The sequence below is a fragment of the Holophagales bacterium genome, assembly GCA_016719485.1.
GTDB lineage: Bacteria > Acidobacteriota > Thermoanaerobaculia > UBA5066 > UBA5066 > UBA5066.
The window spans coordinates 1-57671 of record JADJZB010000004.1; the positions used below are offsets into that span (position 1 = coordinate 1).

Annotated in this window: 46 protein-coding genes and 6 pseudogenes (1 of these 52 running past the window's edge); 18 read left to right on the top strand and 34 right to left on the bottom strand. The window is 67.5% G+C overall.

The annotated features are described in order from the left end of the window. Positions 1 to 504: 504 nt before the first annotated feature. From IPN03_02980 to IPN03_03030, 11 genes and pseudogenes are all read right to left on the bottom strand, one after another. Positions 505 to 867: a CBS domain-containing protein gene (locus IPN03_02980; protein ID MBK9372711.1), complete on the bottom strand. Its 363-nt coding sequence runs from the start codon at positions 865 to 867 to the stop codon at positions 505 to 507. Positions 868 to 959: 92 nt separating this feature from the next. Then, positions 960 to 1229 (bottom strand): hypothetical protein, encoded by a 270-nt coding sequence (locus IPN03_02985; GenBank protein MBK9372712.1) that lies wholly within the window; start codon positions 1227 to 1229, stop codon positions 960 to 962. Positions 1230 to 1322: 93 nt separating this feature from the next. Then, positions 1323 to 1520, bottom strand: coding sequence for a DUF2933 domain-containing protein (locus IPN03_02990; GenBank protein MBK9372713.1), 198 nt, complete (start codon positions 1518 to 1520; stop codon positions 1323 to 1325). Positions 1521 to 1679: 159 nt separating this feature from the next. After that, positions 1680 to 2447 carry a hypothetical protein gene (locus IPN03_02995; protein MBK9372714.1) on the bottom strand — a complete coding sequence of 256 codons (768 nt, stop codon included), beginning with the start codon at positions 2445 to 2447 and terminating at the stop codon, positions 1680 to 1682. Positions 2448 to 2707: 260 nt separating this feature from the next. Continuing rightward, the gene (gene gndA, locus IPN03_03000; protein MBK9372715.1) at positions 2708 to 4180 is read right to left on the bottom strand and encodes an NADP-dependent phosphogluconate dehydrogenase; all 1473 of its coding nucleotides are present in this window, start codon (positions 4178 to 4180) and stop codon (positions 2708 to 2710) included. A gap of 111 nt (positions 4181 to 4291) precedes the next feature. Beyond that, positions 4292 to 6914 (bottom strand): annotated as a pseudogene (locus tag IPN03_03005) (NAD-dependent epimerase/dehydratase family protein). Between the two features lie 286 nt (positions 6915 to 7200). After that, positions 7201 to 7722 (bottom strand): hypothetical protein, encoded by a 522-nt coding sequence (locus IPN03_03010; protein MBK9372716.1) that lies wholly within the window; start codon positions 7720 to 7722, stop codon positions 7201 to 7203. A gap of 10 nt (positions 7723 to 7732) precedes the next feature. After that, a complete protein-coding gene (locus IPN03_03015) occupies positions 7733 to 8206 on the bottom strand; it encodes a hypothetical protein (protein MBK9372717.1) in 474 nt (157 codons plus the stop codon). A gap of 41 nt (positions 8207 to 8247) precedes the next feature. Next, positions 8248 to 11542: pseudogene (locus IPN03_03020) on the bottom strand (efflux RND transporter permease subunit). A gap of 50 nt (positions 11543 to 11592) precedes the next feature. Beyond that, positions 11593 to 13077, bottom strand: coding sequence for an efflux RND transporter periplasmic adaptor subunit (locus IPN03_03025; GenBank protein ID MBK9372718.1), 1485 nt, complete (start codon positions 13075 to 13077; stop codon positions 11593 to 11595). Between the two features lie 184 nt (positions 13078 to 13261). Then, positions 13262 to 14419 (bottom strand): TolC family protein, encoded by a 1158-nt coding sequence (locus IPN03_03030; protein ID MBK9372719.1) that lies wholly within the window; start codon positions 14417 to 14419, stop codon positions 13262 to 13264. 653 nt (positions 14420 to 15072) lie between these two features. Between IPN03_03030 and IPN03_03035 the strand changes: the two genes are divergently transcribed. From IPN03_03035 to IPN03_03100, 14 genes are all read left to right on the top strand, one after another. Further along, positions 15073 to 15747, top strand: coding sequence for a response regulator transcription factor (locus tag IPN03_03035; GenBank protein ID MBK9372720.1), 675 nt, complete (start codon positions 15073 to 15075; stop codon positions 15745 to 15747). Continuing rightward, positions 15744 to 17177, top strand: a complete 1434-nt coding sequence (locus IPN03_03040) for a HAMP domain-containing protein (GenBank protein ID MBK9372721.1) — start codon at positions 15744 to 15746, stop codon at positions 17175 to 17177. The genes IPN03_03035 and IPN03_03040 overlap by 4 nt, the downstream gene beginning before the upstream one ends. Positions 17178 to 17366: 189 nt before the next feature. Continuing rightward, on the top strand, positions 17367 to 17930 hold the full coding sequence (locus tag IPN03_03045) for a hypothetical protein (GenBank protein ID MBK9372722.1): 564 nt from the start codon (positions 17367 to 17369) through the stop codon (positions 17928 to 17930). Beyond that, positions 17927 to 18070, top strand: a complete 144-nt coding sequence (locus IPN03_03050) for a hypothetical protein (protein MBK9372723.1) — start codon at positions 17927 to 17929, stop codon at positions 18068 to 18070. Before IPN03_03045 ends, IPN03_03050 begins: the two co-directional genes overlap by 4 nt. A gap of 7 nt (positions 18071 to 18077) precedes the next feature. Then, complete coding sequence (locus IPN03_03055) at positions 18078 to 18494, top strand: hypothetical protein (protein ID MBK9372724.1); 417 nt, start codon at positions 18078 to 18080, stop codon at positions 18492 to 18494. Then, positions 18491 to 20077, top strand: coding sequence for a hypothetical protein (locus IPN03_03060; protein MBK9372725.1), 1587 nt, complete (start codon positions 18491 to 18493; stop codon positions 20075 to 20077). The genes IPN03_03055 and IPN03_03060 overlap by 4 nt, the downstream gene beginning before the upstream one ends. A 31-nt stretch (positions 20078 to 20108) precedes the next feature. Beyond that, positions 20109 to 20414: a hypothetical protein gene (locus IPN03_03065; GenBank protein MBK9372726.1), complete on the top strand. Its 306-nt coding sequence runs from the start codon at positions 20109 to 20111 to the stop codon at positions 20412 to 20414. A gap of 73 nt (positions 20415 to 20487) precedes the next feature. Continuing rightward, a complete protein-coding gene (locus IPN03_03070) occupies positions 20488 to 20778 on the top strand; it encodes a hypothetical protein (protein ID MBK9372727.1) in 291 nt (96 codons plus the stop codon). Between the two features lie 768 nt (positions 20779 to 21546). Further along, positions 21547 to 21867 carry a hypothetical protein gene (locus IPN03_03075; protein ID MBK9372728.1) on the top strand — a complete coding sequence of 107 codons (321 nt, stop codon included), beginning with the start codon at positions 21547 to 21549 and terminating at the stop codon, positions 21865 to 21867. Positions 21868 to 21871: 4 nt separating this feature from the next. Then, entirely contained in the window at positions 21872 to 22798 is a 927-nt protein-coding gene (locus IPN03_03080; protein MBK9372729.1) for a hypothetical protein, read from the top strand. Between the two features lie 203 nt (positions 22799 to 23001). Then, positions 23002 to 23817 carry a hypothetical protein gene (locus IPN03_03085; GenBank protein ID MBK9372730.1) on the top strand — a complete coding sequence of 272 codons (816 nt, stop codon included), beginning with the start codon at positions 23002 to 23004 and terminating at the stop codon, positions 23815 to 23817. Beyond that, positions 23814 to 24482 (top strand): VWA domain-containing protein, encoded by a 669-nt coding sequence (locus tag IPN03_03090; GenBank protein ID MBK9372731.1) that lies wholly within the window; start codon positions 23814 to 23816, stop codon positions 24480 to 24482. The genes IPN03_03085 and IPN03_03090 overlap by 4 nt, the downstream gene beginning before the upstream one ends. A gap of 8 nt (positions 24483 to 24490) precedes the next feature. Continuing rightward, entirely contained in the window at positions 24491 to 26269 is a 1779-nt protein-coding gene (locus tag IPN03_03095; GenBank protein MBK9372732.1) for a protein phosphatase 2C domain-containing protein, read from the top strand. A 3-nt stretch (positions 26270 to 26272) separates the two neighbouring features. After that, complete coding sequence (locus tag IPN03_03100) at positions 26273 to 27496, top strand: protein kinase (protein ID MBK9372733.1); 1224 nt, start codon at positions 26273 to 26275, stop codon at positions 27494 to 27496. 1240 nt (positions 27497 to 28736) lie between these two features. Here IPN03_03100 and IPN03_03105 read toward each other — a convergent pair. From IPN03_03105 to IPN03_03180, 16 genes and pseudogenes are all read right to left on the bottom strand, one after another. Continuing rightward, positions 28737 to 29696, bottom strand: a complete 960-nt coding sequence (locus tag IPN03_03105; GenBank protein MBK9372734.1) for a restriction endonuclease — start codon at positions 29694 to 29696, stop codon at positions 28737 to 28739. A 68-nt stretch (positions 29697 to 29764) separates the two neighbouring features. Then, the gene (locus tag IPN03_03110) at positions 29765 to 30568 is read right to left on the bottom strand and encodes a hypothetical protein (protein MBK9372735.1); all 804 of its coding nucleotides are present in this window, start codon (positions 30566 to 30568) and stop codon (positions 29765 to 29767) included. A gap of 13 nt (positions 30569 to 30581) precedes the next feature. Further along, positions 30582 to 30773: a hypothetical protein gene (locus tag IPN03_03115; protein MBK9372736.1), complete on the bottom strand. Its 192-nt coding sequence runs from the start codon at positions 30771 to 30773 to the stop codon at positions 30582 to 30584. 15 nt (positions 30774 to 30788) lie between these two features. Beyond that, on the bottom strand, positions 30789 to 31742 hold the full coding sequence (locus IPN03_03120; GenBank protein ID MBK9372737.1) for a phospholipase D family protein: 954 nt from the start codon (positions 31740 to 31742) through the stop codon (positions 30789 to 30791). A 73-nt stretch (positions 31743 to 31815) separates the two neighbouring features. Beyond that, entirely contained in the window at positions 31816 to 33867 is a 2052-nt protein-coding gene (gene brxL, locus IPN03_03125; protein MBK9372738.1) for a protease Lon-related BREX system protein BrxL, read from the bottom strand. Position 33868: 1 nt separating this feature from the next. Then, positions 33869 to 36398: pseudogene (locus tag IPN03_03130) on the bottom strand (PglZ domain-containing protein). Between the two features lie 8 nt (positions 36399 to 36406). Further along, positions 36407 to 37006: a hypothetical protein gene (locus tag IPN03_03135; GenBank protein ID MBK9372739.1), complete on the bottom strand. Its 600-nt coding sequence runs from the start codon at positions 37004 to 37006 to the stop codon at positions 36407 to 36409. After that, positions 37003 to 38354, bottom strand: a pseudogene (locus IPN03_03140) (AAA family ATPase). The gene IPN03_03135 and the pseudogene IPN03_03140 overlap by 4 nt, the downstream one beginning before the upstream one ends. Before the next feature lie 42 nt (positions 38355 to 38396). Continuing rightward, a complete protein-coding gene (locus IPN03_03145) occupies positions 38397 to 38927 on the bottom strand; it encodes a DUF4276 family protein (protein MBK9372740.1) in 531 nt (176 codons plus the stop codon). A gap of 52 nt (positions 38928 to 38979) precedes the next feature. Next, positions 38980 to 40177: pseudogene (locus IPN03_03150) on the bottom strand (AAA family ATPase). Between the two features lie 65 nt (positions 40178 to 40242). Further along, positions 40243 to 41340, bottom strand: coding sequence for a hypothetical protein (locus IPN03_03155; protein MBK9372741.1), 1098 nt, complete (start codon positions 41338 to 41340; stop codon positions 40243 to 40245). 885 nt (positions 41341 to 42225) lie between these two features. Beyond that, positions 42226 to 44229, bottom strand: a complete 2004-nt coding sequence (locus tag IPN03_03160; GenBank protein ID MBK9372742.1) for an SAM-dependent methyltransferase — start codon at positions 44227 to 44229, stop codon at positions 42226 to 42228. Between the two features lie 8 nt (positions 44230 to 44237). After that, a pseudogene (gene brxC, locus IPN03_03165) lies at positions 44238 to 47779 on the bottom strand (BREX system P-loop protein BrxC). 13 nt (positions 47780 to 47792) lie between these two features. Then, the gene (locus IPN03_03170; protein MBK9372743.1) at positions 47793 to 48368 is read right to left on the bottom strand and encodes a DUF1788 domain-containing protein; all 576 of its coding nucleotides are present in this window, start codon (positions 48366 to 48368) and stop codon (positions 47793 to 47795) included. Next, on the bottom strand, positions 48365 to 49093 hold the full coding sequence (locus IPN03_03175) for a DUF1819 family protein (GenBank protein ID MBK9372744.1): 729 nt from the start codon (positions 49091 to 49093) through the stop codon (positions 48365 to 48367). Before IPN03_03175 ends, IPN03_03170 begins: the two co-directional genes overlap by 4 nt. A 65-nt stretch (positions 49094 to 49158) precedes the next feature. Beyond that, positions 49159 to 49716 (bottom strand): BrxE family protein, encoded by a 558-nt coding sequence (locus IPN03_03180; GenBank protein ID MBK9372745.1) that lies wholly within the window; start codon positions 49714 to 49716, stop codon positions 49159 to 49161. 1927 nt (positions 49717 to 51643) lie between these two features. On the opposite strand from IPN03_03180, the gene IPN03_03185 reads away from it, so the two are divergent. From IPN03_03185 to IPN03_03195, 3 genes are all read left to right on the top strand, one after another. Further along, complete coding sequence (locus IPN03_03185) at positions 51644 to 52111, top strand: hypothetical protein (GenBank protein MBK9372746.1); 468 nt, start codon at positions 51644 to 51646, stop codon at positions 52109 to 52111. A gap of 17 nt (positions 52112 to 52128) precedes the next feature. Continuing rightward, positions 52129 to 52476 carry a hypothetical protein gene (locus IPN03_03190; protein MBK9372747.1) on the top strand — a complete coding sequence of 116 codons (348 nt, stop codon included), beginning with the start codon at positions 52129 to 52131 and terminating at the stop codon, positions 52474 to 52476. A 100-nt stretch (positions 52477 to 52576) separates the two neighbouring features. Further along, on the top strand, positions 52577 to 53431 hold the full coding sequence (locus tag IPN03_03195; GenBank protein ID MBK9372748.1) for a hypothetical protein: 855 nt from the start codon (positions 52577 to 52579) through the stop codon (positions 53429 to 53431). A gap of 102 nt (positions 53432 to 53533) precedes the next feature. Here the strand turns inward: IPN03_03195 and IPN03_03200 are convergent, their stop codons facing one another. From IPN03_03200 to IPN03_03230, 7 genes are all read right to left on the bottom strand, one after another. Continuing rightward, entirely contained in the window at positions 53534 to 53767 is a 234-nt protein-coding gene (locus IPN03_03200) for a hypothetical protein (protein ID MBK9372749.1), read from the bottom strand. An 8-nt stretch (positions 53768 to 53775) separates the two neighbouring features. Continuing rightward, positions 53776 to 54072, bottom strand: coding sequence for a hypothetical protein (locus IPN03_03205; protein ID MBK9372750.1), 297 nt, complete (start codon positions 54070 to 54072; stop codon positions 53776 to 53778). Then, positions 54072 to 54320: a hypothetical protein gene (locus tag IPN03_03210; GenBank protein MBK9372751.1), complete on the bottom strand. Its 249-nt coding sequence runs from the start codon at positions 54318 to 54320 to the stop codon at positions 54072 to 54074. The genes IPN03_03205 and IPN03_03210 overlap by 1 nt, the downstream gene beginning before the upstream one ends. Then, positions 54320 to 54559: a hypothetical protein gene (locus tag IPN03_03215; protein ID MBK9372752.1), complete on the bottom strand. Its 240-nt coding sequence runs from the start codon at positions 54557 to 54559 to the stop codon at positions 54320 to 54322. The genes IPN03_03210 and IPN03_03215 overlap by 1 nt, the downstream gene beginning before the upstream one ends. 11 nt (positions 54560 to 54570) lie before the next feature. Next, complete coding sequence (locus IPN03_03220; GenBank protein ID MBK9372753.1) at positions 54571 to 55677, bottom strand: hypothetical protein; 1107 nt, start codon at positions 55675 to 55677, stop codon at positions 54571 to 54573. Positions 55678 to 55766: 89 nt separating this feature from the next. Further along, positions 55767 to 56402: a hypothetical protein gene (locus IPN03_03225; protein ID MBK9372754.1), complete on the bottom strand. Its 636-nt coding sequence runs from the start codon at positions 56400 to 56402 to the stop codon at positions 55767 to 55769. Between the two features lie 277 nt (positions 56403 to 56679). Continuing rightward, entirely contained in the window at positions 56680 to 57648 is a 969-nt protein-coding gene (locus IPN03_03230) for a replication-relaxation family protein (GenBank protein ID MBK9372755.1), read from the bottom strand. On the opposite strand from IPN03_03230, the gene IPN03_03235 reads away from it, so the two are divergent. Further along, positions 57577 to 57671 carry the 5' end (the start) of a hypothetical protein gene (locus tag IPN03_03235; protein MBK9372756.1) on the top strand. Its footprint extends 148 nt past the window's final position, so only the first 95 of its 243 coding nucleotides appear in the window; its start codon is at positions 57577 to 57579; its stop codon lies off the right edge, out of view. The two genes, IPN03_03230 and IPN03_03235, sit on opposite strands and share 72 nt — an antisense overlap.

A 57671-nucleotide genomic window follows, 5' to 3' on the forward strand; every position in this document is an offset into this window, starting at 1 on the left:
CGTCCTTCTTCCCTTCCCTCCGGCAGGACCGGACCTGGCAGGGACCGACTCCTGTCCCGCGAGGGTGTTGGCGACCCTCCCGCGAGGCTCGAATCTTCTTCCCGGTGGCGACGCAAGCACTCTGCCAGCGGCGGCGGCCGGTCTCGCGCTCGTTTGCCCGGTCGAAGTGCCTCTACCCGCCCGCGGCGTGGAAGGCCTTACACGGCTTCTGAAGAAGGTGCCATCCGAAGCTCTCTGACGGGCCCTGCGTCTCGTGTTGGACGGCGCTGTTCGAGCCGTCAAGGCGTGGCCCGCGACGGGACGCTGGATGAGCTCCCGAAGCGGCTCCTTGAAGCGGCTCGTCGACTCGGGCTGGCTTCGCAGTACCCATCCTCCCAACTCTACCGATCCGGCTCCGCCTGAACAGCCGCCCCGTCGGCCGTCTGGGCACCCAGGTGCGAGAGCCTGCCATCCACGCCTTCTCGCACACCGGTTCCAGCTTCCCGCTCGGTTTCCGCGGGTCCCCTACGACCCCCCAAGGCTATGCATGCTGACTGTTCCGCAGCACCCGCCTTCCTTGTCCACGACGGGCAGGCTCGTCGCTCGATGCTCGTAAAGCTTCCGGCGCGCCTCTTCCACCGGCTCATCTGCGCCACAGCATGCGGACGAGGCTCGCATGATCTCGTCGACGCGCACGTCGGAAGCATGACGGCCCTCGGCCGCCACGCCGCAACACACGTCCCGCTCCGTGACGACACCGACCAGCTTCCGGCTCTCCGTACTTTCAACCACGGCCGCGCAGCCGCAGCCTGAATCGCGTATCGCTCGCGCGGCGTCTGCCGCCGTGGCCTGTGGCGTACAGCACGACGCCGCTTCGACGGGTTCCATCACATCACTACAACAACGCATCTTTGTTTCCTCCTTCAATCTCTCGCGTTTGCACTTCCTCCCACGCCCATCCCGGGCGACCCGCCATATCGCTACTCCGTTGCCGGCACATCCCACCGGCGGGCGAGGACGTTGTAGATCGGAACGAACACGAGGCCCGCATAGCAACCCCAGAGAAAGCTCTCGATCAAACCGAGCCAGAAGCTCCAGAAGGTCAACCACTTGAAGGCGGGTAACACCGCTTCCAGGAACTGGACCGAGTGCAGGCTCTGCGGCACGATCAGTCCGTAGATGACGCACAGGACGAAGCTGATCGCGGTGAAGATGCCCAGCGACCAGGTTACGAGCTTGATATTCAGCATTGTCCCGACTCCTTTACGTTCCGGGCTGGTGCTGCCCTCTACGATGGGCGACTCGCGTCACTTCGGCCTCTGCATGCGACCCAGGTGTTCCCTTCAATGTTGGTGCCCGCCTGCACTCGTGCTCACGACCCGACCCTCCGCCTCGTTCTTCTCTCCTTCAGCCCCGCCTCGTTGACGACCCCCTCCACCAGGACCGCCATGACGCCCGTGCCCGCCATGACCGAACAGGTGCATCGCGGCGAAGGCGATGAAGATGAACACCCAGAACCAGTTTGCCGTGAACCACGCCATGACCCTCTCCTTTCGGCTTCTCGTCGCGCTCCCTCGTGAATACCGAGGACGGAGCGCCGCTGAAACGCCATTGCGACGGTCCCCAACCGCATCGCCGCTGCCGGCTTGCCACCCAGACGCCTTCGGTAGGCCTACCCGCGCTGTTCCACGAAGTTTCAGTCATCCTGCGCACTTCCCGTTGGCAGTTCCGACTCGGAGGTCCAGCGCACTTCGTTGCCGCCATGTCACATGCTCGTAAACGCTGCTCCAATACATGCCGAAGGCAACACCGAACATCAGCTCCTCCAGCGGCAGCCCTGCGGGCCGCCAGCCGATCAGATCGTCGAGCCTCCACACCGCTTCGATGTAGCCTGGCCACAGCCACCTCAGGCCGAGCAGGAAGGCCGCGTACAGCGCGAGAAACACCAGTCCACCGACGAGCATGTAGCGCCACAGATCGGGTCTGCACAGGCCGCTGGCCACTGTTCCTACGCACAGCGCCGCAATACCCGGATAGATCGGGTTCCATGGCAGCAGCAGGAATGCGCCAAATACGAAGAACGGGCTCGCGAGCGCGGCGCGGTGCCAGCGATGCCGGCGATGCCGGCGATGCCGACGAGAGCCTCGCTCTCGAGGTGCGAGTGCCTCTTCCGCGGTCGGCGCCAGGGCCCGGTAGTCCGCCACGGCCAGCCCGCCAATAGCAAAGCAGAAGATCAGGCTCTCGATGTCGAAGCCCGTGCGATGCGCGAGATCGAACAGGCTCGGCGGGTTCCAGTACGCGGGCACGAACAAAGGCTCGGTCAATCCAAACAGTGCCGTCAGAGCGCTGGCCTGGAGCATGGCCCGCCGTGACGTCGGCCTCGCGACGAACAGCGCAGTCCAAGGCACCAGAAAGGCGCTCGCCCATATGAGCCACACGTAGCGGAATCCGGGGTCAACCGTGGGCATGGCCGTCGCCCCTCGCGTTGCTCGCCGTTGTCATCCGTCGGTGCCTGGCGCAACGTTGCAGGTCGTCGATGTCATGGTGTGAACCTCGCGCGCTGAGTCATCGGATGAAGGCGTGAGCATCAGCCAAGTGCCGAGGCTCGCGCTCAGGAGAACCTTCCACCGCATCGCTACGCCCCAGATCCTCGCCCTGGCGCTCACGAGAGAGTGATCATCACCAGCATCGCGGCAGCGGCGATGAGGCACGGCGTGTACCGTCACGCTCATCGCGGATCCCCTCGTGCGGACTGCCCGATCACGCTCTGCCAGTCGGTGCGTACGAACCCGGCCTCCGGCCGATCCACGCGCTGATACGTATGGGCGCCGAAGAAGTCACGCTGGGCCTGCGTGAGGTTCTGCGGCAGCCGCGCGCAGCGATAGCTGTCGAAGTACGCGAGGGCCGCCGACATTGCCGGCACCGGAATGCCCGCAGCGACCGCCGCCGAGATCGTCCGTCGCCATCCGCGCTCGGTCTCCGAAAGCCACGGACCGACGTCGGCGTCGAGCAGGACGTTCGGCAGGTCGGGCGCGCGCTCGAACGCGTGCATGAACGTGTTGAGCAGCCGCGCGCGGATGATGCAGCCGCCCTTCCAGATGCGGGCGATCTCGCGCAGGTCCACGCTCCAGCCGTACTCGCCGGAGGCCGTGCGCAACAGGCTCATCCCCTGCGCGTAAGCGCAGACCGTCGTGGCGCGGAGGGCGTCGTGAATGGCGTCGGTCATCTCCCGCACGTCGCCCGGGATGCGGCCCGTGGTTGCGCTCTGGAGTTGGGTGCTTGCGGTCGCGCGCTCGCCCTTCATGCTGGACAGGACGCGGGCGTCGATCGCCGCCGCGATCGTCGGGATCGGTACGCCGAGGTCGAGCGCGGACTGTGCGGTCCACTTTCCGGTCCCCTTCTGTCCGGCCTGGTCGAGGATCATCTCGACCAGCGGGTTCCCCGTCTCGGGATCCCGCGCGCCGAGCACCTGCGCCGCGACGTCGATCAGGTAGGACTCGAGCGGTCCGCGGTTCCACTCTGCGAAAATGGCGGCTACCTCCGCCGCCGGGAGCGCGAGCCCCCGGCGGAGCAGGTCGTACGCCTCGGCGATTGCCTGCATGAGGCCGTACTCGATGCCGTTGTGAACCATCTTCGTGAAGTGACCGGCGCCGTCCGGCCCGACGTAAGTCACGCACGGACCCGAAACGGTCTTCGCGGCGATCGACTCGAGCACCGGGCGCAGCAGATCGTACGCGGCGCGCGCGCCGCCGGGCATCAGCGACGGGCCGTAACGCGCCCCCTCCTCTCCGCCGGACACGCCCATCCCGACGAAGCTGATCCGCCGGGCACGCAAGGCGGCCTCGCGCTGCTGCGTGTCGCGGAAGAACGAGTTGCCGCCGTCGATCACCACGTCGTCGTGCGCGAGGCCGGGCGTCAGCCGATCGAGCATCTGGTCGACCGGCTCGCCAGCGCTGACCATCAGCAAGATGCGGCGTGGCGGCGCAATCGCCGCCGTGAACTCCTCGAGTGTCCGCGTGCCGACCCAACGCCGGCTCGCGTCGCTGCTGTCGATGAAGCGCTGGACCTTCCCCTCGGTATGAGTCCAGAGCGCCACCCGGTAGCCGTGGTCCTCGATGTTGAGCGCGAGGTTCTCGCCCATGACGCCGAGGCCGATCAATCCCAACTCCGCCGCCTGGGGCTTCACGCCAGAGGTTGCCATGCTCGGCCTCCTCCTCTTGGTGCGGTGGGGCGGTGCCACACCGCTCGCTGCGCTGTGCCCGAAGCGAAGTGGCCGATTGTCGCCTTCATGGTCTCATCCTCGCGCGCTGACTCATCGGATGAAGCGGTCCCACGTGCCGTAGCGTTCGCCCACCGGGCCGCGCCGAAAGCTGAGCAGAATCACGAGCGCCCCGGCGAGCGCGTCACTCCACCTCGACGCTGGGGTGGCACCGCCGAGAACCCACGGGGCGACGATCACCCAGGCGCCGAAGACGATGTTGAGGAAGCGTATCGCACGGCCCACGTCGGCCAGCGCGATCACGGCGGTGGTCACGATCAGGGCCCCGACGAGATGGTCGCTGTGGGCAGCCGCGCCGGTGCTTCCGAGCAACGAAGGCGTGAGCATCAGCCAAGTGCCGAGGCCCGCGCTCAGGAGCAGGTTCCACGGCATCGCTACGCCCCAGACCATCGCGCTGGCGCTCACGACGTCGGGGCGAACGGGACCGGTGTCCGGCGCCTCGCGCAGGGCACCCCCTAGCCAGAAGGTGCGCCAGAACGCCTGCCCTTCCCGGCGGGCCTGGACGAGGAACTGGCACATGGCCACGACCTCGTCGAGGGTGAGTGTGATCATGACGAGCATCGCGGCGGCGGCGATGAGGCACGGCGTGCACCAGAAACCGACTGCGAGGGGCTGGAGGATGATCAGCGTGATGCTCACGATGCCGAGCGGGACGACGAGGATGCCGAAGAAGGTGACCATCCACGGCATGGTCCGCCACCGGCGCTTGTCGCCCATGAAGCCCATCAGAAACTCGACCATGTAGGCGAACGCGCCGAGCCCCGCGTCGGGGATCGGGAAGGCGCGAGAGACGTCGGACGTCAGCACGCGCTGCGTGCCGATGCCGAAGAGCGGGTCGGTGAGCGTGGCGACGTAGCCGAGCTGAAACGCGGTCATCTGCCGCGAGAGGAAGAAGCCGACGAGCGCGAGCGCGATGATCGGCGCTCGCTGCGGCCAGCTGGAAGGGTTGTAGGACCAGCCCGGCGGCACGTCCGGGCCGGGCTCCACTCATCCCCGGTGCCACCGGCATCCCGGGCGCCAGGATGGCGAACACGACGACCAGCGCGCCGACGAGCGTGTCGTTGGAATAGGCAGCGGGCGTAGGCGCCCAGAAGGCGAGGGGGGCGAAGAGCAACCACAGGCCGACCAGCGAGCTCGCCCACGGCGCCCACAGCTTCCAGAACGGCCAGCGCGAGAGGGAGAGCGCGGCGAGAAGGATGACGAAGGCGCCACTCGCGACGTCGCTCACCTGGAGCGCGGAGCTCCGGAGGCCGAGGGCAAACGCGCCCGTGATGAGCCACAGGCCCAACGTCATGTTGGCGAAATGCGGCCAGATCGCCCCGCCACCGTGCTCCATCGCCGTGGGCATCGCCGCGTCGCCGGAGGCAGCTGCCGTGGCCTTGGGCGGTTGCATGCCGTCTCCTGGCGGCATCAGGGCCGGATCTTGTTTGTGCGACGGCGCGTGGCCGGCGTGGGGCGTGGGTTCAGGGCGAACGGGGCCTGGCGCCGCCGGTGACTCGTGGACGTGTTCCTTCCGCCTACCGGGGGGCCGTTCCTGCGGCGATGCCACAGCCGGCGCCTCGAACGTCCCGACCGTCTTCTCGAGCTTGGACGGGGGCTCTAGCTCGTTCTCGCGGTACCAGCCGATCGGATCGGCCTTCAGCGCCGCCACCATCTTCGGCAGCGTCTGGCGCAGCGAGCGCTTCGGCTCCCATCCGAGCAGGGCCCGGGCGCGGGTGATGTCGAGCGCAAAGTGGTCGTTCGCGCGGTCGATCATCCACGGCTTGACGAACGCCTCTTGTCCGGGGATGTGGTCCAGCACCCAGGCGCCCGCCTTCGCGAGGGGCGCCAACGCGGAAGGGATCGCGATGGTCTCCGTGCTAGTGCCGCGGATCAGGCGGGCGATGCTGTGCTGCAGCTCGTCGTAGCTGAGGGCCTCCGGCTCGGCGAGGAGTATCGCGACCTCCGGCGGAAGCGTGGCCCGGCGTTCCACGACGCGCTCGATGGCATCCACCATGTCATCCATGTGCAGGAAGGCCTGACCGTGCGCGGTCGAGCCGGAGTAGAACCGGCTGGAGAGGTTACGATCCAAGATGCGCTGGATCTGGTGCGCCAGCGGGACCGAGTGGCACCCGTCGTCGTAGACGCCGGAGATGCGCAGCAGGACGGCCGGAATGCCGCCTCGCTCGTCGCGGATGAGCTGCTCGGTCCGGACTTTCGACGCCGGGTACGCCCAGGTCGGTTCGAGCGGCCAGTCCTCCGTAATGAGCTCGCCGGGCTCGCCCGGCCGGTGTACGAGCATCGTGCTGGAGAAGACGAACTGTTCGATCTGGAAGCCGAGCTCGCGCAGGCTGCGCAGGAGGCGGCCCGTGCCGCGGACGGTGATCTCCTCGTACTTCGGGCTCGGCTTGCCGAAGAAATCATAGTAGGCGGCGAGATGGATCACCGAGGCGACGTGCGCCCCGTGGTGGTCACGGATGGCGCGGAGTCCGTCCCTTACGCTCTCGTCGGACGTGATGTCGACGGAGACGTACACGCAGCCCGTCGGCGCTGGTTGAGGTGCCTTTCGGTCGAACCCGACGACGTCATCGAAACGCCCGGCGAATCGCCGCATCACGGCGTCGCCGATTCGGCCGTTGGAGCCGGTGACGATGACAATCCCGCGGTCCGGCGTCATGACCTTTCCTCCCGCCCCCGTGATGGAGTGGGCGCGCATCCCGGCTCTCGGTGTGGCCGGTGCGTACCGGCTGCATGGATCTATCAGAATGTGCGTCGCCAACATTAGAGGCACCTTAGAGCCCAGCTCTCCGCCCCGTGTAAGCGATTGGGCGGCGTCGTCCGCTCCTCCCCGGGGAACGCTCAGTTCCGCGGATCGGCAGGGACGACGCCGCCCGGATCGATCAAGTCGGGCGAGACCGCGGGTGCCTCAGGCCCGATCGCGCTCCCCTCGGCAGGAGTCGCCGTCAGTGCCCTCGATGGCCGGAGCTCCCCATGCCACATCCGCCCCGGCTGGTCCTCGGTTCAGAGGCGGCCTCCTCACCGGCGAGCTCGGCAGCGGTCCCGAAAGTCCGCTCCGCCGCGGCGATCGCCTCGTCGACGAGCTCCCCGAGGGCGGGCGGCGCCGCGTCCGCCAGGCCACGGAGCGTCGCCAGGCTCTCCCGGCAGACCTTCTGTACCCGCGAGGCATCTCGCGCTCGGCCATCGTCCTCGCCACCGGCGCGTAGGCCGGCGCGCAGCTCATCCTGAACCGAGACGTAATCCCCGACGGACCGGTCGACCCGTTCGCGCTCGCGTGAACGGACGCTCGCGCGGAGCGCCCGCAGCGCGCTCCTTTCGTCGCGAAGCGCCACGTCCAGGTTCGCGGCAGGCCTCTCCGCCGAAGGCGTCTGGCCTGGCGCCCCCGGGTCGCCGTGGACGTGTTCCTGGGCCATGGCCGGGAGGCTCAGCATCGCCGTGGAAAGGAGAAGTGTTCGAAGAACTTTCATCGCTCAACCCCTAGAAAATGACGTTCTTGTGGTCCATGCCGCCGCATCCGTTCTTCGCGAACGGCCGGTTGCAGCCACCCTTGAAACACGCATCGCCTGTGTACCCGGCGGGCCCGATGAACTTGACCCAGTCGAGGACGGCCGTCTTGAGCTGGGCCGCGTCGGCTCCCTTCACAACGAGCATGTAGTTCGAGAGCCCCCAGATCGTCATGGCCATGTTGCACGGGCAGCAGCACGTCTTCATGGAGAACTTCTTGCAGCACACGGTCGGAATCGCCGAGAGGACGTCGTCCTTGATCTTCTGCTGCTCGGGCGCGAGGCTCATGTCGGCGTAGCCGATGAACTCCTGCGTCTGCGTCTTCACGTCCTTGAAGACCATCTTCCCGGCGGCCGCCTTCGAAGGCGGGGCGGCGGCTGCCGACGAGATTGCGAGGACCGCAACGGCGGCGGCGATCCAGCGGCGGAGGTGGGTGGCTGTCGTCATGGGGCTTCTCCTTATTGGTCTGGCTCGAATTGCGGTGCGCGTCACGCAGGAATCAGCGACGGTTCCGGGGCGGGTACGGGAGCATCCGGGTCCGGCTTCGGGAGGCTTCGCTGCTTCCAGAGCATGTAGACGGCTGGGTAGACGAGGAGCTCGAGCGCGAACGACGTGACGAGACCGCCGACCATCGGGGCGGCGATCCTCTTCATGACGTCGGAGCCCGCTCCGACGGACCACATGATCGGGAGGAGGCCGAGGATCGCGGCGAAGACGGTCATCGCCTTCGGGCGAACCCGCTTGACGGCGCCGTGGATGATCGCCTCCACGAGCTCGAGCCTGTTCCTCAGCAGCCCCTTCGCCTTCGCCTCGTCGTACGAGAGGTCGAGGAAGAGGAGCATGAAGACGCCCGTCTCGGCGTCGAGGCCCATGAGGGCAATGATCCCGACCCAGACGGCGATCGACATGTTGTAGCCGAGGATCCAGAGGAACCAGACGGCCCCGATGATCGAGAAGGGCACGGCGAGGAGGACGATGAAAGTCTTCATCGCCGACTTCGTGTTCATGTACATGAGGAGCCAGATGAGGACGAGCGTAATCGGGATGACGACCTTCAGCCGTTCCCTGACGCGGATCATGTTCTCGAACTGGCCGCTCCAGACGAGGGTATAGCCGGAGGGGAGCGTGACTCTTTCGGCCACGGCCTTCTTCGCCTCCTCGACGAACCCGCCGACGTCCTCCTTTCCGGTGTCGAAGTCGACGTAGACGTACCCCGAGAGGAGCCCGTTCTCGTTGCGGATCATCGAGGGCCCCTGGACGAGGCGGATGTCGGCGAGCTGGCCCATCGGGACCTGCGCTCCCGACATCGTCGGGACGAGGACCCGCTCGAGGCGGGTGAGGTCCTCGCGGAGCTCGCGGGGATAGCGGAGCGAGACGGTGTAGCGCTCTCGGCCCTTGATGACCGTCGTGATCGGCTCGCCGCCGATCGCCGTCATGATGACCCTGTTCGCGTCGTCCACGGTGAGGCCGTAGCGGGCGAGCTGGTCGCGCTTCAGCTCGAAGTCGATGAAGTAGCCGCCCGCGACCCGTTCCGCGAAGGCCGAGCGGGTCGCCGGGACGGACCGAACGGCCGTCTCGATCTCCTTGCCGATCCGCTCGATCTCGGCGAGGTCGGAGCCGAAGACCTTGATCCCGATCGGCGTCCGGATGCCGGTGGAGAGCATGTCGATGCGCGCCTTGATCGGCATCGTCCAGGCGTTCGTCGTCCCGGGGATCTTCATCGCCCGATCCATCTCGTCGACGAGCTCGTCGTGCGAGATGCGGTCGCGCCAGACGTGGCGGAAGACCGACGCGAGCCACCCCGGCGCCCAGGAGGAATACCAGCGCTCGCGTGGCCGCCACTGATCTTCGGGCTTCAGGATGACGGTCGTCTCCATCATCGAGAACGGGGCGGGGTCGGTCGCGCTGTCGGCGCGGCCCGCCTTGCCGAAGACCCGCTCGACCTCTGGGAACGACTTCAGGATCCGGTCCTGCACCTGGAGGAGCCTTTCCGCCTCCGTGACGGAGATGCCGGGAATCGTCGTCGGCATGTAGAGGATGCTTCCCTCGTAGAGGGGAGGCATGAACTCGGAGCCGAGCTTCATGTAGACCGGCACCGTCGCCGCCATCGCCAGGAGGGCGGCGGCGATCGTCGTCTTCGGGTGCTTCAGCACGAACCGGCACGGGGGCTCGTAGATCCGGTGGAGGAAGCGGCTGATCGGGTGCTTCTCCTCGGCGTAGTACTTCCCAACCGTCACCTGGTTCACGATCCAGGCGAGCCACCTCGGCCGGAAGTGGAAGTAGTCCATCCGGGCGAACAGCATCCGCAGCGCCGGGTCGAGCGTGATCGCGAGGAACGCCGCGATCGCCATAGCGAGGTTCTTCGAGAAGGCGAGCGGCTTGAAGAGACGCCCCTCCTGGTCGACGAGCGTGAAGACGGGAAGGAACGCGACCGCGATGACGAGGAGGGAGAAGAAGACCGACGGGCCGACCTCCATGAGCGCCTCGAGGCGCACCTTGTGGAAGTCGCCCGGACGGCCCCCGTCGTTCCAGAGCTGGAGCTTCTTGTAGGCGTTCTCGACCTCGACGATCGCTCCGTCGACGAGGACGCCGATGGAGATCGCGATGCCCGCCAGGGACATGATGTTGATCGTCAGCCCCATCTGGCCGAACGGGATGAACGCGAGGACGACCGAGATGGGGATCGTGAGGATGGGGACGATCGCGCTCGGGACGTGCCAGAGGAAGATCAGGATGATGATCGAGACGACGATGATCTCCTCGATCAGCTTCGACTTCAGGTTGGATACGGAGCGCTCGATGAGGTCGGAGCGGTCGTAGGTCGTCACGACCTTCACGCCTTTCGGGAGCGACGGCTCGACGTCCTTCAGCTTCTGCTTGACCCTCTCGATGACGTTCAGGGCGTTCTCGCCGCTTCGCATCACGACGATGCCGCCGACCACGTCCCTTGCCGTCGAGGTCCGCGACGCCGCGCCGGATCTCCGGTCCGAGCGAGACGCGGCCGACGTCGCCGACCGTGAGCGGGGTCCCGCGCTCGTTCGTCTTGACGACGATCTGCTCGATGTCCCTGACCGATTTCAGGTAGCCGCGCCCCGTACCATGTACTCGCGGCCCGAGAACTCGATGAGCCGGCCGCCGACTTCCGCGTTGCTCATCCGGATCGCCTCGGCGACGCGTGAGATCGGGACGCCGTACGCGGAGAGGACGCTCGGGTCGACGGTCACCTGGTACTGCTTCTGCGAGCCGCCGACCGTCGCGACCTCGGCGACGCCCGGCACGGACTGGACCGCGTATTTGAGGAACCAGTCCTGGTAGGTCCTCAGCTCATCGGTGCTGTTCGTGCCCGTCTCGTCGACGAGCGCGTACTGAAAGACCCACCCGACGCTCGTCGCGTCCGGGCCCATCTCGGTCTTGACCCCCTGGGGAGGCTCCCTGGATCTTCGAGAGGTACTCGAGGACACGCGAGCGAGCCCAATAGAGGTCGGTCCCGTCCTCGAAGATGACGTAGACGTAGGAGAACCCGAAGTCCGAGAAGCCCCGGATGGTCTTTACCTTCGGCGCCCCGAGGAGAGAAGTCACGATCGGGTAGGTGACCTGGTCCTCGATGATGTCGGGGCTCCGGTCCCACTTGGAGTAGACGATGACCTGGGTATCCGACAGGTCCGGGATGGCGTCGAGGGGCGTCCGCTTCATGACCCAGACGGCGATCAGGACCGCGACGGCGTAGAGAGAGAGGACGAGGTACTTGTTCTCGGCGGAGAAGCGGATGACCCGCTTGATCACCCCTTCGCCTCCGCCCTCGCTGGGGCTCGCGTGGCTCATCGCGTCCTCCTTCAGTGGGCGTGGGCGGCGGGTGTCGCCGGCGGCGAGGGCGGATCGGGCGTCTTCGTCGTTTCTCCGGGCGCCCTCGTGGGTGAAGTTGTGGTCATCGCGGAGAGAGCAGCCTTCAGGCGCGACTCCGAGTCGACGAGGAAGTTGGCGCCCCGAGCGACGATCTCCCCGGCCGAGAGGCCGCCCGTCACTTCGTACTGGCCGCCCGCATGGTCTCCGACGGAGATTTCACGCGGCGCCAGTCTTCCCTTCCCTTCTGCGACGAAGACGATCTTTCGCGTACCGCTGTCGAGGACGACGTCGTCGGGAAGGACGAGCGCGTCCCGAGACTGCCCGTGAATCGTGACCTGGGCGTACATCTCGGGCTTCAGCTCTTCCCTGGGATTCGCGAACTCGAGGCGGACCTTCACGGTCCGTGTCATCTCGTCCACGGCCGGGTAGACATAGGTCACGCGCCCTGTCCAGAACTTCCCGGGCCAGTAGGAGAGCGTCATCGTCGCCGTCTGGCCGAGAGACAGCCTGGGGAGCTCGTACTCGTAGACGTCCGCGATGACCCAGACGCCGGAGAGGTCGACGATGTCGAAGAGCGAATCGGCCGGCATGACCTTCATCCCGTGGTAGGCCATCCGGCCCGTGACGAATCCGGAGATCGGAGCGTAGATGTTCAGTGTCCTGGTCGGCTCGCCGCGCTTTTCGAGGGCGTCAATGTCCCGAGGGGTGATGTCCCACAGGAGGAGGCGCTGCCGGGCGGCCGCGACGAGGTCCTGCCCCCCCTGCGAGACGGACGGGATCGCCGATCCCGACGTGGACTTCGCGGCCTTGAGCGCCATCAGGTACTCCCGCTGCGTCGCGTACAGCTCCGGGCTGTAGACCTTCACCAGGACGTCGCCCTTCTTGACGTACTTGCCGGTGTAGTCCGCTTCGATCGCCTCGACGTAGGCCTCGTAGCGCGTGTGGACGTGGTGGACCCTCCGTTCGTCGTACGCGATGCGTCCGGTCGTCCGGATGGACGTTTCGAAGACTCCCCTCTTCACCTCTATCGTCTTGAGACCCAGCAGCTGCTGCTTCTGGGCGTCGATCGTGACCGTGGCAAGACCCTCCGGCCCCTTCGCTCCCGCGTCGACCTCGTCCGAGTACACCGCGACGAAGTCCATCCCCATCGAGTCCTTCTTGGGCGTCGGCGAGGTCTCCTGCGGATTCATCGGGGACCGGTAGAAGAGGATCTTCCTTTCCCCGGACGGCGCGGCCGTCCCCGCGACCGCGGCCTCGTGGGCTTCTTCCTCGATCGGGACCAGCTTCATGCCGCAGATCGGGCAGTCGCCCGGGCCATCCTTGATGACATCCGGATGCATCGGGCAATGGAACCGCTTGGCGGCGGCCGTTGGTCCGCCGCTCTTCTGGCAAGCGGACGAGACCAGAATGGACCCGCCGACCACGACGGCGAGAGCGACGGTGAGGGCGATCGCGAGGAGGCGCTTCTTCTTCATTTCTATGCTCACATCTTCGGGCTGGCCGACGCGGCCGCCGGGGCTTTCTTAGACGCCATGGGCGCCTGGCTGCTCCGCTCGGGAGAAAACTCCTCGAGGTCGGCCAGTGCGCGGATCAGGTTCGCCAGCCGGCCGAGGGCCGCCCGTCGATCGCCGAAGTACGTGCCGATGGCTTCGAGGACCGTCACGAAGGGGACGGTGCCCGTACGGTAGCTGGCGAGGGCGGCATCGACGGAGAGCTGGTCCTGCACCAGGATTCCCTCGGCATCGAGCCGCGCTTCCTGGGCAAGCTGGTTGAGGCGGATGAGGCGTTCCTCGGTTGCAGCCTGAACTCGGCGACGGAGGGACTCCTCTGTGGCGGCTGCCGCCGAGGCGAGGGTCTCGGCCTCCACGATGAGCGGCCGCTGCTTCTGGCCGGCCCAGAGAGGGATCGAGACGCCGAGACCGGCGGACCACATGAGCGGGAGCCCCCGCGGTTCATGTAGGCCGCGGATGCGACGAAGTCAGGCCTGAGATTCCGGTGCGCGAGATCGACGGAGAGCTTGGATCGTTCCCTCACGAGCGCGATCTCCTTCAGCTCCGGTGTCTCGTCGAGCGCCCGGGCAAGGGTCTCCGCGCTCGAGGGGATCGTTACGAGGCGTCCCGGTGTGAGGCGCTGCTCGGTAGGAATAGGCGCGTCCGGCGGCCGGAAGAGGAGCTGACGCAGCTCGCTCAGGGCCGTCAGCTCGGCTGCTTCCTCGCGGCGGCGCTCTTGAAGAAGCCTCGTCCGCTCGCTCTGCGCTCGGAGGACGTCCTGCTGGCTCGCGAGCCCGGCCGCGTACCGTCCACGGGTCACTTCCTCGATGCCTTTCCACGTTTCGGCCTGCTCGTCCACGAGCCGGAGGGCCTCACGTGCCTCGAGGAGGTCCGCGTAGGCGCGGCGGACCGAAGCCCCGATCGTGAGCACGACGCGCTGGGGTGCGGTCCCCGCCCGCTCGGCGTCCTTCTGCGCGACCTCCCGGGCGAGACGGAGCTTCCCCGGGTACGGAATCGCCTGCTGCGCCATGAACTGGAGACGCGTCATCTCCATGGTCCCCAGCGAGGGCGAGACCCCGTCGTTCTCGTAGCTCACCGAGACCATCGGGTCCGGCAGAGTGCCGGCGGGCTTAATCCGCGCCTCCGTGGAGGCTGCCGTGGCCCGCGCCGACCGGATCTCGGGATTCGCCCCGAGCGCCTCGTCGACGAGACGCTCCACCTCGGCGCGATCCAGCGGCGGCGGTGGCTCTACCCCCTGGGCTCTGAATGCAGCGACGGACAGGAGGGCGCAAAGCGCGACTCCCCGTCGGGACCATAGGATCGACATCTCTTCACCTCGTGCTCCAGTCGTCGGACGCAGCCTGCGTCAGGCAGCGACGAAAATGCTACGTTTCAGGATCAGATCCTGAGAACGCCGATCCGGAGGAAGAGGTGGCCGCCCCCGGCTTGGCCCCGCGCCGGTGTCCCGAGGTTCTGGCGCGCGGTGCCAAGATCCTGGTCGACGTCCCGACCCGGCGACTCCGAGACCCCGGACCGAGACGCACCTTCGGGCGGCGCCGCTTCCGGCCCCCCGGGGTCCCGGGTGACGCTGCAAGGCCCCCCAGGGGGGCAGCAGCATCCCCCTGAATCGTCCGACAGAGTGTCCCCCGGGGTTCCCGCCGGGCGAACCGCGCCACCGCAGCAATCCCCCGGGCATCCTCGACGCCGAGACCCCCAGCCAGCGGGTCGCCGTCGCCGCGCAGGTCGCCGGCGCGACGTTCGCGCCGAGCAGGAGCACGGAGAGAGCCAGAGCCGCCCCACGATAGAACCAGCGCCCCCGATTCCCGCCTCTGGCGATCTCGGGGGACATCTGCGTGCGGGCTGCGGGGTTTTCCTGGCGAAACACCATCGACTCTGCTCGCAGGGAACTTACCCCCCCAACATTAGAAACGGATTAGTGCCGCGGTATCGTGAGACCCTCCACTTCGGCCGGTGAAACTCATGAGAGTCCTCGTCGTTGAAGATGACCCGAAACTCCTGGACAGCATCCGGCAGGGGCTGAAGGAACACGGATTCGCCGTGGATGTGGCACCGGATGGGCGCCTGGGGCTCGAGCTCGCGCTCGGGGCCGACTACGACGCTCTCGTCCTGGATGTGATGCTCCCCGGCAAGAGCGGCCTCGAGATCCTGCGCGAGCTGCGGACCCGCCACCGGGCGACGCCCGTCCTCATCCTCAGCGCCCGGTCCGCAGTCGAGGACCGGGTCCGGGGACTGGACCTCGGGGCAGACGACTACCTTCCGAAGCCCTTTAGCTTTCAGGAGCTCCTCGCGCGCCTCAGGGCGATCAGCCGGCGCCCTGCGGCCGAGCCCGTCACCACGCTCACCGCCGGGGACCTCGAGCTGGACACCGTGCACCGTTCGGTGCGTCGCGGAAACCGGCCGATCGAGCTCACCTCGAAGGAATTCGGCCTCCTCGAATACCTCATGAAGCGGAAGGGGGTCGTCCTGACACGCGCCATGATCCTGGATCACGTCTGGGACCTCGACTACGACGGCGGCTCGAACCTCGTCGAGGTCTACATCAACTACCTCCGAAAGAAGGTCGACCAGGGCGCCGACGTGAAGCTCATCCAGACGGTCCGCGGCTCCGGGTACGTCCTGAAGGAGCCAAAGTGAGAGCGCTTCCGAGGACATTTCGCGGACGGCTGACCCTGGGGTACTCGCTCGTCCTCACGCTCATCCTGGCCGCTTTCGGGCTCAGTCTCTATTTCATCGTCCGAGACCAGCTGCTCCGCCACCACGATCGGGAGCTCACCGAGACGGCCGACGCGATCCAGGCCGTCATCGGGCAGCACGAGGACTGCGAGCACCTGACTCCGGAGCAGGTGGCGCAGCTGAACCGATACTCGAAGCTCGCCCTGTTCCACTCCGTCGACGGTGACCCGGCTGTCTTCTACCGCTCGCCCGACCTCGAATCGGTGCCGGCCGCCAAGGAGCTCGCAGCGCGGCCGCAGTTCCTCGAGGAGCGCTCGGCCTTCCGCACTTACGTCGAGAAGGGCGGCCTCCTTCGGGTCTACACGAGGCCCTACAAGTCCCATGCCGGACGCCAGGGCGTCATCCGGGTCATGGAGCGAACGGGAGACGTCGAGCTTCCCCTCTCGAACCTCCGCCTCGCCCTGCTCCTCCTTGCGCCGATCGCGGTCGCAGGATCTGCCGCAGTCAGCTACTGGCTCGCCGGTCGCGCGCTCGCCCCCGTCGTCGAGATCACGGAGCTGGCGAGAGAGATCGAGTCGACACAGCTCAGCCGCCGGCTCCCGACCCGTCCCGTCCCTGACGAGATCGGCCGGCTCGTCGACACGTTCAACCAGATGATCGGCCGCCTCGAGAGCTCCTTCGAGTCGATGAAGCGCTTCACCGCGGACGCCTCCCACGAGCTCCGAAGCCCGCTCGCGAACATGCAGAGCACGCTCGAAGTAGCTCTCAGCCAGCCCCGAGAGGCGGACGAATACCGCACCGCGATGGCGAGTCTCAACGAGGAGGTGGGCCGCCTCCGGCACATCGTGGCCGACCTCCTCCTCCTGGCGCGCGCCGATAGCGGCAAGGTCCCCTTCCAGCTCGAGCCGGTTCGTCTCGACATCCTCGCCGGCGAGGTGGTGGAATCGTTCTCGGAGCGGGCGAACGCCCTCGGAGTCCGGCTCGAAATGGCGCCAGCACCCGCCGTCGTCATCCCGGGCGATGAGCGCTGGCTTCGCCAGCTCGTCCTCAACCTCATCGACAACGCCGTCCGATTCTCGACTGGAATGGACGCGCACACAGCCAAGGGCCGAGTCCGCGTCACGGTGTGGACCGAGGACCAGCTCGCGTTTCTCGCCGTAGACGACGACGGACCAGGGATTCCCGAGCCTGATCTGGATCGCGTCTTCGAGAGGTTCTTTCGTAGCGACACCGCCCGCACGCGCGGTGTCGAGGGCGGCGCCGGCCTCGGCCTCGCCATCTGCGCGTGGATCGTGCGCGAGCACGGTGGGACCATCCGCGCCGTCAATCGGCCGGAAGGCGGTACTCGGATGATCCTGGCGGTACCGACATCCTCGAGCCCGCCGCAGTAGTGAGGGGTGCCGCTCCTCTAAGGCGGCTCTAATCTCGCCCTCGCATATTTCCTCCGAAGACACCGAGGCCGACGGGCGCCGGCCGCCTGGGATCGTCCGGCGACTCGCAACCCGCTCTCTGGTGCTCACGCATCCTCGGACGCTCGGGGTCCGGGGACATTCGAGCGGAGGTACTCGCACATGACACCCATGAACGGACACGACACTCCCCGACTCGGTCGCGCCGCTGCTCTCGCCCTCGGCGTTGCGCTCTCCGCGTCCGGCGCCTTCGCGTTGCCGCAGTCGGTCGCGCCCACCTCTGAGAACGCGGAAGCCCCCAAGGTCGCCGTCACGGCCGAAGACCACCTCGCGAAGGCCGCCGAGTATCGGAAGAAGGCTGCGTCATACCGCGAGGAGGCCGCCATGCACAGGAAGATGTACGCCGACTACAAGATGACCGTGGCCATCCATCCGAAGGCGCCCGAGAATCCGTGGCTCCGCAAAATGCGCGACCACTGCGACCGATACATCAAGGACGCCGAGGCCCTGGCTGTGGACGCGGAGAAGTTCGCCGAGTACCACGGCTTCCGCGCCGCTGAGCTCCAGGGAAATGAGCAGTTCGACGCTGTCCCGGCAATTACGGTCGCGACCTCTACCGTCCTCCCCATCGAAAGGAGGACGCCATGCACACGATCACCATCTCGATCCAGGGCGCCGCGAACGACTCGACGAGCGTCGAGCTCCCGGACGACCAGGCTCTGCCCGTCTACGTGAAGCTGAAGGAGGTCCTCGCCGGGACCCGGGCGGCCCGGCGGGCGACCCGGAAGGACTCCGGCTCCGCCGCGGCTGACGGCCAGAACGGCGACGCCGGGAGGAACGGAGTCGGCGACAGTTCGGCTGACCTCGACCGCTGAGGAACCGGTGATCTCGTTCCTCATCGCTTCGGCCTGCGTCGTCTTCGTCCTCTCGCTGCCGATCTCGGCGACGAAGGCCGGGCAGACGCTTCGGAGGTGGGCCGGAGTGCTCTTCCTCCTGGCGCTGGCGCCGGCGCTCTTCGTGGGGCTGGTCGGCGCCATGGGCGGCTCGGTCGGCACGCCCCAGGCCGTGACCGGCGCCGGTAGCGGCATCGACGCGCTCGGGACGGTCCTCGGGTTCCTGATCCTCTCTCCCCTGGCCTACGGGATTCTCCAGCTCCGCAAGCGCTTCAACCCGAAGAGCCGCGACCCGTGGGCCGACTACGTCGACCGGAAGGCGGCCGGGAAGAAGGTCGTGGACCCGAAGGCGGCCAAGCCCGTCCTGCCGGGCGGGACGTTCGGCCCCTTCGGAGGCTCTCCGTGAGCCTTCTCGACTTCGTCGGGTCGATCCTCCACCGGGAACGGAGACGCGCCTACGAAATGGCCGTCGCCGCCGAGCTGCCGAAGCTCGCGCCGCCGAAGCCCTCGTCCGAGGTGATGGAGGAGGTCCGCGGCCGGCTCGCCGGGCCTGGCGCGCTCACCTTCGGAAGGCTGCCGTCCGGCCAGATCGTCCGCGTGAAGGGCGACACCTCGATGAAGAGCGCCCTCGTGATCGGGGCGCCCGGGTCGGGGAAGACCCGGTTCCTCCTCGGGCTCCTGATCGAGCTGATCTCCCGGGCCCTCCGCGACGAGGTGGAGATCGAGCTCGTCGACCCGAAGACGGAGACGTACAGCCTCACTTGCCAGATCCTCGCCGCCCTCTACCTCGGCGGCGACTTCGCTCTCAGGGAGGCGATACGGCGGCGCGTCCGGGTCATCGACTGGTCCCGCGATGCCGTCTCCCCCGTCACGCCTTTCGACAACACCGAGGGCATCGTCTCGAACGCCTACCTCGCTCACCTCCGGACCGACGCCACGGTCCAGGCCAGCCCGCAGACCTACACGGAGTCGCTGAAGCAGGCCCTGTTCATGCTCTCGTGGCTCCTCACGGAGAAGGGCTTCCCGCCGAACCTCCGGTTCGTCTCGAAGCTCTACTCCGACCCGGCGTTCCGGGCGAAGGTGATCGCCGACGTCGCCGAGCCCGACCTCCGCAACTACTTCGCCGAGCTCGAGCGCCACATGGCGCGGCCCACGGCCGACGCTCTCCTCCGGCGGTTCCAGCACGACCTGTCGTTCCCAGAGGTCCGGCTCTCCATCGGCATCCCGCCCGCATCGCTCCGGAACATCCTTCCGGCCGGCTCCCCGCGCATCACCCTCGGGAACTACGGCTCCGGGATGGCTCTCCCCGCCTCGGTCGGAAAGGAACGCGCCGCCCACCGGGTGACCGACGTCCTCCTCCGCGCGCCGCGCCGGAACCCGAAGCGCCCGGGCCTCCTCTTCCTCGAGGAAGCGCCGACGCTCCTGGCCGGCGGGAGCGAGCTCGTCGAGCCCCTGACGACCGCGGCCCGGACGCTCCGCTCGGTCGGCTTCGGCGTCGTCTTCTGCGGGCAGGACGTGGCGAACGCCCTGCCCGGCCCCATGGTCCGGACGCTCCAGCTCAACACGTGGTGGTGGGCGATCTTCCGCTCCCACGAGGAAGCGGACTGGATCTATCCCCACCTCCTCGTCGACGAGGCCGGCGCCGCGCTCTCCGAGGGAGACAGGCAGAAGGAGTTCCGCCGCCTCATGGTCGGCCTCCCGTCCCGGAAGTACTTCCTCCACGTGAAGGGCGAGCCGGCCCTCCCGATGCGCGCCCCGACAGTGAACGACCCCTCGGACATGGCGAAGCGATCCGAGGCCGAGCTCCTCGAGGTCTTCCGCCGCGAGATCGCCTCCGTCTCGATGGTCCCGGCCAAGACCGCGGCCGACCTCATCGCCCGCTTCGAGGCCGACGTCGTCGACCGCGCCACCATCCCGCCGGCCCCACCTAAGAAGGCGGCCCCCAGGGTGCGGCGCCCGTCCGCGGAATCGCGGACCTCCTTCGGATGATGGGTGGCTCACCGGGGACGGGGGCATAGACGTGGGCCCGACGATCCGCACCGCCTTCCGGCTGTCGGCGCTGGCGACGCTCTACCTCCTCGCCGCGCCGGTCTACCTGGTCCGCGCGATCGGCGAGTGGCGCCGGATCGCCCGCGGCCTCGCCATCGTCCGGCGCGGGACGATCGCCTGTCCCCACTGCTCCTTCGTCAATCCGATCAACGTGCTCTCGACCTGCCACCGCTGCGGCGTCACGGAGTTCGGGAGCCGCCTCTACTGCTCGAACTGCCGGCAGGTCACGCGCTGGTTCGACTGCATCCGCTGCCACGCCACCATCAAGGTCTTCTGATCGTGACGACCTCGTCATTCGCTCGTGCCAGGGAGGAAGCTACCGCCCGCTACCCCACCTACACCTCACCCCTATGCCCCACAACCACTTCGGAATCGTCGTCCCCGCCGTCCAACCGCCTACAGGCGTCCTCGATCTTCACGACGCCGACTGGGAGAACCTCCGCTCCATCGTGCGCGAGCACCTCGACGGGCGAATCGAAATCACGACGCACACCGGTCTCCGCGTCCTCCTCTTCGGGAGCGTCGTCGAGATCCCGGTCTACCTCGTGCGCGTCTGGTCCGAGCACCCGATCGAGGACATCGCCACCGTCGTTCAGCCGGAGCTCGTCCGCATCGCGAACACCCACACCGAGAACGTCTGACGGCACCAACCGGACGGCCCCTTCCCCCTGGACGTCGCCACCGGCCCCGCCGGGACGGGACGCTGCACGAAAGACCTGCCGGGCCCCACACGCGAACGGCGACGTGGTCCCCGCAGCACCTCCGGAGTGCGGCCTCGTCCCGGCGGGGCACGGAGTGACCGTCGCCCCTTCAGAATTCGATCTTGGGCGGACGCCCGAGCCATGTGCGCTGCTGATCCCGGTACCACTTCCAAACCGTCACCCCTATGGACCAGACCCCTCGATCGCACCGGTTGTGTCGACGAAGCGTCGGCGCCGCCGATCCGTGTGGCTTCGCCTCACGCTCCGCGTTCTGCGCGTGCTCTCGGTCGCGCTATTCGTGTTTCTCAAGTTCGCGGAGCGAGCGGTCCGCGAGCCACTCACCTGGTTACTCGTCGGCGCCGCTTTCTTCGCGCGCAGTGCCTACGTGCACTGGCCGCACTGACTGCCAGACCGGATACCGATACCGACCCACCCTCCGGGACCGGCGCGCATCCTGGCTCTCCTGTCGTCTCGCTCAGGTTGCTCTCGACCCCGCCAGCCCTCTGGCCTGCAGGAACGCCCCCGACCGCCGCCGTTCGTCTCGAGCGAGAGACGTCCGTCCCGAACGGGATCGGCAGGACGGCAGTCCACGGCTGGCGGGGCACGAGGCATCTCACTTTCACCGAAACACCTCTCTCCCGGAAGGAAGCCCTCGGCCCGAAAACGCGACTCTCGCTGGCTGCCTGGTATCCCCTTCCCCACACCCCAATGCGCGACACGACCCGACTCGAGCTCCTCGTTCCGCTCGCGGACAACGACACCGTCCCGTTCTCCGACGCGGCCTTCGCCGCCTTCGAGGACTTCCTCGTCCAGCTTGCCGGCGGCTTCACCCGCCGCGGCGACGTCGAGGGAGCCTGGAGGGCGCCCGACGGTCGCGTGATGCGAGACCGGTCACGGTCGTACGCTGTGACCGTCCCCGAGCACCTCACGGATCGCGTGGCGTCGTCTATCGATCACTACGTGCGTCGCCAGTTCAGGCAGCAGGCGACGTTCGTCGAGACTCTCCCGGCGCGAGCCGTCGCGTTCTAGGACCATGGTGCCTTCCGACCGGGCGGGCGCCGACCCGGGGCCGACCCCGCACGAACCGCCGGACCGAGGAGACAGCGCTCGAAGCGACCTCGTCATCCTCTCCGGAGCAACGGGAAGTTCGGGGCGGCCCCGGTCCGCGGCGATCGGGCCGCTCGACCCGCGACGTCCTCCCGAGACGCTCACCGATCGCGACGTCTCGGCGCTCGCGTTCATCGGCCGGTCGCAGGAGGCCGCTCAGTACCAGCTTCACGAAGCGGTCTTCCCCGGACTCGGCGAGGCCGTCGTCTCACGGCGAATCCGGAAGCTCGCTGCCCGGGGCCTCCTCGCCATCGAGCGGTGGAACAAGGTCGGCATCAACCGGCTGCGTCTCCGGCCGGCCGGCCGCGATGCCGTCGTCGAGAGGAAGGGCGCCCGCGACGACGAGCTCTTCCTCCTTCGCGCCCCGCTCGCCCAGTCGGCTGTCGCCCACCACCTCTGGGTCGTCGACTGCCGCCTCATCATCGAGAGGCTCCCGGCCCCTCCGACCTCGGCCCAACCGTCCTGGGTCCTCGAGCGCCGGTGGAACCCGCGGCCGGCCGCGATTCCGGACGTCCTGGCCATCTGGCGGCCCACGCGTGAGAGCCCCGGACATTTCCTGGCCCTCGAAATCGACATCGGGACGGAGGCGATCCGGCGGACGTTCGTCCCGAGGCTCGTCGCCCTCGCTGAGACGCTCGTCCCCTTCGCCGGAACGTCTCCGGCCTTCATCTCCGTCCTGACCCGGGGCTCCAGGCGTGTGGCGGCCATCCAGCAGGCTGTGGCCTCCGCCTCGATCGCCCTTCCGGTCGTCGTCGACTCCCTGCCCCCAGCGGCCGGCCGGCCGGCATTCGCCGCCCTCCGGACCCTGCTCACGGTGGGTGCAAAGTCGCCTTCGCACCCCGGTCCGGCGTAAGCCCGCACGCCACAGACATTTCGCACCCTTCGGCTTCGCGGCGCTTAGGGGGCGCGAGCGAATGAGTGAGCGGCGAAAGGGCGCTGGGCGCTGCAGTGGCTCTTCAGCACGCCGAAGTGAGTCAGTTCGACGGAGTGCAGGGCAGGAGAGTCCCTTCGGGTGAAGGTCGCAGGCGCACCGGACCACACCGAAAGGAGATCCACATGACCACCTTTGCTCCCTCGAAGAAACCCATGACGCTCTGCCCGTCGTGCCAGTCCATTTTCACGGGGACGCTCCCGCCGACTTGCCCCACTTGCGGGGCCGCGCTCGGGACGTCGATCGGCGCCAACCGGAAACAGGGCTCCCTCCTCGTCCCGAAGATGTCGTCCATTCGCCCGGCCGCGCGGCCGAAGCTCCCGGTCGAGGTGACGCTCGGAATCGAGATCGACCGCACCGGGTCGTCCGCCGCCTTCCAGGCCGGAATCGCCTTTTCGTCCGAGGTGCTCCTCGAGACCATCGCGGCGAAGGTGAAGAGCCTCACGGTCTACGTCGGCACGCACGGCGACGAGGAATGCGGCGAGGCGCCGGTCCTCCACACCGCCGGCGGGACGCGCGAGCAGGCGATGGCCGACATTCGCGGCATCACCTTTGGCGGCGGCGGCGACGCACCCGAGACTCACCTCGACGGCATCCGCAACTTCCTCGAGACGGTTCCCTGGCCCATGGACAAGAGCCGGACGCGCGGCGCCTTCGTCGCCTTCCTCACAGACGACACGAAGCCCGACCGGACCGGGGCGACCGCGACGCAGATCGGGAAGGCGATCCGCGACAAGGACCTGCTCTTCTACGCCGTCTGCCAGAAGACGAAGGAGCTCGAGGCCCTCGTGAGCGCGGCAGGTGGACTCCTCATGCCGATCTCGAACACGCCGGATCGCGCCGATCTGCAGAATGCGGCCGCCCAGGTGAGCGCATCGCTCATCGCGACCATCGGCGCCGGCGGAACGCTCCCGATGACGATGCCGGGAGGTGGGCGGTGAAGAGCGTCATCCCCACCCTCCAGCGCGTCGGCACCTTCTCGACCGGACTCGCCCGGCCCGTGACGGCGTGCCGCAGGCAGCAGCTCGCGATCCTCGTCCGGGACGCCTCGTCGTCGATGTCCGGCGAGAAGGCGCGGGAGGCGGACGCTGCTTCCCGCACGCTCGCCACAGAGCTCGCCGCTCCCGCCAACCGAGGCGTCTTCACCGTCGCAGTAATCGACTTCTCGACGTCCGTCTCCAACGTCCAGCCGCCCGAAGCCGCCGACAGCCTCGTCGGGCACCTCGCACCGCTCACCGCCTCCGGTTCGACGAACGTCGCGGATGCCCTCTCCGAGGCGGAGCGAATCGCCCGCAACGCTCCGGCAGACCTCGCCGCGTCGCGCCCGGTCGTCCTCCTCTTCTCCGACGGCCGGCCCAACTGCGGCGGCGACGCCCGGACGGTCGCGGCCAGCTTGAAGGCGGTTGCGGACGTGGTGACGGTCGCCTTCGGCTCGGATGCCGACGAAGCGTTCCTCCGCGAGATCGCTTCCTCGCCGGCGCACGCCTACCGGTGCCGCGACGGCCGGGAACTCCGGAAGTTCTTCGCCGCCGTCGGTGCCACGCTCACCCACTCCATCGCCGCCGGTGTCCCGGCCGCCGGCCCCCTCGCGTCGATCACCCGGTGAGGGCTGCCGTGAGCCGCGCCGTCCCCCCGCCGGAGCATCTGGACTACCTCCAGCAGATCGGTGTCGACGTTCATTCGCCGAGCCTGTCGGTCGCCGTTCCGCGTGCTCCCGCGGCGCTGGCGTCGGCTCCGGCACCCGTCTCGCCTCTGCCTACCTCCCCGTCGCCCGCCCGCTCGCCCGTCGCCGTCTCGGTCGGCCGGCACCCTGCCCGCCGGCCGGCCGAGCGGAAACCCACCCGCCCCCAGCCGGTTCCCTCGCCTCGGCGCCTCGCCACGCCGCGTCACCTCCCTACGTGGTGGCCGATCGTCGAGTGGGCCGTCGCGCTCTTCGCCGTGGCGGCCGCCGTCGTCCTCCTCGTGATGCTCCTCATGGCGCGCGGAGTGCTCGCCCAAGAGCTTCCGGCCCCGACCCCCGTAGCCACTTCCGCCTCCCCGTCTTCCGAGGAGCTGCCCGCCGTGCAGAAGCGCCCGAGCTCGAAGTCATCGAAGCCGAAGGCCCCGTCCCCGAAACCACAGGACGGCGAGCGCGCCACCCTCCCGGTGCAGGCGTCGGCGGAACCGAACGGGAATGCCGAGGCGAGCGCCCGCGGGGAGAGCTCCTCGCCAGAGCCCGATGCATCTGAAGCGCGCGCACCGGTCCTCGTGCCGGCGCCAAACGCCGTGGCGCCGGCCGGTCGACCCGCCGCGGGAGGCCTGCCGCAGCAGAAATCGACTTCCGGCATCGAGACAGTCGTCGGCATGGCGTTTCTCTCGGGGCTCGGTTACCTCGCGTGGGACCGCCGGAAGCTCGGCTCCCGGCTCGGACGCATAGAGGCGGCCCTCGGGCTCGAGGCCCAGATCACTTCGCCCTCGATCGCGCCGGTGGAGAGCGAGGTGCCGACCACCCGCTCCCCGGAACCTCCGGCCCTCTTGAACGCCGAGAGCCCCGAGGCCGCCCTTGGCGCCCTCATAGCCGAAGCCAAGCGCCGCGGTGTAGCGACGCTGCCGAGGGCCGCCACGCGCAGCTGGGGCGCCGGCGTCGCTTCGATCACCGGGAACGTCCGAAAGGAGAACCAGGACGCCGCGATCGTCTTCGAGGTCAACTCGACGGCGGTGCTCGTCGTCGCCGACGGCCTCGGTGGCCTCCCGCACGGGAAGGAGGCCGCCCGGCTCGCGGTGGGAGCCGCCGCTCTCTCGGCCGCCGAGGCGCTCGGAACGTCGCCGGCGGCTCCCGCCCACCCGGAGCTCGTGGCCGAGCAAGCCCTCCTCGACAGCGCGGCGGCCCTCTGCCGGCAGGCCCGTGCAGCCGGGCGGGCCGAACCCCGGGACGGCTTTCGCTCGACTCTGATCGTCGTTGTCGGCACTCCTTCGACCTACGGCTACTGCTACCTCGGTGACGGCGGAGGCGTCGTCGTCCGGCAGGCGGGGACGATCGATACGTTCCTCGTCCCGCAGAAGGCCGACGGCATCGCCAACGTCGTCGCCGGGAGCCTCGGTCCCGTCCTTCAGGGGACGCCGGTCGTCGGCAAGCTCCCCCGCCGCGCTGGCGACAGCCTCCTCGTCGGCACGGACGGTGTCTTCGACCGGGTTCCCGAAGGCTTCGCCGCTTCCGTCGTTCGGCTCCTCGGCTCCCACGACGGCGACGCCCAGGCCGTGGCCTCGCTCGTCGTCTCCGACTTCGCCTCCGCCAAGGACGGCTCCATGTACGTCTGCGACGACAACCTGAGCTTCGCGATCCTCTGCACGCCCGCCCCTCGGGCGACAGCCCCCGCCGTCACCATCCAGCGGCCGGCGCTGGCCAGGAGGTGATCCGTGCTCGCCGCCGGAACCGTCATCAAGTGCGCCTCCGGGGAGTCGGTGACCATCGAGAAGACCTTCACGCCGGGCGGCCAGGGCTGCGCCTATCTCGTCCGGCGGTCGCGGACCGGCACACCCGGCGTCCTCAAGCTCTTCCACGACCGCTTCGACCGCGCCGAGACGCAACGGCGCCTCGAGTACCTCATCGCCCAGCGCCTCGATAGGCTCTGCCCGGTCCTGATCGGCCCCCGCGACCTCGTCGTCGGCCCGTCGGGCGTCGGCTACGTCGCCGAGCTCTTCCCCGGAGAACCGCTCGAAGAGGTCCTCTCCCACCCGGGCCTCACCATCTTCCACACCCTCACGCTTGCGGTCGCCCTGGCCCACGCGGTCAACGCGCTCCACAGCCGCGGCATCGCCCACGGCGACCTCCACGGCTCGAACGTTCTCGTCGCGGTGGCGGGCGACACGCTCCAGCCCGGGATCATCGACTTCGACAACTTCGCCGGGCCCCGCGTCTCTCCCCCGCCTATGGTCGGCCAGATCCTCTACATCGCCCCGGAGCTCCGGGCGGCCCTACGCGACGGCCGCCCGGCCATTCCCGACCTGCGCTCCGACCGGTTCGCCTTCGGCGTCCTCATGCACGAGGTCGTCCTCCTCCTGCACCCGGCCGGCGGCGCCGACGCGACGCCCGAGATGTTCGAGCAGGCCATGATGGGCGGCTGGGTCCACGACCCGGCCCGCGCGAACCGGCCGAAGAGCGCCGGAGGCGTGCCCCGCGAGGCGATCAACGCCGACCTCCAGCGGCTCTTCCGCCTCTCGCTCAGTCCGGACCCCGACGAGCGTCCGTCGACCAGCGCCTGGAAGTCAGCACTCCTGGCGGCGCTGAAGACGGTCCACATCTGCGACAACTGCTCCATGCCCTTCCTCGTCGACCCGTCCAAGATCGCCTGTCCGGCATGCGGCGGCGGATTCCCTGACTGGCTCCTCCGCCTCCGTGACGGCCGGGCCATCCCGATCGACGAGGCCTCCGTTCGCGTCGGGCGGGCGCACCTCGGCGGCAGCCCGAAGGTCAGTGGCACACATGCGGTCTTCCGGAAGATCGGACCAGATCTCCTCGTGGAGTCCTGCGGGCGGAACGGGACGTGGCGCATGAACGGGCACGGATGGGTGCGGCTGCCGGACCGGACGCCCATCATCCTGTCCCTTTTCGAGCGCCTTCAGCTGTTCGATGAACCGTAGTGCGTCTTCGGGTTTCGTCTCGCCGAGCCACTCCTTGTCAAGGACGAGGGCGTAGATCGACTGAATACCGCGCTCGAGGTTGATCTGCATCGCATGAATGTAAGGCTCGACGCTCCTGAGGAGCGTGGCCGGCTTCGCAACGAGGATGACGCCGAGCTTGATGAAGGCGCGTGAGTACTGAAGTGGAACCTGAGCCCCTGGTGGGCAGGCGGCGATGTCGTAGAGGAAGTTCACGAGGCCTTCGACCTCGCCCACCATGAACGGACGAGGCTCCCTCCCTTGCACCCGAGCCGCGAAGTCGCTCAATTCGATCAGGAGGATGTGCGTAAAGATGCCGCGCTCATCTAGTCGTGCGATGCGTCCATGTTGATCTCGAATGGCCGGATCCGAACCTAGGGCGGGCGTAACGCTGTCAGCCAGGAACCAGTCGAGGGCCGCCCGGTTGCCCGCCTTGGTGAGCAGCGTGCGGACGAGATTCAGATCGATCGCCGTCGCGAGAGGGCGTTCGACCAGGTGACGAATGCCCTGAAGCGTTGTGCGCCGTACGATGGCCATCGCGAGGAGTGCGATGTTGCGCTCTTGATGAGTGCTCGGATCGAGCCTGACAACGAACTCGCCATCGGCGACGTCGTAGGCATCGCCGCAGCCTCCGTCGACCCACTGAACGTCTATTGCCACGGGGGAGAGGTACGCCGTTCGCACAGAGTCGCCTTCTGGCGAGATTCAGGCGGCCGCGCAGGTCATGACGGATGTACTGCTTCTCGTCTTCGGCACGACCGCTGATGGCGTACACCGCCTTGAAGATGCGGCCCCGCCACAACGCTGAACGATCTTCATCTAGCAGAATTCGAAGGAAGAGCAGAAGCAGCAGCGGAATGCACGCCAACAATCCGTAGCGCTCCACGAGGTTGAGCAGCGCACTCATTTCGGTGTTTCCGGCGGAGCTTCGATGAATGCGGTGACGCAGTCTTGACGCGTGCAGACGAAGTGCAAGTCTCTCCCTCGCCGCCCTACCGCTCGAAAGGTCTGTGCGGTGAGAACGCTACCGCAGACATGGCAGGTCAGCGCGCCTGCCGCAAAGGCCTCGAGCAACCCAAGGCGCGAGAAGAAGGCGTCGACATCGGAGGAGTGCAGAGCCGAGATGGTTCGTTTCAAGCCCATTACCTCGTTGAACACGACGAAGCGTTAATGCCTAACCGTGACATCAGCGGCGAGCGCAGCGAATCCACTGTATACCGGGCTAGGCGCCGTCTTTCGGAATCGAGTATTCGATCGGACGTGGGCCCAGGATGTCCTGGAGAATCTGCGGCACATCGCCGAGCGGCTTCCGAAACGTCACGCCCCAAGCCTCCGTGACCTCTTGCGCGCCCTCGAGCAGCTCCCAGGCGGTATCCGGTAGTTGAGCCGGCGGCCGCAGTGTGATGGCCTGAGTGCCGACGAACTGGCCGGTGGTGTAGGAGTAGGAACCGTTCAGGAGATTCATGAATGCAGTACCCCTGTAGACCAGCCAGCGAAGGCCGATGTACACCTTGATGTCGGGAACCTCCCCGGCGTTGTCGTGAATGATCACGACCTTCTCCCGAACGCTGGGAAGGGCGTCGGCCGGAGTGAGTGCGGCGAGCGCGTCGGCGTGGGCCTGGATGAGAACGGAAGCAACGAACGATCCGAAAGGAGGGCCGGACTCGTCGGCGCCCGATCGGAGAGAGAACAGATCTGCGAAGGTCGAGAGCGGCCGATTCGGCGGCGGCGGCGCCACGAGGCCAACGGAGATGGCGGGCACGACACAGAATGCGTAGAACGGCAGCCGCGATGGGATGTCCGCGGCTTCGTTCTGAAGCAGGCGACACGCGCAGATGCCGAGGGCCGCCGCTTTCTCGAGTGCAGGAGAGGTGAAGCCTCGGAAGGAATACAGGACACCCTTGTGGGCGCCGGAGGAAGCCAGTTCTCCTGCGAAGGCGTCGATATCCTGCTCATTCACCGGGCGTCGAAGGCGTTTGCAGCTGATGAGGATCTTCAGCGGGAATACGCCGCCGAAAGAGGTCTCGACCCAGACATCCCGTTCGCGGAGGCGTCCGGTGTGTCGGTCTGGCAGACGCGCGTTGACGCGCACGGATGCCGATGGCTCTAGTGCCGAGACGAATGAGGCGACGGCCCGTTCAAAGAGCCGCCAGTCCTGCCGTGCGCCCTGCTTATGTGGCATTTGAAGAACGTGAAAGGAGTCTGACCGTGGCATCAGCGGCGAGCGCAGCGAGTCCGTTGCATGCCGGGTTAAGCTCCGCCCTGGCCACTAGACTGAGATGGGTACGGCACAGAGGCGGGCCAGGTGCCGGCCTCGTGGATGGCTCTCTCGCAGAGGCTTACGAGGGAGGGGGAGCTGCTCTGGATCATTGCCGCTGCCTGTAGATGAAGGTACAGCGCAACGTTGGTGGCCCGAATGTGCCACGCGACCCCGGTTGAATCTGAGAGCGCCGGCGAGGCGACGAAGACAGCCGCTCGTTCCGCCAGCTCGGGAGGCGCGAAGCTTGTGGCAGCGCCGGCAGCGTTCGGATGGCAGAATTCGGAAAGGTCCTCGTACGCTTCCGTCACGTAGGTGCCGACCTTCTTTGCGACGCGGTCGACCAGCGTAAGCACATTGACAGACTGAAGTGAGGCGCCGAGGGCACGCCAGTTCGAGGACTTCGTGCCGTGCATGAGGGCCATGACGTGTGTATCGAAGGCCTCGACGTCTTTCGTGGCGTCTGAAGCCACGAGCGCGTCGATCCGCAGAGCGAGGTCATAGAGAGCACAAGCGCCTTCGAAGAGCGCACGAGACAGCAGGAAGCACGGAATGAAAGCCCGAGCGTTGGCCTCGCGCACGTAGGCCTCGGCGAGATCACAGGCGCGATACGTCATGACCTGGCGGTACACAAGCACCTTGAAAGGGATCTTGGCCACCAGCGATGGCGTGCCACGGGGAATCTGTGGGACGCGAAGGTCGCGCAGGTGCTCAACGAGGGCATCGACGGTGGCAATGAGTTCCGCTGCGAGGCCGTGCGCCTGAAGGGCAGGGTCAAGCTGGGGCGAGGATGTCATCCGTTGAAGGAGCCTAACCGGTATTCGAAGTCCGGAACCAGGACTCCGGCCGGGCCTCTAGCAGCAGCGTCTCGTCCGTCAGGGTCTCGAAGGCGCCGTTCACCCTTCGCCAGAGCACGACGTTGTGCTCTATGTAGGCCGACACGTCGCCGCCCTCTGATTCGAGCGCCAGGAGAACCTTGAGCGGGGAGAGGGTGAGCTTCATCTGCAACTCCTCATGCTAGTCCGTGCCCCAGATCTGCCCGAGCTGATAGACGAGCGCCTTGTCCTTGAGTTCGAACGAGGTCTTCAGCCCGTTTAGCCGCTCGCCCATCGGGCCCAGTCTCTCGAGCAGCCTGCCGAGGCCTACGCGGCGGGAGCGCTTCTTCCTTTCGACGAATACCATCACACGGCTGCTGTTTCCAACCCGATACCGCTGTACCCGCACGACACGGTAAGGGGCCTCCGCGTACACTCTTTCGCTGCTCTCCTCGACGATCTGGAGAACCCGCTGCCCAACCCGCACCTTCCTGCCGAACCCTGCGGGCGTCCAGACAAAATCGTCCACGACGTAGTGTCGGGTGTTCTTCAGCTTCTTCCGTGCGAGGGGCTCCCCGGCATCTTGCTGGACGTAATCCTCGTCTATCCAGGCTCCCGTTTCGAGCTTCACCGCCCAGAGCACGGACTGGCCAGCACCCCGCATCGTCTGTTGAGACCTTGGCCTTCCGGCCCCGAGGATCCTTGGCGGCACGTACATCTTCTCGAGCCGCTTCGCATACTGGGGGGTGACGACATCCCCCCTGAGCGAACGGACGAACGTCGCTGCAGCTGAAACGGCCCGCAGATCCGACGTCTCCACGACTGCCTCGAGGAGGTGCTCCTCCGACGTCGTCGAAACGTTCGTCGAGCCGATCACAGCCGTCTTCCCAAAGACGAATACCTTCGCGTGCAGGTTCGACTGGGCGTGAACTTCGACGCCCTTCCGGAGGAACTTCCCGATCTCGAACGGCGAGGTCTGACCGCTCTTCACCGTGGCTTCGTCGAGTCTGACGATAAGGAGATCGCCGGCCTGAAGCGGCAAGCGGCGGATCGCTCCATTCCCGAGAAATGGAACAGCCACCAGCCGCCGGCCCCTCTTCTTGGCCAGGTCTCGGATCCTCGACCAGGAATCGTCCGAATGGAACTTCGTGGCCATCTCCCCACCTCCGGAGGCTGCTCATCGGCCCGGGCCGGGGCAGCCCGGCCCGGCCTGGCCTCTCCCGGCCCCTCTACGCCATCCCCAGGACCTTCATAGCCGCCGTCTTCGGATCCCCGTAGAACACCGGGTCGACGTGCTCCACGACATCCGCCGCGACCTCGAGGAAGCTCCGCTTGTTCTCGATGGGAACGAGCGCCCGCCGCGCTCCGTTATCCATGCCCACCCGGAGCGGCTCGGCGAGCGAGCGGGCAGCCTTGATGTTCCCCTGGACGCTCATGTCGCCGAGGACGAGGAGGGCCGGGGCGACCGAGGTCTGGCGGAGCGCCGAGCAGAAGGCGACGAAGACGGCGACGCCGATCTCCGCCTCGACCCGGTTCCCGATGAGGTCGATGACCTGGACGTGGAAGTCGGAGGTGTCGACGTCGCGGCCGACGCCGAGCTCGGTCTTCTTCGAGTTGAGGTAGGCGAAGGCCCGCTGTGCCGACTCTTTCATCTCGCCCGAGAGGCCGCCGGCGGTCTTCAGCTTGCCGGTTCCGGAGGCCACGGAGACCTCCACCCGGTAGAGGCCGACGATGCTCTGGTCCGAGACTCCGGCGGTGTAGACCGTCCCGGGGCCGGGCGGGTCGGTGGGGATCAGGTTCCGGCCGCCCTGCTCGGGCACGCCGACGAACCTCTCGAGGCCGGTCTCGCGGTCGATGTAGCTGAACGACGTCTGGTGGTACTCGAAGGAGCCGAGCTTCTTCAGCTGCTCCTTCACCCGCCGCCGCATCTCGAGGGCCAGCTCGACGAGCTCGGCCATCTCCTCCCGGGTCGCCTCGCCGTGGGGGTGGATCAGCTTCATCAGGCCCGAGAAGGTCTTCTGGACGGCCTTGCGGTCGCGCTGGACGAGGTGGCTCCCGAAGGCGAAGTCGCGCTCGACCATCTCCGTGAAGTTCAGCTTCCGGAGCTCGCGCAGGGCCTCGGCCAGGTAGTCGACCACGAACCCGTAGTGGCTGCTGAAGAGGTCCGGCCGCATCTTCGGGATCTCCCACCCCGGCACGTACGCGTGCAGCCGGTCGAGGAAGGCCATCGTCCGGACGTTCTCCGGGAGCGGCTCGAAGAGGTGGCTCGACTGGACGAGGACGTCCACCGGCCGGTTCGTGTTCCCGAAGAGGGCGAGGCTCGCTTCCCCGCTCGTCGCCTCCGACCCGCGCTGGAACTGCCCCGACTCGCAGTAGGTCTGGAGCATCGGGATCAGCTCCTTCGGCATGTTCTTCAGCTCGGCCACCTCGTCGAAGGCGACGACGTCCCAGAGCTGCACGAGCCCCTTCTGCTTGCCGGTGACGTAGCCGAAGAGCGTCGCGACGGTGGGCGAGCCGGTCAGGAGCGCCGCGTAGGGGGAGATCTCCTGGACGACGTAGCTCTTGCCGGTGCCGCGCGGCCCCAGCTCCACGAGGTTGAAGTTGTGCTCGCAGAGCGGGACGAGGCGGAGGAGGAAGAGGAGCTTCAGCCGGCGCGTCATCTCGGCCGGCTCGTACCCCATGCTCCGGAGGACGAGGTCGATCCACTCGTCCGTCGTGAACTCCCGCCGGAGGCGCCGGTACTCGTCGAGGTCGAACGTCGCGATCTGGATCGGCGTCAGCCGCTCGATCCAGAACGGGTTCTTCCCCTTCCCTTCCTCGTCGTACTCGAACCGCATGTCGACCTGGGCCCAGATGCCCCCCATCAGGAGCCGCTCGTATTCCTTGACGTAGTGGTTCGGCACGTGGAGGAACTTGTTCCCGAAGTTCACCCCTTCGCCCCAGTAGTCCGAGTCGACGAGGCGGACCTTCACCTTGTCGATGAACGAGTGCCGGCCGTTCTCCTTGACCCGGCTCTGGGCCTTCTGCCCCTCGTCGGGCCGGATGTAGTTGTTCGCGAGCGTGTCGTTGACGACCTGGAGGCCCATCTGGATCGCCGCCTCGTCCGACGAGGCGCAGTACTTGCCGAGCAGGAACTCGAGGACGAAGACCGGGACGTTCGTCCCGACCTTCACCTTCCGCACGAGGTCCTTCCGGACGACCTTCCCGCTGAAGTGCCTGTTCGCCTTGTCGTCGAGGGCGTCCCGGGCGGGGACGGCCACGCCGGCCAGTTCGTTCGTCATCTCAGACTCCCAGCTTCACCGGGATGAGTCCCGGGGATCGGTAGAGCTCGGCATCGGTCGCCGGGTCGAGGAGGGTCAGGCGGACTTCCTTCACCGTGTCGTCCGTGAGGAGGAGAACGAGGGCCGCCGTGGAGGCTGGCGACAAGGTGACCGTGCCAGCGTCCCGGTCGACCTCGGCAGTCCCCTTGCTGGGGACGGCCCCGAACAGCTTCCCGACGCGCCGGCCGTCCGACACCCACGACACCCCGAACACGCCTCCGAGAAGGCTCGACACCGTGACGGCCATCATCCGGTTCGTGATCGCGGTCGGGATGCCGCTCAGCTCGACAGCCGCCTGGGCCTCGATCGCCGCCTCCGTTCCCGGCATCCGGACCGTCAGGACCGGGATCACCATCTCCTGAAGCGACGTCCCACCGTGGTGGAAGGCGAGATCGCCCCCGGCCTTCAGGACGCCGCCCCCTTCGGGGAAGACGAACTCGAGGTCCGAGGCGTAGCCGAGCGCCGAGGCGGGAACCCGGATCGTCCCGGCCGGCGTGGCGCCGCCCCGCCCGATCCAGCAGCGGCGGTGAAGGTCGACGGTCGCTCCGCCCGGAGCCTCGGTCTTCATCGACTCGTCCCGCGCCACCGGGAAGAAGACGTGTCCGTGGTCGGCCGTGACCACCGTCCTCCCGACCCCCGCGCCCGTCAGCCGACGGATCGCCCGGGCGAGGTTGTCGATGACGGTGTCCATGACCCGCCGGGCCTGGAACGTGAACCCCGACTCGCCCGCCTGGTCGATCTCCTGCGACCTCACGAGGACGACCGGCGCCCCCTCGAGCTTCTTCTTCAGCTTCCCCGCGGGAAGGCTCAGGAGCTCGTCGAGCGTGAGGTCGACGAGCTTCGGCACCCTCGCGATCGCGTGCTTCCGGCGCGCCGCCAGGTCAGGCAGGAAGGACCCGTCGACACGGACGCCGAGCTTCTCCCCTTCCTCGACGACGGCGAAGCTCCCCGAGGCCCCGGGCATGAGCGCCCCCATCCCCACCGGCGTGATGCTCGGGAGCGCGCAGAGGGCAGGCCGCAGGTCGACCTCGGCCCCCTTCGGCAGCCGCGAGGCCAGCTCCACGCCCATCTCGTACCGCATCGCGTCGACGAGGAGGTAGGCGACCGGCTTCGGCTGGGGCGTCACGACGTCGGCGAAGACCCGCGTCTGGTGGAGCTTTCCGCCCACCGTGAATCCCGCCCCCCGAAGCGCCTTCGTGAACCCCAGCGCCATCTCGTGCTGGGCGTCCTCGTAGGCTCGCCTCACGACCCCGAGAGCCCGCTCGTCCGGGTCCTCGTCGAGGCTCGTCATCAGCGACTCGAGGCGCCGCTGGAGGAGGTCCAACCGGTGCCAGCCCCCTCTCGCACGTAGCCTTCTACCCATGCTTCCGGGGAAGGCCCCGCCCCCGGCAGGGCCGCTCGTACCGTGCGTGCCTCCCGCCCCAGCTCGGCCATCAGGTGGCAGGCCTCCCAGTGGGCCTTCCTCACCACGTCCCGCTCGAGCCAGAAGCTCCGCTCCCGCTCGGCCACGATGGCCAGCGCCTCGTCGAAACGCCCGGAGACGATGAGCCCGCCGCAGTACGAAAGGAGCGCCCGCTCCTCGAACCGGAACGTGTCGATCGACCCGAGCGCCTCCGCGGGGACCTTCGCCCCGGCAAGGCCCAGGAGCGACTCGACCTTGTCGGCGAGCGCCACGTAGCCCTCGGCATGCCGCTCCCGGAGGTGCTGCGCCATTCCCCGAACGGCCTCCTCGTCCCCCTTCGACGGCGGAACCGGAACTGCCTGGAGAGACGCCGGCGGCTCGCACCGAAGGTCCAGCCGGAACTCCCCGGCCAGGACGTAGCGGGCGACGATGGCTCTCAGCTTCGTGGGGTCCGCGTCGGCCGGGACCTCGAGCCCGAGGCGGGCCTTCACGAGCTTCGCGAGCTCCGGGACGGCCCCCTTCTCGACGATCTCGGCGTCCCGCCCGTCGCTCATGAGCCACGACGCCAGGACGGCCTCGCTCCCCAGTGTCCCGTGGAAGACGACCTTGAGGGCGACGGCGGCTCCGCCCCGCTCTCGAGGCGGCCCGGGCCAGCTCCTCGTACGTCACCTTCTCCGGCGCGAGGAGGTCGTCGATCATCCCGTCCGTGTACTTCTGGCGGAGGACGTTCCGGGCCATGCGCTTGAGCTGCGGCTCGTAGGCCTCCCCTGCCGCCTCCAGCTCCATCAGGGCGACCCCTTCCAAGTCCCTCTCGACGCCCGGGACGTAGACGAGGGCGGCCTGGCGCATCCACCGACACGAGCGGCTCGACCGCCACCCGGACCGCGAGGAACGAGCCATCGAACTCTGCGAGCGTCGCGGCCTGCCCGGCCAGGGCGAGAGACGACGTTCCCGGCACTGGCCCCGGGCCGCCCCGGGCCTCGCCGATGAAAGCCTCGAACTCCCGCCTCTGGTCGTACCAGACGACGATCCGCCGGGCCTTCAGCCGATCGGCCGCCTGCCGAGCGACATAGTCGTATAGAGGGTGCATCGGATTCCTCAGAGGAGACCCTGCCGCCGGGCCTCCTGGTAGACGAAGGGCGACACTCGTGACAGGTAGGCGGGCGAGACATCTCCGCGCCAGCACTCGTCAAAGTGCCGGGTCCGCATCTCCCGGCAATCCGCGTCGTCGAGCCCTAGGCGTTCGATCGTCGCGAGGGCGGATGCTGTGAGAGCGGGAGGCAGGAAAGGCTTCGGGTAGATCTTCCCGGTTACGAGCTCGAGGTGAAACGGGCTCTCGTCGAGATCGAACGGGTCGAGGACAGTCTCGTAGTCTCTCTTCCGGCTATTCATCCGCGAACACGCCAGACGGTAGTTTCTCCACTCGTACGCGAGCCCTAGCGACCGCGACTTCGGGACGAAGTGATCCACCGTACCCGCACCGAGGACTCGCTCGATGTACACGCTGAGGTAGGCACAGACGCCTTTGTAGGCGTGATGCAGGTCGTCCAGGCAGGCGCGCCAGTACGATTGAAGGGACTCGCCGTCCGGGAGAGTGGAAGACGCGCTCAGGCCCTTCCCGCGAAGCCAGCTGCTCCCCTTCTGCCGGACCTTCTCGTCAAAGCCCTCCGGCTCGGGCTGAAGCGCGACGGGAATCACCCGACGAGGCCTCTCAGTGGGCCCTGGTTAGAGTCGCCGGACGTGTCCGGCGGGAGCCATCCACGCTTCTCGCCCACGAACCGCCAGCGCAGCCAGAAGGGGTCGGTATCTCCGAGCAACGTCCTCAGCTTCCGGTCGAGCTCCACGGCCCGCCTCGTGTCGAAGCCCTCATCCGAGAGCGCCATCGCGGCCTCCTCGAGCACCTTCTCAGCCTCCAGCGACCCTCGCGCTCCCGAGGTCGAAAGGCCTCGCTCGTCGGCCAGCTGCCCACCTCACCGTCCGCTCCCACTGCTTCCTCTCGACGGAGACCCTCGAGCGGCCGTGTTCCACGACGAGGTCGATATCGAACCAGGCGTCCCTCCCAGGATCAAAGAGCGCTTCTACCGACGCCAGGACGAGCGGCGAATGCGTGGCCGCCACGATCTGGACGGCCCGGCGGTCTCCCCGTCAACGCCTCGACCGTTCCCATCAGCGATCGCAGGATCGACCGCTGCCAGCGGGGGTGCAGGTGGGCTTCGATCTCGTCGACGATGAAGATCACCTGCTCGGCCGTCTCCTGCTGGAGGAGGCGGCTCGCCCGGACGTGCTCCTGCCACGACCAGACCAGCAAATAGGCCAGCGCGACGATTCGACGAATCCCAGCGGACGCATGCACGATCGGGACGTCCTGTCCGTAGGGCATCCTGACGGTCGGCATGTCACGCACGTCGTCGAGCGACACCCTGGTCAGCTCTCCGGCTCCGAGGATCTCTTCGTCGGCCGGCGAGAGACGCCTCAGGACCCGCTGAAGCTCGGCGAAAGCCTCGCCGTTCTCCTTCTGCCACGAGGCCCAATCCCGGATCAGCCCGTTGCACAGGGCGCCCTGTTCCGACTCGAGTCCGTCCCAGACCTCGCGGGCGCTGAAGACGTAGGCGGGTGGACGCTCCTGCACGTCGAGGTCTCCCTTCCTCCGCCAGTAGTTCCGCGCCTGGTCCCAGAGAGCGAATCCTCCGTCCACGAGGGCGTAGAGGACGAGCCCGGGAATGGCTGGGCGCCCCGGCTTTCCCGTCCACGCCTGGTCTGCCCGGTCGTACTCGCTTCGGTACTCGAAGGGAACCGTTCTTCCTGAGAATCTGAACTCGATCGACGCATCCCCGATCTTCCCGTGCGTGGGTCGCGCCCGGAGCCCGGTTGCCAGGTTCGGATTCAGGTCCGCCGGCCACTTCCGCGTCAGGGCCCACCAGGCCACGTCCAACAGGAAGCTCTTTCCGAGCCCGTTGTCACCGGTGAGGAGGTTGAGGCGGGGAGCGAAGCGCAGCTCGAGCCGATCCGCGGGGCCGACGTGGTTGAGTTGAAGGTATTCCAGCATCTCGCAGATCCTTTCAGCTTCGGACGGCTATCGGGCAGAGTATCAACGGCGCAGGTCCTGTTTCGAGGTTCCCTCGGCCTGCCCAGCGACCTTCCGGATGCCCGCGCAGAACACCTGAAAGCTCTTCGAGTGGTTGCGTTCCGGATCGAGCAGCTTACCCATCTTTCGAGCTCCCGCACGCTTCTGATACTCGGGGAGGAACTTCCGGAGGGACTCCACGGGGCGCACGAGTTGATCGGGATCCCGATAGGTCGCCTTCGTCGCCTGGGAGGCGAGCTGCGGTCGGTTGAAAGCCTTCGACACCGCAGGCCAGTCACCGACTACCCAGGCCTCCAGTTCTTTGCACGCCACGCGTACGAGAACCGGCTCTCGACCACTCTGTGCCACCAGCTTCGCCAGGCCGGCCTTCACCACATGGCAGTCCGCAGCGTCCTGATCGCGAAGCACGACGAACGATGCATCCGGCCTCTGCCACCCACGGATCTTTCGAACGAGCTGCCCCTCCAGGTCCTGTTTTCCCTCGAATACCAGGTAGTAGACCCCGACGTCCGCGGGGAGCAGCCTCGGCAGCAGCCCCTCGAGAGATCCCTGGCCGACGGCTCCTCGAGGAGGAACACCAGGTGCTTCACTTCGGGTCGGCTCCTTCGAAGATCCCTGCTTCCAGAGGTACCCGAGCTTGTCGCCCTCCGCCATGTAGGCCGCCACCTGCTGGTCGTCCCTCGCTCGTTTGACCTCCGTGCTTAGCCGCCCTTCTTGACCAGCCAGAACGCCTCGTCGAGCTCGACGGCGTTGAGGAAATCGGGCGAGTGCGTCGACACGAATACCTTGCCTCCGCGCGCCGCGTAGCTCCGGAACTCCTCGGCAAGCTCGCTGAGCAGGGCCGGGTAGAGCTGGTTTTCCGGCTCCTCCACGCAGAGCAACGGGTGCGGGTTCGGGTCGAGGAGGAGGACGAGGTACGCGAGCATCTTGATCGTTCCGTCCGAGACGTATCGAGCCAGGAACGGGTCCTGGAACGAGCCATCCTGGAACCTGAGCAGAACGCGTCCCTCTTCGGTGACCTTCGAATCTACGCTCGTGATCCCCGGGACGCGGCTCGCGAGCCTCTCCAGAATCTCCTTGAACACCTTTCCGTGCTGCTTCTGAAGGTACTCGACGACCAGGGAGAGATTCTCCCCTTCGCGCGACAGGTGCTCGGCGTATCCCGCCTCCTGCTCCGGCCGCGCCCGACTGATGTGAAAGTCGGACAGGTGCCAGTTCTCGATGAGCGTCCCCAGCGCGACCGCCGCCGGGAACCGCTCGAACTGCGCCAGGCCCTTGATAGCGAGGATGTCCGGGCTCTTGAGCGTCTGGCGCTCCCGCTTCAGCTGGGTCTCGTCGGTGACGGTCTCCATCTCGTTCGTGACCGCGTCGCCAGTTCCCCCGCTGAAATCGATGAAGTGCCAGGGCTGACCGCCGCTGCCCCGCCTGTACTTCAGGACCTCCCGCTCGACCACGGCCCGACCCGACACCTCACCGATCTCCAGCGAGTAGGTAATGAGGCTCTGCTTCGATCGCCCGAGGTCCGCCCTGATCTTGAGCTCGATTTCGATCGCTCCTTCGCAGCCTCGGGAGCGAACCTCCTGGAAACCCCGGCTCCCGCCGAGCTTCGCCAGGGCCGTCGTGACGTTCGTCGCCATCGCATCCCGCAGGAATGCGAATACCGAGAAGAGAGTGCTCTTCCCAGCCCCGTTTGCCCCGATGAGGACGCAGAAGCCGGGTATCTCGCGCATATCGACGTCGCGGAACGCCTTGAAGTTCTTCAGGCGAATTGACTCAACTCTCATGGCGGGTCCCTCGTTTCGATTCCTGCGAGAGCATAACGGCCACCTCGACGCCCCCGCCCAGGTACTCAGGCATCGGCTTTCCCCTTACGGCGCCCCTTGTTCGCTCCGCGGTTCTGCGGCGCCTCGAGAAGGTCCTTCAGAGCAGCCTTGACGGCCGGAGAGGTCCGTTCCGCGACGAGAGTCGCGACGGGCGTCAGCGGCTTCTTGCGGGCCGCCCACTTCCCCTTCGCGTCCTCCTCCCAGAAGACCTCCTCGAGGCCGTGGGCGATGGCGAGGCTCCGGTCGCTGGCGCACTTCGGGACGACCCGCTCGGGCCAGAGGTGCATCGCGATGTGGGCCCAGTCGTACTCGCCCGCGCAGAGGGAGTCCCACGCTGCCTTCAGCTCCTTCTGCCAGGCGCGGTGCTGCGGCACGAGCCGCCAGAGCGGGGCCATTGTCAGGACCACTCCGTCGTCCAGATCCGGCTTCCAGAGCGGTGCGATGCGGGTGACCTCGTCGCGGAAGGCCCTGAGCTCGTCGACGAACGCTTCCTGGCCTGCGATCTCCTTCCGCTGGCTCGCGGTGGGGTTCGGGCCGGACTCCTGCGTCAGCGAGAGGAGCCTTCGCTCCTCGAGTGCCAGTTTCGGCGCGACAGCGTCTTGGAGAACGTGGAAGAACGTGTTTGGCGTGAGGCGGTGGGCGTAGAGCCAGACGGAGTAGCTCGCGGAGGGCGTCGCGAGCTGCCAGTAGATGGGCGCCTTGCGGCGACTCTTCGAGTAGCGCTTGAGGTGCAGCTCGAAGAATGTCCGAGCCACGAAGGCGCGCAGATCGTGGTTCTTCGGGTCGAGGATTCCGGCCGCCTCCTGCCAGCGCGCGTCCGCGTCGGCCGTGGCGGCAAAGACGACGTCGAAGACGGCGCGGGCGGCGGCGAGCAGGTCCCGCGGGTGGCCAGGGTCGTCGAGGAGGACGCCGTCCTGCGGGATCTCGATCGGGTAGCCGGGGGGCGGCGTGGCGCAAGGGAGGCCGTCCGCGCCGGTGAGCATCCCGGGCGAGCAGACGGGGAGCGGGTCGAAGGGGTCCGGCTCGGGGGGAAGGGCGCACTCGCCGGTGGCGAGGCGGAGGTCGAAGCGGCCGAAGGCGACGCCGATGGACCAGTAGTGGAGAACGCGCTCAGAGAGCGCCATCCGCTCGTCGGCAGCCTCACCGACATCGGCCAGCCACTCGGCAGCCGACGAACTGAGCGACAGCCCACACGCAGCCAGACCGCCCTCCGCGGCCCGCAGCGCCGCCTCGTAGGCGTGTTGCTTCGACGGAGGACCCGCCAGCGGGCTGACGAACGTCTCGGCGGTCTCATCGATTCTCTCGACGGAATCCAAGAGACGAAAAACAAGTCTCCACGCGTCAGCCTGGGACAAAAAACCCGCCGATCAGGCAACGGCAGCATCTTCACGGGGCCTATCTCGAAAGACCCGAACTTCGCCTGCGCATCAATTAAGGCCTGGTACTCCGACGAAGCAAGAGCGAATGGGAGGCCCAGTAGCCACGCCTGCTTGTCGTCGGTCGGCACAATCACGCCGCTCTTATCGGAAAAGCACGCTGTTGGCCGCAGTCGCCTCGCAGAGAAACCCTTCTGGCTCCTGCGCGAGAAGGACACTCCAGGACGGAAGAAGAACGAGGATGACCGGCGCGTCGACGCCACATTTCCATCTCGCGTCTCAGCAAAGGCCGCGAGTTCCTCCCCATCTGCGCGCTGCTTAACCAGGAGATGCGTTTCGGCCGTGAACCACGAATACTCCCCACCCTTCGAGATCCTTACCCACGCGCCGTCTTCGATCCCACGCGGGTCGACCTCCCACCGGAGGCGTATGAATCGCTCGTCATCTTTCGTTGTAGAGGCCAAACGTGACTCTGCCAATGTCCGGCTCAATCGTCTCGCAAGCCGATGACCCAGATCGGGGCACTTCGTCGGAGAGGTCGTAAGCAGATCCGCAGCGACGCGACCAACGAGGAATCGTGAGCGGCTGTGCTGATGAACTATCATGCCAGCCAGGTTCCTAATACTGCTCTTTTCAACATGGCGCGAGCATCAAGGAAGAAGGAGATAACCGGGGAGACGTCAGCGCCGGCCCAAGAACGGCTTTCACTGCCACCGTCTCCACACAGTACGCCGCCACCTCAACCATCCGCTGAAGTCGAGCACGCCCTGCACCCCAGATCACGCGCACGACCGGCGGCGCTGCTCCTTTCAACAGCACCTCCTCCCGCCACTTCTGAAAGCTCGACAGGAAGAACCCCGTCCGCGAGGTGATCGCCCCCAGCATCCCCCGCTTGTGTAGCAGCTCCACGCCCCGCTCGACGAACGCCGCGTACAGGTCGTTCTTCGTCCTGGGATACGCCTTCTCGAACTCTTTCTTCGCCCCCATCCCGCACGCCCCGAACGGCGGATTCATCAGCACCACGTCGAACTTCGTCCTCACCAGCTCGATCAGCGCGATCCCCTGCGCGGCGTCGCCGGCGAAGAGCCGCCTCCGCACGCCGACAGCTCCTGCGGCCGACTCGGTGAATCTTCGGAGCGCTGCGAGGAGCAGCTCCTCGGCTCGGTCGAAGAAGGTCTCGTCGTCGATCTGCGAAAAGTCGAGCTCCCCCTGGGTCGGCGGCGGCTCGAATCCTGGCAGGTAACCGGTCGTCTTCTTCTGCCGGTTGTACTCGACGTTCGTCTTCCGGATCTCGTCCGCGAGCAGCGTCTCAACCTTGAGGAGCGTCCCCAGCTCTCCCGCGAGGCGCATCTCGGCGACCATCTTCCGGAAGAGCGTCCCGAGGAGCGGCGGGTTCAGTGTCGCGGCGAACTCCTCGACGAGGCGGGCGTCGCCCGGCATCGGCTCGGCGACGACGATGTTCGTCTTCGTGATCCGAGGCCGCTGGCTGGCCGGGAGGCCTGCGTCCTTCCACGCCCGCTGCGCGCGGAGCCAGAGGGCGAGGGCGGCGATCTGGGCGCAGCGGGGATCGATGTCGACGCCGTGGAGGTTCTGCTCGAGGATGAGCGCGGGGGCTGCTCGGCGCAGGGCCGCGAGGTCGGGGTAGTCGGCGCGGAGCGTCCGGCCCGTCGTGGCGGAGGCCGCGGCGGTGGGGTCGGCCCAGGCCTCCTCGTAGATCGCGAGGAACAGGTCGAACGAGTAGAGGAGGAAATGCCCCGAGCCGCAGGCCGGGTCGAGGAGCTTCAGGTCGCGCGGGTCCTTCTTCGCCCGGGGGCCACGGCTCTCGGCATCGCGGACGAGGAATTCGCACCGGTCGGCGATCCGGCTGGCTCCGTCCCCGTCGCCCATCATCTCGATCCAGATGCGGGCGAGGGTGTTCTCGGTGAGGAAACGGACGACGTAGCGCGGCGTGAAGAACTGGTTGCGGACGGCCAGCTCGCGGCTGTTGCGCGGGGCCTGCGAGGCGTCGCGCATGGCGCGCCGCTCGTCGCCGCTGTTGAAGTACTGGTAGACCCAGCCGATCGTCTCGTCCTCGCCCCAGACGGCGGCGAGCTCGGGGGCGTTGAGGACGCCGAGCAGCTCCTCGAACGCAGCCCGGCGCGGCCAGAGGGCCGAGGCGGGGTCACGGCGGTCGAAGAGGACCTTGACCTCGGTGGAGAGCTCGTCGAAGAGGCACTCGAGGTAGAGGCGGTATCCGTCCCCGCCCGGGAGGAGCGCGACCCCGGGGGCGAGGCCGATGAACTCCCGGTAGCCGCTCGACTGCTCGCCCTTGCGGACGCACTCCTGGGCGAGGCCGCGGGCCTCGATCATCTCGAGTGCTGCAAACCGGTTGAGCGCGGTGAACGCGGCGTCGCGCAGATATGAGGCGATGGCCTCGGCGGGCTTCTCCCCCGCCGCCCGCCTGTGCTCGACCGAGGCGACGATCCGCTCCCTCACCGCGTGCTGCCGGGGTGAGAGGTGCGCCCCACCCCGCGGGGCGACGACACCGCTCAGGAGGACCTCGAAGGTCCCCTCCAGCTGCTCGGCGAAGTCGGTCTCGAGAATTCGGCGAGCCTTCTGCGTGGCCCGCTCGATGGCGCTACGGGTTTCCTTGTCCATGCCGCGGCCTACTGCGCCACTACCTTCTTGCCCCGGGCTATGAACCGGGCGCATTCCTCCCGGATCCCCTCGAGGGCCGCCGCGAGCTGCTCCTCGGTCTCGACGCCGGCTCCGAAGAAGCCGCCGACGTCGATGGTGACGAGGCGCTCGCCTTCGACGAGACGACGGACCTCTGCGATCGCAGCCTTCAGGCGGCTCGCGCAGGCTTCCGTCTCGTACCTTAGCTGCGGAATCGGCGTCCCCTTGCCGTCGCTCGTGGCCCCGCTTCGGAGGGGCGCCGAGATGCGGCGCCCGCTGGCTTTCGTCGAGCTCTTCCCATCCGGGCGTCTTCGCCAGCTCGAGGAGGGCCGCCGAGTAGGCCGCCACGCGGGCCTCGAGGGCCTCCCTGTGGCGCCGGGCGTACTCGTCGTCGAGGGCTCGCGCGTTCTGCTGGATGGCCGTCAGCTCGCGGAAGAACGTCTCCCGGGCGAGAAGGTCCTTCAGCCCGGCCGCCTTCGCGGCCAGGCCTTCGGGCAGGTCGGGCTCCTGCTCGAGGAAAGGCCAGCAGCTGGCTAGAACCCGCTTCGCCGAATCGAGGAGCGCCAGGTTCGTGTCGGTGAGGGCGACTTCCAGCTCACCCGCCCGGCGGACGGCGTCCTTGATCGTCTTGTGCGAGGCGTTGAACGTCGCGATGGCCTCGTGCTCGGTCCCGCGGGCGATCGCCTTCATCTGCCCTTGCGCCGCTTCGAGCAGCTCCGTGCCCGGGAGGCCGTGGGAGCGAAGGAGTCCGAGAACGGTGACGACGGCGTCCTCCACCCTTTCGATAGCACTCCGGATCTCGACGGCGAGGGGGCCGAGCGCGATCTCGCGGGCTTCCGCTCCGAAGGTGTCGCGGTAGGCCTCGGCGGCCAGCAGGAGCTCGGCGAACTCAACGCCCTTCTTCGGCCGGAAGGAGGCCGCCCGGAAGAGGTTGTTGTTCCCGAACGCCTCGCGGGCCTTCGGGCCCGTGGCCGAGTCGATCGTCTGGCCGGCGCTCGTCATTTCGACCTTGCCGGCCCTGAGGAGGCAGAGGGCGAAGAGTCGCACCGCCTCGAAGTCCCACCCGAAGGGCTCCTTCTCGAACTCGTCCGCCAGCCAGCGCCCGCTCGTCGTGTCGCCGTACCCGGAGCGTTCCTCGATGCGGCGGAGAACCTCGGCGAGAGGACCGTCGTCGAGGTGGAAGACCGTCTTTCCCTTCTCGTCCCGGAGAAGGTGGAGGGCGTGGAAGGTCCCGGGTGGGCCCTCGAGGCTCGTTGCGCCAAGGAGGGCGTCGAGCGCCCTCTTCAGCTCCGCAGTCCGGGCGGCGGCCTCGCCGAAGCGCTCGAAGAGCTCGGGAAGGGTGGCACCCAGGATCTCGGCCGCTACCTTGCCCACGTCGGACCCGTCTCGCGGGCTCCGGTCGTTCCCCCGGAAGCTGACGCTGCCGGCGAGGCAGGCGGCGCGGAGGAGCCGGCGAAGCTCGTCCTGGTGGCGCTTCAGGCGGCGCTTCTCCTCACCGACGAGGGCCGACTGGTCGGCCGTCCGGGCGTCCCGCTCTTTCCTGTCGAGCATCTCCTTCGACCGGTAGAGCTCGACGGTCTCCCGGTCGATCGCCTCGTTCAGGGCGACGGCCCAGAAGACGTTCCGGCGTTCCTCCCGGCTCCTCTGGCGAAGCTCGGCGGCGAGGGTCTCGAACGCCTTTCCGTCCTCGGCGAGGTGAAGGTGGAAGACGACGTCGCCGTCGGTGTCGATCCGGCCGTGAATCGCCAGGCCGGCTTTGAAAGTCTTCGTGTCGAGGTAGGTGTAGGACGGCTGCGGTTTCCAGAACGCGGAAACGGTCTCCGAATGGAGGCGGTGCACGTCGCCCGGGCGGGGGCTGAGGCCGTTCCGGGTCTTCTCCCAGTCGTCCTCGGCCGGGGTGGGAATGCGGTAGCCGTCGTCCCCCTGCCGGACGAGATGGGCCTTCTCGAGGGCGAGAAGCGCCTCGCGGACGGGAGCGAGGCAGGAGTCGGCTTCGACCGACGTGTGGAGGCAGGCGGCGATGTTCTCGGCGGTCCGGGGAACGCTCTGGACGTACTGGAGGAGGCAGATGGTCTTGGCCACGGCCTGCGCGAAGGGATGGTCGACCCTCTGCGGGATAGCGGCGATCCTCGCCCGGACCTCCGAGCCGATGTTCTGGTCCACGAGGTCGTAGACCTGGTCGAGGCGGACGAGGGCCCCGACCGGTTGGTCGGCGAGGTTGACGGCAGGGTTGATGAGGAGCTGCTGGGCCAGCTTGATGATGGTGCGGTTCGCGCCGCCCACCTGGCGCCCGGCTCCACCCTGGGTGCGCAGGCCCGAGACGACCTGGATGACGAGGTCGATCTGGTACGGGAGGAGCGGGTAGAGCTCGACGAACGCATCGCGGGCGAGCTCGGGGAGGCGGATGTCGGCCGAGACGCGCGTACAGGCGGCCAGGCGGCCCCGATGCTCGTCGAAGAGCTTCCCGAGAGCCGACTGTGCGCCAGCGTTCTTCGCCAGGACGCGGCGGCTCGTGACCTCGGAGATGTCGGAGGGCTCGAGGTGGACCTGGAGCGGGAAGCGGTCCATCAGGCGCGCCAGCTCGATCTTCTTGTCGTCGAGGCCGGAGACGATCTGATCGAGCTTCTCCTGCGAGGTGACGACGACCCAGTGCTTGCCGCGGCCGACGCGGCCGAGGTTCTGGACGATGGCCTGGAGATCGAGCATCTTCTGGACGTCACGAGCCACGAACTGCCCCACCTCGTCGACGACGAAGACGAGAGAGTGTCCCGGCTTGCGGCGCTTCATCAGCTCGGTCGCCCGCTCGGCGAGCTTGCCGGGGGTGATGTCGGCCTTGTCTTTGACGGCCTTCACCCACGAGTCGGCCATCGGGAAGGTGACCGGGTCGAGCTCGTGGACGACGTTGCTCGCCTGGCTCAGGGCGAAAGCGACCTTCCCCTTCTCGGTGCTCCAGCTCTTCTTGTAGATGCGGGCGTACTCGCTCTCGAACTTCGCGAGCTCCCCCTTCTCCTCGAGCGCGATCTCGAGCTCGGAGAGGTCGAGGTCCTTCGCGTAGCCGAGGCTCTGGAGGAAGAGCCCGTACATGATCTCGGTGAGGGTCTGGTTGCCGCTCCGGATACCGCGGTCGGTGGAGACGTCGAAGATGACGGCATGGGTGGGGACCTTCTCGGCGATCGTGGCCAGGAGGACCTTCAGCTTCGTGTCGCCCGTCCGTTCTCCGAACTCCCTGCCGGCATAGTCCCCCCGCGATCGGCCGGTTGGAGAGGGCGAGGCCGAGGATCTTCGCGAAGCTCGACTTGCCCGAACCGAAGAAGCCCGAGACCCAGACGGCGATTCCCTCGTGAGGCTTGCCCGGGGTCTCGGCATACCGGTCGAGGACCTCGGTGTAGTGCCGCCGGATGGCGTCCGTGACGACGTACTCGGCGATCTCCTCCCGGAGGATCGTCTCGTCGGTCTGGTCGACCTTGATGACCTCTTCGATCTGGCGACGGATGTTGCTCGCAAACAGGGAGTCGATGGTGGGGCTCTTCATCTCGTGGGCCTCTTCAGAGGATCTTCGGGCGGTAGTTGTGCTCGGCGTCCAGGACGCCCATGAAGCGAAGGCCGGCAGCGCCATCGAGCGTCCCCGGGTAGAAGAGGATCGCCGGGACTTGGACGCGGCCCTTCAGCTGCTCGAGGAGCGAGAACGTGCGGTATACGGGAAAGAGGGCGCCCGTGCGGAGTAGGAAGACGACGTCACGGAGCGGGTCGGGCTCGGCCGGCATCCGCGCGGCGACGAGGTCGACGAGCGGGGCGTACGAGGAGAGAACCTCGTGGATGGTGTCGACGAGCGTCGGGGGCCCCTGCTCGCGCTCGGCACGGATCCAGTCTTCGAGCGGGTTCTGCGAGCGAAGGGCCTCGTCGAGGCACTCGGCCAGGGAGATCCGCGAGACGCGCTTCCCCTTCTGGGCGAGACGGGTCCCCAGGAGGCTCACCAGGCGGCGCATCTCGAGCTCCTCTTCCGGGTCGTACCGGAAGATGGCGTACGGCATGTCGTGGTAGGCGCTGAGGCGGGTCCGCGGGTCCGGGAGCTCCAGGATCGGCTCGAGGACGGTCTTGATGCGCTGTTCGAGGTCGCTCATGCGGCCATCCTCCCGGCGTAGTCGAGGGCGTTATCGCAGGGAAGCGTGAGGTGGGAGAGGCTCCCGGCGACGTCGTAGTGCAGCTTCTGGAACTGGTGCAGCCGGAGGAGCTCCCGCTCCACGTCGGCGGGCTCCATGAGGAACATCTTCCACTCCGGCGACTCGATGAGGCGGCGGGGGTTCGGCTCGGCGTCGCGAAACGCGTGAAGGAGGTAGAGGAAGCTCCGCTCCGGAAGGTGGTACGAGGCGAATTCCCGGACGGCCGTGCCCTTCAGGAGGCCGAAGTCGGCGGCCATGCGCAGGAGGCCAACGGCGACCCGCTCCAGAGTGGCCTCTCCCCAGGCATGCTCCGTGACGCCGCCCCGCCCGCCGACCTCCCGGAGGAAGTCGTGGAGCTCCTCGGGACGGAGCCGATGGGCTCCCGCGGCCCAGTTCGGGTAGAGCCAGCCGACGAGGAAGTCCCGGAAGAGGAACTCGTCGCGGGTCATGTGCCAGAGGAGGGCCGGCTTCCACTCGTCGAGGCCCCAGCCCGCCTTCGCGAGGAGGGCGAGAGGCCGGTCACGGCCGGCAGGGTCGAAGCGGCGGTTGAGGACCTTCCCGACGTCCCGGAGCCAGGTCTGGCTCTTCGCGCCGACGAGGTTGACCTCCCGGACGTGGTCGAGGTTCTGGCGCTTGGTCCGGTCGAAGTCCCAGGCGGCGAGGGCCGCGTAGCTCTCCTCGATCATCGTCCCCTTCACGATCGTGAACGAAGAGACGACGTTGGCGCGGGACGCCTCTTGGCCCCGCTTCGTCAAGCGTCCGCCTTTCTCATGTAGGGGACGGCGAGGGCTCCCGGTTCCCCCCGGGCGAATCCGAGGGCGAGGAGGGTGAAGTCGGCGTCCGCGCCCGTGAAGACGCCGGGGAGCTGGACGGCCCTTCCGTCGGCGCCCCGGCGGAGGCGCCCGAGCGCCTCGAGGTCCGGGTCGGTCACGAGGCCGAGGCCGCGAAGGACGGCGCCGAGGTCAGCGCCTGCCGGTTTCTCGAGGGCCTCGAAGAACGGCTTCCACTCCTCCGCCTGCTCGAGCCAGCGCTCCCACATCCCCTCGAACTCCTCCTCGATGGAGGCCGGGAGGTCCCAGAGGGTGACGCACTGGGGCGGCTCGAAGACTTCCCGGCAGCGGTGCCCGGCGACGGCGAAGACCGCCCGGGCCTGAGCGAAGCGGTGCGTCCGCGGAAAGCCGCGCCGGAGCGCCATCGCCCCGAGCTTTCCGAGCTGCCCGTTCGTGTTCCACCAGCGGGCTCCGTCCATCTCGCCGAAGCGGGCGACGGCGAGTCGGAGCTTCAGAAGTCGTTCCATCCCAGCGTGCATTCAGGGACTCCAGTTCCAGGGCTCGTGAACCGTTTGGAGGGCCTCTCCCGTGGCGTTACTGCGCGGGAACGGGAGGCGCCCAGGGCATGTTGCCACCGAATCGAGAAGTGACGCGAACTTCAGCCCATTCGGGCCATCTGCTGAGACCGGATCGCCGGCTTGACATCCCCTACCTGTCGGCCGCCGAGGCGGCCACGACGGAAGCCGGCGTCTCGAGTTCAGCGACCTCGTCCCCGACGGCCTCGTAGTCGAACCCGTAGACGTCGCTGTACCAGACCGGCCCGCACGCCATTCCGCCGTAGGTGATCTCGAGGGCCAGGAGCTTGTTCCCGTAGCCGATTCGCTCGAGGAACCCTCGCAGCCTCGACAGGTCGAGCTGCGAGGTCCGCCTCCCGCCGCCCGCTTCTGGAAGTCCGCGTAGCGGTATCCGAACTCTGCGGTCTCACCGATGAAGACGAATGCCAGGTGCCGGCAGGCGTCGACGTTCGCGATCGAGGCCTCCCCGACGATCCGGAGTGCGTAACCGCAGATCGGGCAGTGCGGCCGAGGCGTGGCGCAGCCAACTGGCAGCTCGACAGAGGCGTACTGAGGCTTCGCGGCGGGCTTCATGGTCGCCTTCTCCTCCTACGGGCTGCTTCATCCTTCGCGGGCCGGTCGGGCACGAAGCAGCTGCCAACCAGTAAGGATCAGCCGTTGAAGGGACAGATGATGTCCAGGCCCCGCGGATTCACGGGAGATTCTCCTGGCCTGGACCGCCGACGGGACCGCCGACGGCTCTTGACCGCCCTCGGGAATCGTGGAGCCATACCGGCCGAAGCCACACTCGCGGAGGCTCCATGTGCCGTCCACGGCTCGTCAAAGACCGATGGCCGGAGGCCGCCACTCGCCTGGGACCCGTCCTTTTCGCCACAGAGCCACCGAACTCGATTGCCCCCCGAGGGCCTATCCGAGACCACGCGCTGCTCGGCGCCGGTAGCGATGAACGAAATGGATAGTGCCTGCCTGAACGGGTTAGTGCGCGTCACCAACCCTCTCAAGCATTCCTAGGCACGAAATCCAGCGCGTAGACTGGCTCTATGCAGAACCCCTCCAGGCTCAAAGACCTCCTCGAGCGCCTGAAGCTGCCCATCGAGCTCCTCGCATTGCTGGTAGGCGTCCTACTCGGCGCCACGTCTCTATGGCAGCAGCTTCGCCCGACACCGACGCTCGTGGCCGATATCCTGGAAACGCCCGCGCTCTTGCCCGCCGAACTCCTTGAGGACGCACGGGCCTTGCCGACCAAGGCCACCGAGACTCTCCTGAAGGACGAGGCCCTCCAGAAGCTCATTCCCTCGGCCCCGCTTCGAGAGGACCTTCGGCCGGTCATCACCACGGTACTCGGGCGCTATGCAGAGGGCATTCACTCTCCATGGCGCTTACAGGAGAAGCTCATCGTCTGCACAGTCCGGAATACAGGTTCGACCACCCCTGTCCGCGGTGCAGCTTTCATTCCCCAACTGGATAAACGGTCACGTTACTTTGCGGGGCGCAGATGGAACGACGACGGTTCAGACTACGAAGGGCCTCATCGATGTCGGCGAGCTGCGGCCCGGAGCTTCAATGGAGGTCTTTGCCTGGGGCATGGGCCTTCTCTCCTTGGATTCTGCTCGGCTTACTCACAAGGATGGGCTCGGTGCCATTCAAGTAGCCCGACCTGTTCCTCGCTTGGTATCCGAGAATGGCGGCGTCTTCATTTCGTACCGCCACGCCACGCTGTTCCTGCTCGCAGTAATCATCGTCGGCGCCGCTCTTCTTGCGCTCTCAAAGCGCCCTGTTCGTTCATCGGCCGCGTCGCCAACTGGGAAGGATGCCGGCTAACCCGACACGCAGCGGACTACGCTGCGCTCGCCGCTGATGCTGCGGTTAGACCCCGGAGGGCACATCCACGATGAGTAACAACATCAACCCGAACGCTGTCGCCAACGCCAGCGGTTACCCGCTCGAGGCCGCTCTCGCCGCGATCGCCAAGAAGTGGGAAGGAGTAACCCTTTGGCATCTCTTGGCGCGCGAGCATCCGTGGGACCATCCGGTGAGGGGTGACAAGCGCTTCATCGATATCGTTCTCGGCGGTCAAAAGAACGACGAGATAACTCACGCACTCTACCGTTCGCGTCTAGTAATCGAATGCAAGCGCGTCGAGGGGCACTGGGTATTTCCCGTCCGCCAGAACGACGCTGCCAAGAGCAATCAGGTTCGGGTCCTCTGCGCACAACCGGGTTCAGCCGCGGGCACTTCCTGGCGGAAGGTCTCATGCGGCCCACCCTCGTATCACTCCGAGTTCTGCGCGATGAGCGTAAAGAAGGGTGGCCCGATAGCCTCGATCGAAGAACAATCGAGGGATGGGGTTCAGAGCTGATACAGTCAGGCCTCGCCTTGGCTGCTCAGGAGTCCGAGTCGCTGGGTGCCAACGCATCAGGCATCGAACTCATTTCCTACATCCCGATGATTGTCACAACGGCGCCCCTGACCGTCCTCTTCTTCGACCCCGAACGCGTTGACCTGTCGTCGGGGCACGTCGCTTCTCCCCAGACAGCCGAACCCGAATCCGTAGGTTGGGTGCGCTTCACGAAGAACCTCGGCTTCGAACCGCTCGGCACCGAGCCGCTCTCGCCACGGCCCGATCACCTTCTCGCGCGTCAGGGGGTCTGGGTCGTCCACGCCACTGCATTTCTCGCGTTCTTGAAGGCCGCCCTATCTTTCCGCGTTTCCGACGATGCCTAACCGCCGGCATGCAGCGGTCTCGCTGCGCTCGCCGCTGATGTGATGCCGGACGTTAGGCACCGTCTGCCCAGCCTTGCCCGAAATCCGCTACGGTAACTACGTGTTTAGACCGAAGCCAGGAGATCCCCCTCCCGAATACCTCGCTGCCCTCCGCGAGAGCATCGCTCGTGATCCTGATGGCCTGGAAGCCAAGGACTTCCGCTGGAGCCTCCGCGATGGGTTCTCCGAGGACGACGCGCTTCTGACTGTGGCGCGGTCGCGGCTCGGTCTCTGCGAGCCCGGTACCCTTGTCGTCCTCAGGCAGAATCCTTCGCTCTATCTCCTTGCAGACGCTCGAACCCTGGCGGCTCTCGCCAAGCTCGCAGCACGCGAAGGCGACTCGTGGCTGGAAGCCTCGCACACCCGGGCATCGATCCTATTAACCGTTGCGGCCCTCGAGGGCTTCATCAACGCCGTTTACGAGAATTCCGACACTCCTCACCTCGACACCAAGCTCCGAATGCACCCGCGGGAGAAATGGCTGCGAGCTCCCCATGCGGTGCTGCCCTACGGAGGTCGCCTCTGGGACGGCGAACGGTTGCTGTATAGCCCAGGCGACCCGATCGAGTCCTTCGTCGAAAGCGAGGAACCATTCAAGTCCTTCAGTGAGCTCTGGACGCTCCGGAACGATATGGTTCACCCGAGGAGCATTGAAAGGGCCCACGCCTGCGACAACATCCCTCCCCTAGACGAGATCGGTGAACGCTATGCGCACACCGACATTCCAAAGGAGTTTCGCTTCTGGCGTCATCAGGATGCTCGCCGCGTTCACCGAATCGCTTGGGCGATGATCCGGAGCTTGAACACCTTCCTGAAGAACCAGCTCTCCACTGGACTAGGGGGCGCCCATTCGATCGAGTACAGCATTGGCCACGGAACGAATCGAACAGGAGCGGCGGACTCGATCGAGTCTTGACCTGGAACGACACTTGAAGGTGAAGACACCGCGTCCAGTCCTTCGGGCGACGAGAAAGCACCCCATCGGATCAGATGGGGTGCGGGCGTTGCATGCCTCTTCTCAGAAAAGGTGGATGAGGAGCGGGAGAACGGTATCTGGGTCGAGAGGCTGAGCGTCCCCTTCTCCCGGTGGGAGAGGAATGCCTGCCTCGAAGAAGTCGTCGAGGATCCGGTTCACGAGCGCGGTCATCGGGAGCTTCCTTCCGGTTCGCGCGTGGTGCGTGACCTTGAGCTGGTAGAGGCGCCGGACGTTCCGGTCCTCGATGAACGGCTGGTAGAGACCGAGGCGTGCCACGGGCGCCTTCAGAACGTCTCGTCGATGCCGTGGTCTTCGTCGCTCTCGCCGTAGAGCGTCGGGACCGCCGTGTGGCAGTGGAAGCACTCGATGGGCGGCCCCTCGTAGAGGAGCTCGTAGTCGACCACGAACCAGGCCCGCTCGTCGGTGGAGAACGGGTCGAGGAAGGCCGAGACGGCGTTCATGCACGAGGCGCAGCGCATCTCTCCGTCGACGGTGATGTAGAGGACCGGGACCATGTCGGCGGGGATGACGGAGCGGAAGCGGCCGTCTGGCTCGAGGAAGGACTCCGGGAAGACGAGCATCAGTTCACCTCCCTCCAGTGGACGCGAGCATCGAGGAGCGGGGACCAGTCGCCGTGGCGCATCGTCGCGACGTCGATGACCGAGGCGATCGTGAGGACACCGCTCGAGGTGACGACGAACTCGATCGAGATGTCCCGCCCGCAGTTGAGGCAGGGGGTGAGCAGGCTCCCGTCAGGCGGGAACCGGCCCTGCTCCCCCCAGTACCTCCCGCAGGCAGGGCAGCGGATGAAGAACCACGGGGTCGCCATCAGTAGCCCTCGTCGGCGCGCATGTAGTCGGCAGCGGTGATGCAGGCGTCGGCGAACTCGCTGTCGGGATCGTCGTCCGCTGAGACGAGGCCTTCGGTGACGTCCTCGACTCCGGCGTAAAGGTCGCGGGCACATGCCGGGCAGAGAAGCACCTCCTGCTCGGTCTCGGGGTCGTCGTAGGTTCGGATGCCGCCCGTGGCGCCGCAGTCCTCGCAGTGGGTCGAGGTCGCTTCACTCATAGCGCTCTCCCCTACTGGCACGAGGGGGTGACGAAGAGGACGAAGGGGCGTTCGGCGTACGTGACCGTGGCGAACGGGCCGTAGGCCCCGCAGGCGAGGTGGTGAAGCCGGACCATGGCGTCGAGGTCCTTCGAGACGGCGTGCTGGACACCGTGGCGGCCGACTCGGACCGAGACGAGGTCGAGGAAGTGCTGGACGCCGTCGATGTCGATCGGCGCACGGAACCAGGCATCGGGTCTGACTCCCAGGTGGGCGCCGGCCGGCGAGAGCGGGACGGAGGAGAGGTCGAGTCTCATGCGGCACCTCGCTCCGCGGCGCCGGGTACGGCTTCGCTTCGACCGGCACGGAGGATCGTGTCGGCGGCCTTGAAGATCCGCTGGGCGGAGTGCCCGGGGGGGGTTGCCCGCGCCGTACCACGACTGGATGTAGCCGCGGGCGTACTCGGCGCCCGGGAGGTGGAGCGCCTCGAGACAGAGGAGGGCGACCGCCTCGGCCTCCGCTTCCGTGAGCGTCTTCGGGAGGTCCGGCCGGTCGTCGCCGCGCTCGGCGGTGTGGTTGAGGAGGACGTGGCCGAGCTCGTGGAAGAGGGTCTTGGCCGGGAGCGCGGCGATGGGGCTCACCGCGACGGAGCGCCCGTGGGCGAAGCCCTGGACGTTGCCGTCGGGCAGGTCGAAGGCGATGCGCTGGACCGCGAGGGCCTCGAGGGCGCGCGCCTCGTCCCACGACGGGATCTCGACGGCGTTCGTGAGGGGCTCTCCGTCGGTCTGGGCCAGGACGAACCACCGCGGTTTCCAGACGAAGATCGTCTTCAACCGCGGAGCGTCGCCCTCGGGCACGGGCCGGCGGCTCCGCTCGTCGTCCTTCACCCGGACGCTCACCGGCATGCACAGGACGATGGCCTTCTCGCCGGCCCGCACGCGCCGCTTGAGCTCGTTCCACCGCTGGAGGGTGGCGATCGGCCCAGGGGCGAGCCGGCGTTCGCGGCACTGGAACATGGCCGCGAGCTGGTTACCGAGGCTGTAGCCGTGAAAGAGGCTGTACGCCTCGAGGATCTGGCCGGGGCGGGAGACCGCGTCAGCGAGGAGCTCCGCCCAGCGAATCGAGACGGGTGGAGACATCAGGGACCTCCTTGCGTGTCAGGTCCCGGACGCCCTCGCGCCCGGGACGGTGTTTCGTCCGGGGCACGGCGTCGAGATAGCGGGCAAGTTCAGTGCTTGAGGTAGACCACCGGTTTCAGGGGTTCGGCCCAGCAGCGGCGGCAGTCGCCACACGCCGGTGGGCTCCTGAGGTACTTCGGGCAGGTGGAGCGCGCGGGGTCGGTCGTGACGGAGCTCCCCGCGTGCAGACCGGGGATCACGGGCGGGTCTCCGTCGATCAGGAGCGCGCTCGGGCGGACGGTGACGTTCGGCAGGAAAGCGAGACGGCGGAGGGAGGCGAGGAGCGGATCGTCGTCGGGGCGGACCTGGCCGTGGATCGCCCAGCTTCTCGTCGGCGCCCAGAACGAGACCTCGGGAAGGGCGAGGGCGATCTCGTACCAGGCGTCGACGTAGGGTGGGCTGAAGAAGTCGCCGGAATCGTGGAGGCGGAAGTGGCGTTCGTCTCGACGGGAGATGAGCTCCGTGACGACCGGGGCGAAGCGTCCGGAGGTGAGGGCGTGAACAGTCCAGGCGAGCCGCCTGTCCTGGGCGAGCTTCACGGTTCGCCACCTGTAGCGCTTCCGTTCATCGGCGTAGCAAGCGCTACAAACCGACGTCGGCGTGAGAACGACCCCGGGGCAGGTGCGCTTGGCCGGGAGGCTGAAGGAGCTCCCCGGCATCGCGTCGGTACGCGTGAGCAGGCACATTAGGACCTCCTCGATGGATTCCCGGGCGCCTCGGCGCCCTCGGGCGGCCGACGTCTCGACCGAAGGTCCCAAGCAAAGGAGCGGACCTATTCGGGTGCAGAGACGCCAGCCGCCAGAGAGCTCAGAGGGCCGGGGAGCACCCGCCGGCCGAGTAGGTCCCGGAAGCCGGGAGACCTGCGGGTGCCGAACCGAGTTGGGAAGGAGCTGCGGCCGTGCCGACGCCAGAAAGAGACCACACCGGAAGCGAAAACGTGAGAGCCGATCCCGGGGACGTGCGTCAGCCGCACGGCCGGCGGCCGTCGACCTCGAGGAGGCGTGACGGGTCGCGCTGTGCGGAACACGCACAGGGCTCCCCTCGCCCGGACGGTGGACACGGCAGGGTGTGGCACAGAGCCGGCTCCTGGAGCTCGACAGCGGGCCGGGATGCCGGCAGGAAGGGGTCTTCCGCTCGGCACCAGACGGCGCCTCCCGGCCATGCGTTCGCCCAGCCGGCCAGGGAGAGGACCGCCTCCCGGGCCGCGCCGGCCTCGCGGAGGAGTCGGGAGAGAAGCCCGAGTCGCTCGAGAGGATGGCGGTGGAGACGGGCGTTTTCGACTGTCACGGCGAGGCGAAACGTCGGGAAGCCGAGGAGGCGCTGGCAGAGCTCCGGGCGGACGGCCAGCTCTGCGTAGCGCGCGGCCTTTGCCCGGGCGAAGTGCGCGGGCGACTCCATACCCCGGTCGTGTTCGAGAAAGACGAGCTCGGGGCCGGAGGCTCCTGGGAGAACGAGGACTCCGTCGGGCTGCGGCAGCTGGGCCGGCGCGCCCCCCTGGGGGAGCGGCCGATCCCAGGCGGAGTACCAGAAAGCACCGTGCGCCGCGGCGAGGCGGACGAGGAGGGTGGCGGTCTCCCGCTGGTGACGGAGGAAGGCTGGTGCAATCCGCGGAGCGAGCTCGAGGGGGCGCGTCCGCGCCGACGGCAGCATCGTGGCGACGAGCTGCTGAAAGGGAGTTCCCTCCGCGGCGCCGAGGACGAGACCGAGACCGGCGGTCCGGCCGGCTGCGGTCGCGTAGATCCAAGTGGGGTTCCCTCCCCTCTCCGTCGGCTCCGACCAGGTCTGGAGCCACCCGCGATCGACCATCCGATTGACGAACCGCCCGACGACCTGCCGCGAGACGTCTTTGAACAGGGCGTCGTGGACGAGGACAAGAGGGACGAGTCGGAGGCGAGTGATGAGCTCGAGAACAGCGTGCTCTCGAAGGGACACCGGAAGGGGTCGGTCCTGGCCGG

What these genes read in the sequence shown, in the direction of transcription:
- IPN03_02980 (MBK9372711.1), bottom strand. Translation starts at nt 867, where the DNA reads ATGGAACCCGTCGAAGCGGCGTCGTGCTGTACGCCACAGGCCACGGCG.
- IPN03_02985 (MBK9372712.1), bottom strand. Translation starts at nt 1,229, where the DNA reads ATGCTGAATATCAAGCTCGTAACCTGGTCGCTGGGCATCTTCACCGCG.
- IPN03_02990 (MBK9372713.1), bottom strand. Translation starts at nt 1,520, where the DNA reads ATGGCGTGGTTCACGGCAAACTGGTTCTGGGTGTTCATCTTCATCGCC.
- IPN03_02995 (MBK9372714.1), bottom strand. Translation starts at nt 2,447, where the DNA reads ATGCCCACGGTTGACCCCGGATTCCGCTACGTGTGGCTCATATGGGCG.
- gndA (MBK9372715.1), bottom strand. Translation starts at nt 4,180, where the DNA reads ATGGCAACCTCTGGCGTGAAGCCCCAGGCGGCGGAGTTGGGATTGATC.
- IPN03_03010 (MBK9372716.1), bottom strand. Translation starts at nt 7,722, where the DNA reads ATGAAAGTTCTTCGAACACTTCTCCTTTCCACGGCGATGCTGAGCCTC.
- IPN03_03015 (MBK9372717.1), bottom strand. Translation starts at nt 8,206, where the DNA reads ATGACGACAGCCACCCACCTCCGCCGCTGGATCGCCGCCGCCGTTGCG.
- IPN03_03025 (MBK9372718.1), bottom strand. Translation starts at nt 13,077, where the DNA reads ATGAAGAAGAAGCGCCTCCTCGCGATCGCCCTCACCGTCGCTCTCGCC.
- IPN03_03030 (MBK9372719.1), bottom strand. Translation starts at nt 14,419, where the DNA reads ATGTCGATCCTATGGTCCCGACGGGGAGTCGCGCTTTGCGCCCTCCTG.
- IPN03_03035 (MBK9372720.1), top strand. Translation starts at nt 15,073, where the DNA reads ATGAGAGTCCTCGTCGTTGAAGATGACCCGAAACTCCTGGACAGCATC.
- IPN03_03045 (MBK9372722.1), top strand. Translation starts at nt 17,367, where the DNA reads ATGAACGGACACGACACTCCCCGACTCGGTCGCGCCGCTGCTCTCGCC.
- IPN03_03070 (MBK9372727.1), top strand. Translation starts at nt 20,488, where the DNA reads ATGCCCCACAACCACTTCGGAATCGTCGTCCCCGCCGTCCAACCGCCT.
- IPN03_03075 (MBK9372728.1), top strand. Translation starts at nt 21,547, where the DNA reads ATGCGCGACACGACCCGACTCGAGCTCCTCGTTCCGCTCGCGGACAAC.
- IPN03_03080 (MBK9372729.1), top strand. Translation starts at nt 21,872, where the DNA reads ATGGTGCCTTCCGACCGGGCGGGCGCCGACCCGGGGCCGACCCCGCAC.
- IPN03_03085 (MBK9372730.1), top strand. Translation starts at nt 23,002, where the DNA reads ATGACCACCTTTGCTCCCTCGAAGAAACCCATGACGCTCTGCCCGTCG.
- IPN03_03105 (MBK9372734.1), bottom strand. Translation starts at nt 29,696, where the DNA reads ATGCCACATAAGCAGGGCGCACGGCAGGACTGGCGGCTCTTTGAACGG.
- IPN03_03110 (MBK9372735.1), bottom strand. Translation starts at nt 30,568, where the DNA reads ATGACATCCTCGCCCCAGCTTGACCCTGCCCTTCAGGCGCACGGCCTC.
- IPN03_03115 (MBK9372736.1), bottom strand. Translation starts at nt 30,773, where the DNA reads ATGAAGCTCACCCTCTCCCCGCTCAAGGTTCTCCTGGCGCTCGAATCA.
- IPN03_03120 (MBK9372737.1), bottom strand. Translation starts at nt 31,742, where the DNA reads ATGGCCACGAAGTTCCATTCGGACGATTCCTGGTCGAGGATCCGAGAC.
- brxL (MBK9372738.1), bottom strand. Translation starts at nt 33,867, where the DNA reads ATGACGAACGAACTGGCCGGCGTGGCCGTCCCCGCCCGGGACGCCCTC.
- IPN03_03155 (MBK9372741.1), bottom strand. Translation starts at nt 41,340, where the DNA reads ATGGCGCTCTCTGAGCGCGTTCTCCACTACTGGTCCATCGGCGTCGCC.
- IPN03_03160 (MBK9372742.1), bottom strand. Translation starts at nt 44,229, where the DNA reads ATGGACAAGGAAACCCGTAGCGCCATCGAGCGGGCCACGCAGAAGGCT.
- IPN03_03170 (MBK9372743.1), bottom strand. Translation starts at nt 48,368, where the DNA reads ATGAGCGACCTCGAACAGCGCATCAAGACCGTCCTCGAGCCGATCCTG.
- IPN03_03175 (MBK9372744.1), bottom strand. Translation starts at nt 49,093, where the DNA reads ATGATCGAGGAGAGCTACGCGGCCCTCGCCGCCTGGGACTTCGACCGG.
- IPN03_03180 (MBK9372745.1), bottom strand. Translation starts at nt 49,716, where the DNA reads ATGCACGCTGGGATGGAACGACTTCTGAAGCTCCGACTCGCCGTCGCC.
- IPN03_03185 (MBK9372746.1), top strand. Translation starts at nt 51,644, where the DNA reads ATGAGTAACAACATCAACCCGAACGCTGTCGCCAACGCCAGCGGTTAC.
- IPN03_03205 (MBK9372750.1), bottom strand. Translation starts at nt 54,072, where the DNA reads ATGCTCGTCTTCCCGGAGTCCTTCCTCGAGCCAGACGGCCGCTTCCGC.
- IPN03_03210 (MBK9372751.1), bottom strand. Translation starts at nt 54,320, where the DNA reads ATGGCGACCCCGTGGTTCTTCATCCGCTGCCCTGCCTGCGGGAGGTAC.
- IPN03_03215 (MBK9372752.1), bottom strand. Translation starts at nt 54,559, where the DNA reads ATGAGTGAAGCGACCTCGACCCACTGCGAGGACTGCGGCGCCACGGGC.
- IPN03_03220 (MBK9372753.1), bottom strand. Translation starts at nt 55,677, where the DNA reads ATGTCTCCACCCGTCTCGATTCGCTGGGCGGAGCTCCTCGCTGACGCG.
- IPN03_03225 (MBK9372754.1), bottom strand. Translation starts at nt 56,402, where the DNA reads ATGTGCCTGCTCACGCGTACCGACGCGATGCCGGGGAGCTCCTTCAGC.